The sequence below is a fragment of the Nocardia aurantia genome (assembly GCF_009604425.1).
GTDB lineage: Bacteria > Actinomycetota > Actinomycetes > Mycobacteriales > Mycobacteriaceae > Nocardia > Nocardia aurantia.
The window spans coordinates 56,359-114,029 of sequence record NZ_WEGI01000005.1; the positions used below are offsets into that span (position 1 = coordinate 56,359).

Genomic DNA, 57,671 nt, shown 5'->3' on the forward strand with positions numbered 1-57,671 from the left:
GTTTGTGTTCGGGCAGTTCGGCACAGCACCAGCCGACGATCGTGCCGAGATTGCTCTTCTCCAGCGCGCCGCCGATCCCGTACCCGTCGAATTCCGAGCCGTCGAATTCCGTTCCGCTGCCGCCACGCATCGCCGCCAGATCGCGACATGCCTTGCGGCGCAGGTCTTCGTACTGCGCGCCCTGGATCACCGCGAACAGCGCCTGGTACGGGCGGTGTTTGCGTGCGGCACTGAGTCTTTCGTGCTCGTCCAGGCAGCGCTGCGCCCACTCGTGCGTGCGCTGCAGCGACTTCTCCTGATAGCCACGGGTGTTCATCAGGGTGGTCAGTTCGTCGAAGGCGAACATCACGTCGGCACCCAGTTCGTGCTGGATGCGCATCGAAACCTCGGGTGTGAAGCGGTGTTTCGAGCCGTCCAGGTGGGAGCGGAAGGTGACGCCGTCGTCGTCGACGACGGCCAGGCGCTCCTTGCCCTTCGCGACGACGTCGTCGCGCTGCACGCCGACCGACTCCATCGCCAGCACCTTCTTGAAACCGACCCCGAGCGACATCACCTGGAAGCCACCGCTGTCGGTGAAGGTCGGGCCCGGCCAGTTCATGAACCGGCCCAGGCCCCCGGCCTCGTCCACGATGTCCGAACCCGGTTGCAGGTACAGGTGATAGGCGTTGGCCAGCAACGCCTGTGCGCCGATCTCCCGCATGGTCTCCGGCAGCACCGCCTTCACCGTCGCCTTCGTGCCGACCGGCACGAAGGCGGGGGTGGCGATGCGGCCGTGCGGCGTGGTCAGCACACCGGTCCGGCCGTGCCGTCCGTCGAGCCGGGTGCCGACCTCGAAACCGAAGTCGGTCACTGGACCTCGACCGCCTCCGCGCCGACCGCCGCGCCCGCGAACTGCGCGTTGTACAGCTCGCGGTACGGGCCGCGGGCCGCCAGCAACTGGCGGTGCGAGCCCTGTTCGACGATCCGGCCCTTGTCCATCACCACGATCAGATCCGCGTCGCGGATCGTGGAGAGCCGGTGCGCGATCACGAAACTGGTTCGATCGCGGCGCAATTCGGCCATCGCGTGCTGCACCAGCAGTTCGGTGCGGGTGTCGACGGAGCTGGTGGCCTCGTCGAGGATCAGGATCGACGGCTTGGCCAGGAAGGCGCGGGCGATCGTGATCAGCTGCTTCTCACCCGCGCTGACCCCCGAACCCTCCTCGTCCAGCACGGTGTCGTAGCCGTGCGGCAGCGCGTGCACGAACCGGTCCACGTAGGCGGCCTTGGCCGCGGCGAGGATCTCCTCCTCCGACGCGTTGGGATGGCCGTATGCGATGTTCTCCCGGATCGTGCCGCCGAACAGCCAGGTGTCCTGCAACACCATGCCGATCCGGGACCGCAGCCGGTCGCGGGTGATGTCGGTGATGTTCACGCCGTCGATGGTGATGGCGCCGGAGTCGATCTCGTAGAACCGCTCCAGCAGATTCACCAGCGTGGTCTTGCCGGCGCCGGTGTGGCCGACGATGGCGACCACGTGGCCGGGCTCGGCGACCAGCGACAGATCCTCGATGATCGGGGTGTCGGGCTCGTAGCCGAAACCGACGTGCTCGAAGGCCACCCGGCCACGCTCCAGCGGGCGCAGATCCTCCTCGGCCGGATCCGGTTGCTGCTCCTCGGCGTCCAGGATCTCGAAGATCCGCTCGGCTGAGGCCACGCCGGACTGCAACAGGTTGATCATCGCGCCGACCTGCATCAGCGGCGCGCTGAACTGCCGCGAGTACATGATGAACGCCTGCACCTCGCCCAGCGACAGGCTGCCGGTCGCCACCTTCAGGCCGCCGACCACGGCGATCAGCACGTAGTTGATGTTCCCGAGCAGGGTCATCGTCGGCATGATCAGGCCGGAGATGAACTGGGCGCGGAAACTGGACTGGTACAGCTTCTCGTTGCGCTGATCGAACTCCTGGCCGACCTCCCGGATGCGGCCGAAGGCGCTGATCACCTCGTGGCCGGTGAACGCCTCCTCGACCTGCGCGTTCACCAGACCGGTGTACTTCCACTGGTCGATGAAGTGCGGCTTGGACCGCTTGGCGATCAGGGTGGTCACCCAGATCGCGGCCGGCAGCGTCACCAGCGCGATCAGGGCCAGCGTCGGCGAGATCCAGAACATCATGGACAGCAGGCCGATGACCGAGAGCACCTGGATCACCAGCTGATTCATGGTCTGCTGCAGGCTCTGCGAGATGTTGTCGACGTCGTTGGTGACGCGGGACAGCACGTCGCCGCGCGGGGTCGAGTCGAAGTAGCTCAGCGGCAGCCGGTGGATCTTGTCCTCGATGTCGGCGCGCAGGCGCTTCACCGTCCGGTTGATCACCTCGTTGATCAGGTAGCCCTGCAACCAGGTGAACACCGACGCCACCACGTAGAGCGTCAGCACCAGCGCCAGCACCCGGCCCACCGCGCCGAAATCGATTCCGGCGCCGGGGATCACGTCCATCCCGCGGAGCATGTCGGCGAGCCGGTTCTGCCCCTGGTCGCGCAGCCCCGCGATCGCCTGATCCTTGGTGAGACCGGCCGGCAACTGCTTGCCGATCACCCCGTCGAAGATCAGGTTGGTGGCCCTGCCGAGGATCTGCGGGCCCAGCGTGTTGAGCACCACGGCCGTCGTCGCGAGGACGAAAATGATTGCGAGATAGACCTTCTCGGGCGCCAGCCGGACGGCCAGCCGCCGCAGCGACGGCCCGAACGACTTGGCCTTGGTCCCCGGCGCCCCCGGTCCCGGCATCCCGGGCCTCATCGGGCCGCCTCCGTCACACTCAGCTGGGATTCCACGATCTCTCGATATTCCTTGCACTCGCGGACCAATTGGTCGTGGGTACCGAGGCCGACGATCGCGCCGTCCTCCAGCACGACGATCTGGTCGGCGTCGCGGACCGTCGAGATCCGCTGGGCCACCGTGATGACCGCGGCGTCGGCAATCTCCGGTCGCAGCGCTTCGCGGACCCGCGCGTCGGTGGCGACGTCCAGGGCGGAGAAGCAGTCGTCGAACAGGTAGATCCGCGGCCTGCGGACCAGGGCGCGGGCGATCGCGAGCCGCTGCCGCTGACCACCGGAGACGGTCGTGCCGCCCTGTGCCACCGGGGTGTCGAGCCCCTGCGGCATGTCCCGGACGAAATCGGCCGCCTGCGCGATTTCCAGTGCGGCCCAGAGCTCTTCGTCGGTGGCCTCCGGCCGCCCGTAGCGCAGGTTGCTCGCGACAGTGCCGGAGAACAGGTACCCGCGCTGCGGTACCAGGCCGATCGAACCGCGCAGCGCTTCGAGGTCGATGTGCCGGACATCGGTGCCGCCGACGTACACCGCGCCGTCGGTGACATCGATCAGCCGGGGGATCAGGTTGATCAGCGTGGTCTTACCGGAACCGGTGGATCCGACGATCGCCGTGGTGGTGCCGGGCTCGACCCGGAACCGGATCGCCCGCAGCACCGCCTTCTCGGCGCCCGGGTACTTGAATTCCGCGAACGCGAAGTCGACCGTGCCCGCGTCCTCGGTGAGCGGCTGCGGCAACCGCGGCGGCAGCACCGACGATTCGGTGTCGAGCACCTCGGAGATCCGCTCCCCCGAGACCGCCGCACGCGGCGCCAGGATTGCGAGGAACGAGGCCATCATCACGGCCATCAGGATCTGCATGATGTAGGACAGCATCGCGGTCAGCGCGCCGACCTGCATCGACCCGGAGTCGATGCGATGCCCGCCGAACCAGATCACCGCCACCGTGGTGACGTTGCTGATCAGCATCACCGCCGGGAACATCAGCGCGGCCAGCCGGCCGACGTAGAGCGAGATATCGGTCAGCGCCGAGTTGGCCACGCCGAAGCGCCAGGTCTCCTGCCGCTCCCGGACGAAGGCCCGCACCACCCGGATGCCGGTGATCTGTTCGCGCAGAACGCGATTCACCCCGTCGATGCGTTCCTGCATGCGCCGGAACCCGGGCACCATCCGCGAGATGATCACGCTCATGGTGAGGCCCAGCACCGGCACCGCGGCCACCAGCACCCAGGACAGGCCGAGGCTCTGCCGCAGCGCCATCACGATGCCGCCGATGCACATGATCGGCGCCATCACCAGCACCGTCACGCTCATCACGATGAGCAGCTGAACCTGCTGGACGTCGTTGGTATTGCGGGTGATCAGCGACGGGGCGCCGAACAACCCGACCTCGCGGGCCGAGAACGAACCGACCCGGTGCAGCAGGGCGGCGCGGATGTCACGCCCGGCCGCCATCGCGGCCTGCGCGCCCAGATACACCGAGGCGGCCGAGGCCACGATCTGCACGCCGGACACCAGCAGCATCCACAGGCCGGTGGTCCAGATGTAACTCACATCGCCCTTGGTGACGCCGTTGTCGATGATGTCGGCGTTCAGCGACGGAAGATAGAGCATCGCTATAACGGATATCAGCTGAAGCACCACGACACCCGCCAGCTGTGCGCGGTAGGGAGCCAGGAAGGTGCGGAGCAATCGGATCAACATGATGCGTGCAGGCTACCGCCATCGCTCGACGGACGGCTCACCCTTTTCTCCTCTCAGCACCACGGATGGCGTTCCATCCGGAACCGGCCGGCGCGTCCACGCACCGGGGTCGCTCGTGAGCTCGGCCACGAAATCGGGCAGATCACCGGTCGCGAGGTCGGCGATCGAAACCTGTTCCAGCACGGCGCGGATGTTCACCCGGAGCGCGATCCACACCTGTTGCAGCGGCCGCGCCGCACCACCGTAGGCCACGTCCTCGGGTCGCTGCCCGCGCACCGAGGCCAGCGGGCCCTCGATCGCGCGGATCACGTCGGCGACGCTGATTTCGGCGGCCGGCCGGGCCAGACGATAGCCGCCGTCGGGGCCGCGGCGGCTGCGGACCAGTTCGGCCCGGCGCAGTTCGGCCAGCACCGTTTCCAGGATCTTGGCCGGGATGGCCTGCGCGGCGGCGATGCCGTCGGCCTTCGCGGCCTCCGGCTGCGCCCGCGCGATCTCCAGCAGCGCCCGGACGGCGTAGTCGACCCTAGCCGTGATGTGCACTGTCGCCCTCGGTTCCGTCCGCGCCGTCCGGGCCGACACCCAGCACACCGAGCGCTGCGTCCAGCACCACTCGCTCGATGAGCTCGGTGTCGGCCTCCGGCACCAGTTCCTGTGATCCGAGCGCCACGGTCAGCACCTGGAAGGCCGCGGCGGCGCGCAGGATGCCCTCGTCGGTGGCGCCGGGCCCGGCCAGCCAGCGGCATACGCGCATGCGCGCGTCCTGGAGTTCCTCGTCGCGGTTGGCGATGGCCCGCGCGATCGCGGTGGTGTCGCGCACGAACATCAGCACCGTGCGGCGATGCCGCAGCATCGCCCGCACCTGCCGGGTCAACACCGCGCGCTGACCGGCGGGGCCGTGCTCCACGTCGTCCAGGCCGTCGGCGACCGCGTGCAGGTCGTCGATGATCGGATCGACGATCGCCAGCAGCAGATCCTGCTTCGACGCGTAGTGGTAGTACAGCGAAGCTTTTGTGATTCCTACCGCATCGGCGACCTCGCGCAGGCTCGTCTGTTCGAATCCCTTGTCCGAAAACAGCTCGATCGCGGCCTCCCGAATCGCCTCTTTGGTACTTCTACCTGCGACAACCCCTCCGGGAGTACTGCGCACCGCCATCAGGTGATCCTCTCATCGACTTCGCACCCCCGTCGGGGCATCCCCTAATATCGAGGTTGTACCTCCGGTTAATCATAGGTAGTCTACCTACCGCACGGTAGGCAGACAGCGTTACATGGAGGCGGTTCGCGGCGCGGCGACCGCGTGAGTGCTTGCCCTACGGGCCCCCACAGACAGCTCAGCACCCGATCCGAAGCCATCACTAGGAGCACATCCCTCGTGTCCGTATATCTGTACCGGTGGGGCAAATTCGCCTTTCGCCGGAAATGGATCGTCCTGCCCGTCTGGTTACTGATCATCGTGATCCTCGGCGGTCTCGGCGTCGGCCTGAAGAAGCCCGTCAAGGACGACTTCAACATGCCGAACCTGCCCTCGGCCCGCGCCACCGAGATTCTGGACAAGCAGTTCCCCGGACTGTCCGCGCAGTTCAAGTTCGACGCGGTCACGGGTACCTACGTCGTCGGCGCGCCGGCCGGGCAGAAGCTCACCGACCCCGCGAACCACGCCGCGCTCACCGCGCTGGTGCAGAAGCTGAACAACCTCGACATCGTCGACCACGCCAAGCCGCTGGCCGATCCGATCGAGGCCAGCACCCAGATGAACTGCCTCACCGGCGATCGGACCGGTTCGGACTTCGTGTCCCGCTGCAGCGCCGCACCGCTGAACGTGCTGAGCAAGGACATCCCCGATTCGGTGGCTGTGATCCAGGTGCCGTTCGCCATCGCGAAGTTCGCCGATGTCACCGACGCCGACCGGACGCTGGCCTACGACATCGCCGGCGACGCCCGCTCGGCCGGGCTGACCGTCGAGATGAGCGGCACCATCGCGCAGAAGCAGATGCAGAGCAGCGGTAGCGCCGAGATGATCGGCTACGCCGTCGCCTTCATCGTGATGATGATCGCGTTCGGCGCGCTGATCGCCGCGTTCGTGCCGATCTTCACCGGCATCATCGGCGTGGGGTCCGCCTCGGCGCTGATCATGGCGGGCACATCGATCGCCAACATTCCGGCGTTCACGACCGTGCTGGCGTCGATGATCGGTATCGCGTTGTCGATCGACTACGCGCTGTTCATCGTCTCCCGGTACAAACACGAACTCGCGGTACAGGATTCGCCCGAGGAGGCGGCTGGCACCGCGATCGGCACCGCCGGCTCGGCGGTCGTGTTCGCGGGTATGACCGTGATCGTCGCGCTGTGCGGGCTGAGTATCGTCGGCGTCAGCTTCCTCACCTGGATGGGCCTGGGCGGCGCGCTGGCCGCGTTCTTCGCCATCATGGTGGCGCTGACCCTGCTGCCCGCGCTGATGGGCGCCTTCGGCCGGTTCCTGTTCAAGCCGAAGCTGCCGCTGGTCGCCAAGCACGATCCCGAGGACGAGAACTCGGTCACCAACGGTATGCGGATCGGCCGCCTCATCGGCCGGGCCCCGGCCGTGACGCTGGTCCTGGCCGTGGTCGTGCTCGGCCTGCTGGCGCTGCCCGCCACCAAGCTGACCCTGGGCCTGCCCGGGGAGGACGCGCAGCCGAAGACCACCACGATCCGCAAGGCGTACGACCTGCGTACCGAGGGCTTCGGTGAGGGCAGCAACGGCATCCTGACCGTGGTCGCGGATCTGACCAACGTCGATCCGAAGCAGCGTCAGGCGGCGGTCACCGAGTTGCACGACAAGCTGGCCTCGTATCCGGGCATGGACTACGTGACCTCGGCGCAGACCAACGCCGTGATCAAATCGGACCAAGGGACCGCCGGATCGGGCGGCTCCGCCACCAACGACTACGCGAACAGCACCGGCGCCCTGCTGAAGGCGGTGCCGACCTCGGGTCCGAACAACAAGGCCACCCAGGATCTGGTGAAGCACGCCCGCGACGCCGAGAGCGCGTTCAAGGCGCGCTACGGCATGGAGTACGGCATCACGGGTACCACCGCGATCTACGCCGACGTGTCGAACGCGCTGCTCGGCAAGATCGTGCCGTACATGTCGATCGTGGCGCTGGCGGCGTTCCTCCTGCTGGTCCTGGTGTTCCGATCGATCCTGGTACCGCTGACCGCCGCCCTGGGCTTCCTGTTGTCGATGGCGGCCACGTTCGGCGCCACGGTGCTGATCTTCCAGGAGGGCAAGCTGGGTCTGATCAAGGAGACCCATCCGCTGGTCAGCTTCCTGCCGATCGTGTTGATCGGCTTGGTGTTCGGCCTCGCGATGGACTACCAGGTGTTCCTGGTGACCCGGATGCGCGAGGAGTACATGCACGGCCGGACGCCGAAGGACGCCGTGGTCGTGGGTTACCACCACGGCGCCCGGGTGGTCACGTCGGCGGCGATCATCATGATCTCGGTGTTCGCGGGCTTCCTGATGGAATCCGACGTCACCGCGAAGTCGATGGGCTTCGCCCTGGCCGCGGGCGTGCTGTTCGACGCCTTCCTGGTCCGGATGGTGCTGATCCCGTCGCTGCTGGTGCTGCTGGGCAAGTGGGCCTGGTGGCTGCCGAAGTGGCTGGATCGGATCCTGCCCGATATCGACGTCGAGGGTTCCAAGCTGCGTGAGTTGCAGCGGCAGAACAAGCGGGTCGACGAGGAGCCGGTCCCGGTCGGCTGACCTCCGACACGAAAAGCTCGGCCCCGCACCCGAATTCGGGTGCGGGGCCGAGTTGTCCGCGAGGCCCGTCCGGCGACCGGGCGATGCGGCGGATCAGCCCAGCTGCGGGGCGATCTCGGCGGCGACCAGATCGAGGTGATCCAGGTCCGAGAGGTCCAGCACCTGGAGGTAGAGCCGGGTGATACCGGTGGCCTCGCGGTACCGGCCGATCCTGTCGACCACCTCGGCGGGCGAGCCGCCGAGGCCGTTGGCACGCAGTTCGTCGGGCTCGCGGCCGATGGCGGCGGCCCGGCGGGACACCTCGGCCTCGTCGCGGCCGACACACAGCACCTGCGCGACCGACCGGGTGATCTCGCCCGGATCCCGGCCGATCGCCCGCGCGGCGGCCGCGACCCGATCGAATTGGGTTGCGGCCGTGCCGAAGTCGGAGAAGGCGACGTTGAACTCCTGGGCGAAGCGGGCCGCCAGTTCCGGGGTGCGCTTCTTGCCGAAGCCGCCGATGATCACCGGCGGACCCGGCCGCTGCACCGGTTTCGGCAGTGCCGGAGCGCCTTCCAGGCGGTAGTGCTTCCCGGCGAAGTCGAAGCTGCCGCCCTCGGGGGTTCCCCACAGCCCGGTGATGATCTCCAGCTGCTCCGCGAATCGATCGAAACGATCTGCCGGACCGGGCAATTCGATGCCGTAGGCGTCGTGCTCGCCCGCGAACCATCCCGCGCCGAGCCCGAATTCGACTCGGCCGCCGGACATTCGATCCACCTGCGCCACCGAGACGGCCAGCACCGACGGATGCCGGAACGTGGCCGAGGTGACCAGGGTGCCCAGCCGGATGCGCGAGGTCTCCCGGGCCAGCGCCGCGAGGGTGAGCCAGGCGTCGGTGGGTCCGGGCAGCCCGGACACCGAGCCCATCTTCAGGAAATGGTCGGAGCGGAAGAAGGCATCGAAGCCGGCCGCCTCGGTCGCCTTCGCGACCCGCAACAAGTCGTCGTAGTCGGCCCCCTGCTGGGGCTCGGTGAAGATGCGTAGGTCCACGTCCGCCCACAGTAGTCCTCTCATCGGACGAATTTCGGCCGCGCCGCCACGCCGGAGAATGCGCGCCTGCGGGCTCGGCGCCGCGAGACGGATTCGTTATCGAATGTACGTTCGAATGAGAGTAGTCTCGGCACATGCCCCTCGACCGCCACCTCCAGTTCGCGCAGCTGTGGCTCGAACAGGTCCGCGACAACCTCGCCACGGCCGCAGCCACCGGCACCCCGGTGCCACCCGAGCAGTTGAACATCATGTCCGGCAAGATCGCCGCGGGCCTGCGCGTGTTCAGCGAGCTGGCCGAACATCGGCCGCACTGGGAACAGGCGGGATGAAAAAAAGCCCCTCACCTGCCGAAACAGGTAAGGGGCTCATGGCGGTGGCGGAGGGATTTGAACCCTCGGTGGGGGGATACCCCACACACGCTTTCGAGGCGTGCTCCTTAGGCCGCTCGGACACGCCACCGCAGGTGACTTTACCGGAACGGTCGCCGAAACCGTAAATCGCCTGGATCCCGTCACCGCGGCCGATCAGGGACGCTGGGTGCGGAAGAAGGCGTCGAGCCTTGCGGCACACTCGGATTCGAGCACGCCGCCGCGGACCTCGGGGCGGTGATTGAGACGACGGTCACGCACCACGTCCCACAGTGAGCCGACAGCCCCGGTCTTCGGTTCCCATGCCCCGAAGACCAGGCGCCGTACCCGGGCCAGCACCAGGGCGCCCGCGCACATCGTGCACGGCTCCAGCGTCACGGCGAGGGTGGCGTCGGTCAGCCGCCAGCCGTCGCCGGCCACCTGCGCGGCGCGGCGCAGCGCGAGGATCTCGGCGTGCGCGGTCGGGTCGCCGGTCGCCTCGCGCGCATTGGCGGCGCGGGCGAGTTCGCGGCCCTCGGCGTCGAAGACCACCGCGCCGACCGGCACGTCCCGTGGATCCGCGGCGTCGGCGGCGGCCAGCGCCGCGCGTACGTACGCCTCGTCGAGAGCGGGGGTGGGGTACCGAAGCGGATCCCGGGTCATTCAGTGCGGCAGTGGTCCAGCACCGCGGTGAGTTCCCCGGCGAAGCCCAGGCGCTGCGCGATCATCGTGATCTGCTCGTCCGGGTAGAGCTCGGTGTCGGCCAGGATCACGCTCAGCACCGGCTCCGGCAGGCCGAGATCGGCGAGCACGCCGAGATCGCCCTCGCCCCAGGGCTCGACGTCATCGATCTCGTCCGGGTCGATGTCGGGGATCTCGATGTTCAACTCGTCCAGCACATCGGCGGCGATGTCGTAGTCGATCGCGGCGGTGGCGTCGGACAGCAGTAGGCGGCTGCCTGCCGGACCCGGGCGCAGGACGACGAAGAACTCGTCGTCCACGTCGAGTAATCCGAACAGGGCCCCGGTGCTGCGCAGCGCTCGCAGTTCACTCTCCGCCGCCTCCAGGCTGAGCAGTGCCGCAGAGCTGAGCGGGCTGCACCGCCACTTGCTGTCCTCGCGAATCACCGCCACGGCGAACCCATCGACGTCGTCGCCTTCATCCGACGCCGCCCTGTTCGTGCTGGAGCGCTGTGCCATGGGCGCAACGGTAGTCCGCTTCGGCGGAAATGTTGAAGTCGTATGCGAATCTGATTCGATGACAGCCCTACAGAAGTCGGCGGTATGTGTGCTGGGCACCGGGTTGATCGGAGGGTCGGTGCTGCGCGCCGCCGCCACGGCGGGCTACCGGAGCTGGGGTTACAACCGTTCCGCCGCAGGTGCGGAGGCCGCGCGGGCCGACGGATTCGACGTGGGCACCGACATCCGGCCGGTCCTGCGACGGGCCGCGGACGAGGACGCCGTGGTCGTGGTGGGGGTGCCGATGCCCGCCCTGGACGCGGTCCTCTCCGATATCGGGCTGCTCGCTCCCGAATGTGTACTCACCGATGTGATCAGCGTGAAGACGCCGGTGCTGGCGACCGTGCGCAAACACGAGCTCGGCGCGCGCTTCGTCGGCGGGCATCCGATGGCCGGAACCGCCGAATCCGGTTGGGCGGCATCCGGTGCCGATCTGTTCACCGGCGCGGTCTGGGCCCTGGGCGTCGATCCCGGCACCCACGCCGAATCCTGGGAGCGGGTGGCGCGGCTGGCGCTGGACAGCGGCGCGGTGATCGCTCCGGTGATCGCCGAGGAGCACGATCGCGCGGTCGCGCGGATCTCCCACCTGCCGCACGTACTCGCCGAGGCGCTCGCGGTGGCCGGTGCCGCCGGTGGTGATCTCGCACTCGGACTCGCGGCCGGCTCCTTCCGGGACGGCACCCGGGTCGCGGGCACTGCCCCCGAACTCGTCCGCGCGATCTGCGAGCCGAACGCGACGGCACTGCTCGACGCGCTCGACGACGCCCTGCGGCTGCTCGGCGACGCGCGTGACACCCTGGCGACGGACGGCACCCTCGGCGCACTGATCGACGCCGGGTACAGCGAACGCAACCGCTACGACACGCTGGAACGCTGGGACATCACCGATATTCGGCCGGGTGACCACGACTGGCACGAACGGTTGCGGGCGGCCGGGCAACGCGGCGGGGTGATCCGGCAGCTGAACTGATCGGATCCCGCTCGACCTGGCTGCGGTCGGCTCAGATGCGCTCGGCGAGGCCCGGATAGTTCAGCAGGAAGCCGTCCGGGTCGACGGTCACGGTCGCGGTGGATACCGGTGACAGCACGTGGATGCCGTCCGCGCCGCTGGAGTAGGTCAGCTTCGACTCCTCGACCAGCAGTTCCGGCAGCCGCACGTAGACGACCGGCACCTCTACATAGTCGGAGGTGCGCGCCAGGCCGTAGCGGCGGATCGGGAGCGTGTTGAAAAACGGGCTCAGCACCACGTCGACGTCGAGGGCGTCGCCGAAGGTGGATCGCACGTGGCTGCCGCCGGCGTCGATCAGCCAGTAGTTCTCCTCGTCGCGGGCGATCGACGCATGCCGCTCGCCCGCGGCGACCGTGCTGCGCAGTGACAGCCGCTTGGTCATCCCGGCCTCGTCGGTGACCAGGTCGTAGGACGCGCTGAAGGCCGGGTGGTCGTCGCACTCACCGGCGATGATGCGGCCGGAGGCGCGGATGCGGTTACCGGTGACGGTCACCCGGACCGACTCCATCCGGGAGAAGTTGTGTGCTCGCCAGGTGAGAATCGCCGGCCAGCGCGACTCGCCCGCGACCGCGTCCCCGTTGCGGCCGCCCGCCTGTGCGGCCGTCGTTTCACCCTGGGCTGGATTCGTCACCCCTCTACGTTAGGTGACGACGGCCCGCAGGTTGTGCCCCAGCCATCGGAGTGCCGCTCCCGCGCGGTCCGAACGGAACCGCGGCTACACCAGCGACTCCCGCCAGGCGGTGTGCAGCGCGGCGAAACGTCCTGTGGCAGCGACCAATTCGTCGGGCGACCCGTCCTCGACCACCCGTCCGGCCTCCAGAACCAGCACCCGGTCCGCGATCGCGACCGTGGACAGCCGATGCGCGATGATGACGGCCGTGCGACCGTAGAGCACCGTCTCCAACGCCCGCTGCACCAGCCGCTCGCCGGGGATGTCCAGGCTCGAGGTGGCCTCGTCCAGCACGATCACCGCCGGGTCCGCCAGGAACACCCTGGCGAACGCCACCAGCTGCTTCTGTCCGGCCGACAACCGCCCGCCGCGCTTGCGCACATCGGTCTCGAAGCCTTCCGGCAGCGATTCGACGAAATCGGCCAGCCCCACCGCGCGGGCGGCTGCCCGCACCTCCTCGTCGGTGGCCTCCGGCCTGCCGAGCCGGATGTTGTCGGCCACCGACCCGGAGAACAGGTACGACTCCTGGGTCACCATGGTGATGTTGCGGCGCAGTTCGACATCGGCGATGTCTCGCAGGTCGATCCCGTCGAGCCGGACACTGCCGGCCGTCGGGTCGTAGAACCGCGCCACCAGCTTCGCCAGTGTCGATTTTCCGGCCCCGGTCGCGCCGACCAACGCCACCACCTGCCCCGCCGGAACGGTGAGCGTGAGCTCCAGCTGGGTCCGCCGACCGCCGGTCCTGGCCGGTCCCACACCCCCACGTTGTGTCACAGTCGTCCCCGACCCGGCCTGCTCCGATCCACCGACGTTCCCCGTCCCGCCCGCACCCGGCACCTGCCCGACACCGTCCGGGACCGACACCGCAGCGGCACGCTTCGTCCTGGCCGCACCGTCAACCGCCCTGACGTCCCCCGGCACCATTCCTGCTTCGTCGTGCCTCACCCCGGCGGCACCTCGCACCGACCGGACATCGTCCGGGATCGATCCTGGACCGTCGTGTCTCACCGCGGCTGTACGCGCGACCGGACCGACGTCCGCACCCGATCCCGCGGCGGTGCGTTTCGTCCTGCCGGTAGCCCCCGCCGAGTCGACCCCGTCCAGGGGCGACCCCAGCCGGCCGTGCTTCGTGTCGTCCGTGCTCGCCACCGACCCGGCCCCAGCGTCGGTGCCGCGCAACGGGTAGTCGAAGGACACCCGGTCGAAGCGCAGTTCGCCGCGGGCCCGCGCGCCCGGTTCGGCCACCGCCCTGGGTTCGAGGGGTTCCGGTACGGTCGGCCGCTCCTCCAGCACCCCGGAGATCCGTTCCAGGGCCGCGGCCGCGGACTGGTACGAGTTGAACACCTGCGCCAACTCGTCCAGCGGCCCGTAGAACTGCCGCAGGTACAGCAGGAATGCGGCCAGCACGCCGACCGCGGTATCCCCGCGGATCACCCGCCAGCCGCCGACCAGCAGGATCACCACCGTGCTTGCGCCGCTGATCGCCCGGACCACGCCGATGTAGACCGCCATACCGCGCAGCGCGCTGCTGTTGGCGGCCCGGTATTCGGTGTCCTCGACGCCCAGGATGGCCTGGTTGCGCTCCTCGCGCCGGAACGCCTGCACCGCGCGGATACCGCCCATGGTCTCCACGAAGTGCACCACCACCTTCGCGATCGCCCCGCGGGTACGCCGGTAACCGGCCCGCTGGTGCCGCTGGGCCCAGCGGGTGATGTACACGAGCGGCACGAAGCCGATCAGCATCACCAGCGCCAGCGGCACGTCTAGCCACAGCAGCACCACCGCGATCGTCGCCAGCGACAACACGGCGCTGAGCGCCTCGTTCAGCGCGCGGTCGAGCAGATCCTCCAGCGATTCCAGGTCACTGGTCAGCCGGGCGACGATCTTGCCGGAGGTGTAGGTCTCGTGGAACGCGATCGGCAATCGCTGCACATGCGTGAACACCCGCATCCGCAGATCGAACAGCACCTGCTGGCTGAGTTCCGCGGCCGTCCGCACGAACAGGAAGGTCGTCACTCCGCTCAGCAGCGCGCACCCGGCCGCACCCGCGACCGCGACGATCAGCGCCGACCAATCCCCGCGCATCGCCGCGGTCACGCCGACGTCGAGCCCGTACGCGATGAACAGCGGCGCGGCCACGATGGCGGCGTTGTCCAGCACGATGATCACCAGCGCCGCGATGACCCGCGCCCGGTACGGCCGCAACAACGACCACAGCAAGCGCCGCGACCTGACCGCCAGCGCGAGGTTCACCGCGTCGGTCGCCTCGGCCTCCTCCGCCGCCACGCCACGCCATCCGGCAACCTCGGAATCGTCACCGAGCGCCTCGGCTGCCGCGGCATCGCCTGGCATGTCGGCTGCCGCGTCATCGTCGACCGCGACACCGGCGGGCTCGCTGTCGAGTCCCGCGCGCTCGGCCACACTGCCTCCGTCCGCTGCCCCGGAGGATGCCGCGCCGTCCGGATGAACCGCATCCGGCTGGAGCACTCCGCCGGCCCGGATTTCACCGAATGAACTGCCACCGACGGCTTTTCCGCCGAGCGGCGGCTCGGATCCGGTTGCTCCGGCCGATATCGGGTGTCGCGAGGTGTCGTCGGCCTGGCCGGGCGCACCGCTGCCGAACCGCTCGTCACCGAATGCGCTGTCGCTGAACACAGTTCCATGGAGAGCGGTCCCGGATCCGACGCCTCCGGTCGATCCGGAGCGTTGCGTGGTGCCCCAGGTTGAGCGGAAATCATCGTCCGGCAACCGATCGCCCGGCACGGCCGAATCGAGGTTTTTCCGGGTGCCGGTCGATGTGGCGACCTCCGCGGCCGGCACGGCCGGACGGTCGTTCACGGCTTGATCCGTTGGCGTACAGGACGTTTTATCGGGCATGGACCCGGGCATCGACCTCGCCTCCCATCAATTCCCGGTAGCGCGAACAGGTTTCGAGCAGGTGCTCATGTGGGCCGTCGGCGATGATGCGGCCCTCGTCGAGGACGGCGACCCGGTCGGCCCAGGCCGCGGTGGACGGGCGGTGGGCGACCAGGAGGACGGTGGCGCCGGCCAGCGCCGCGCGGAGGCGCGTCTGGACCTGTTCCTCCGTGTCCACGTCCAGGGCCGACAGCGGATCGTCCAGCACCACGAGGTGACCGCCGGAGTGGCTCTGCCGGGCGAGCACCGCCCGGGCCAGGGCCAAGCGCTGGCGCTGACCGCCGGACAGGCTGAGGCCCTGTTCGCCGATGCGGGTGCGCAGCCCCCACGGGAGGGCCTCGACGAAATCGGTGGCGCGGGCGACCTCGAGTGCCGCCCGGACCTGGGCCTCGGTGGCGTCGGGGTAACCGAGCGTGACGTTCTCGTGCACGCTGGCGGAGAACAGGACCGGATCCTCGAAAGCCACCGATACGACCGATCGCAGATCCGTCAGCCGCAGCGAGCGGACGTCGACACCGTCGATGGTCACCGCACCCGATGTGCCGGTGACATCGAACAATCGGGCCACCAGGCCGAGCAGGGCGGATTTTCCGCTGCCGGTGGCGCCGACCACCGCGACCGTCTCCCCCGGTCGCACCCGCAACGAGATGTCGTGCAGCAGATCGCGTTTCGCGTCGGGGAACCGGAAGCGCACGTGATCGAAGCGCAGATCGCCGCGCAGTGGCCGCGGCAGCGGCGCCGGCCGGTCCGGGTCGGTGATCTCGACCGGGGTGTCGATGATCTCCCAGTACCGCTCGGCGGCCGTGCGGGAATGGTTGAGCTCGGCCAGCAGCATGCCGACACCGATGATCGGCCACTGTAGGAAGGTGGTCAGCGTGATGCCCGCGACCAGTGTGCCCAGCGTCAGGTCGTGGTGGACCAGCAGGTATACGCCGATCGCGAGCGCGGCCGCGATTCCGAGCGCCGACAGTGTGTTCAGGGCCGCCCACAACCGGGCGGCCAGGCGCGCTTTCGCCAGCTCCAGGGTCCGCAGCACCTGGGACTGCCGCCCGAAACGCCGCCCGAACCAGGGCCCGCGCCCGAATGCCTTCAGCACCCGGATGCCCTGCGCCGACTCCTCGACCGTGGTGGCCAGATCACCCGACTGGTCCTGGGCGCGCCGGGAGGCCGACCCGTAGTCGCGTTCGAAGCGCAGCGCGAGCACCGCGAGCGGCACCGCGATCGCCAGTTCGACCAGCCCGATCTGCCAGGCGAACACGAACAACAGCCCCAGCCCGACCGCGACCGTGGCGCTCAGGGCCACCAGCGACGGCACCACGAAGGCGAAGAACCGGCGCAGCGTGGACATGTCGGTGACCGCGCGCGAGGTCAGCTGACCCGATTCCATGGCGTCGTGCGCCCCGACCGAGAGGATCTGCAATCGACGGAACATGGTGGCGCGCAACGTGGTTTCGACCGCGGCAGCCGGCGCGGCGATGACCGCGCGCCGCGCATAGGACGAGGCGGCGTTGATCGCCCCGAGCAGCAGCATCAGCATCGCCGGCGCCCAGAGGCCGGACAGCTCGTGCCGGGCGACGGGACCGTCGATGACCCGCGCGGTGATCGCGGGCTGCACGATGTCGCAGATCATGCCCACCCCGGACAGGGTGGCGCTCAGGTACAACGCACGCCGGAAGACCCGCAGGTCCGGCCACAAGCGTCGTAACGGTCCGGAACTCGGAACCGGCACAACTCCCCCCTTCATCGTCTCGAGCAGCGCCACGCGGAGATTCGAATCCACCCACCCCGGTCGCGCGGATACCGCTCGCACTCGACCCGTTACCGAACATTCACTCGAGGGCTTCTCCAGGCTGCCAGCATTCGCCCGAAGGGCCAACCGGTTTTCGCGCCCGCACACCTTCCCGGGAAATCCGGACGGGACCGTCGGCGCAGCTCTCAGCGATTACGCACGGTGCGCACCGCGGCCTGTGAGCGTGCGATGTGACGCTCGTTGCATGACCCTCTTCGAGAACATCCTCGCCCTCGCCGCCATGCTGACCGTGCTCGTGATCATGGCCAGTTCCGGTGTCCTCGCCGCCACCGCGCCCCGGTCCCTGGTGGATGCCCGCCGGTGGCGGCGCTGAGGTCGGCGCGCCGGGCGGTCACGCCCAACTGCACCCCCAGCGCGATCAGCCACAGCGAGATCGATCCGATCTGGATGCGCTGCGCGATACCCAGGCCGTAGTTGCCCGGCAGGTTGTCGGCGATCAGCATCCACGCCGTCACCGCGGACGCGAGAACGAGTATCCACAGCCCGGAATGCCGCAGTACCGGCCAGCGCCGGTATCGGAAGGCCGCCGCGCTGAACGCGATCATCGCCACGAAGATCGACGTCACCGCCAGCGTGCTGGTCAGGGCGTGTACCTGATGCAGCTGCGGGAACAGGCCGCTGTCCTCGGGTTTGGGGCAGGGGTCGGGATGGCAGGTGTGCAGCGGTAACTGGGCGTCGGCGATCGTCGAGATGCCGAAACAGCCCAGCGCCACCCAGGCCGCGATCGACAGCTTGCCCCAGGAATATTCGAAGATCCCGCCGATCGCCGCGAACAGCGCCAGAATTCCGGTGAGCGTGTCCGCGGTGGAGAACACCCAGCCGTAGGAGCGCCCCTGCGCGTCCAGTTCGCTGAGGAACGAGTTGACCGGATCGAGCCCGATCGGCAGCACGAATTCCAGGACCCAGGACGAATAACAGACCCCGGCGAGCGCGACGGCCACGGCCACGCACCAGCGCAGCACCCGCGGGCCCCGGCGGGCCGGTGCCGTCGGCGGGTCCAGAACGGCCGTCCCCGCCCGGCGATGTTCCGTTGGCGTCATTGCCCTCGATTCGTAGGTTCGTCGGCGGCCACAAACTGGTCGGATGGTTGCCTCGGTACCCGCCTCCATCATGACCCACCCGATCGAGTTATCGATCGGCGAGGGCCGCCAGAACCCGATCGGCCGCCGTGACGGCGTCCTCGTGCTCCCAGATCCGCACGACCTGCCAGCCCGCCGCGATCAACCGGGCATCGGTGTCGCGGTCCCGGGTGACGTTGCCGGCCAGCTTCTCCGCCCACCACTGCGCGTTGTTGCGCGGCGAGGTCGCGTGCTGCGGGCAGCTGTGCCAGAAACAGCCGTCCACGTACACCGCCACCCGGCGGCGCGGGAACACCAGGTCGGCCCGCCGGCGCAGGCCGGTCAGCGGGGCCCGGTCGACGAAAAACCGGCATCCGCGGCGATGCAACTCCCGGCGCAACGCGATCTCCGGCGCCGTACCCACTCGTTTCTGCCGCGACATCCGCGCACTCGTCACGGCATCGGTCGCGGGGCGCCCGGAACTCATGCACCACCTCTTCAGCGCCCGGACCGGCGACGATGTTCCCCACCCCGGGAAGTATCCGGGAGAGACTATCAATATTTCGTGAGGCGCACGCCGGACCCTCATGCCGCTTCCCGGGGAAAGCCGCCCATGCGCAGCAGATGATTCTCCACGTCGGCGAGGAATCCAGGTGGGAAGCGCAGGGTTCCGCGCCCGGCCCGGCGCAGGAATCCGGCGGTCGCCCGGGGCGACAGCAGTCGCGCGTCGTCGAGGAACCAGCGGAGGTCCTCGTACGGCTCGTGCACCGGCCAGGTCGACACCGGGACCCGGTAGGCGCCGCCCGCGCGGCCCCAGGCGGCGGTCGGCCAGCGCGGCCCGGTCAGCGGCAACTCCTCGGGCAGGGACTGGTCCGGCAGCGATTCGGTCAGCCGGGAGCCGATCCAGGTCGCCATCCGCACGCTCACCGCGTTGCCGACCAGTTTCCACCGATGCCCGGCCCGGACCCCGGGCGCGTGCACCGCCGGCGCCGTCCAGTCCCGGGAAAAGCCCTGCAGCCGTTCGGCATCGGTGAGTCCGGGGGTGACGATCTCGCCCGAGGGCAGCCGCACCGCGGGCGGGCTCGCGATGCCCAGCCCGGAACCGCCCTTCAGCGTGGGCACCGCGTTCACCGCCCAGCCGAGCCCGCGCACCCCCTCGGTCCAGTAGAAGCCGCACGGATCGGTGTCCGGATCGCCGATCGTGCGCGGCCCGGCCTCGGCGCCGAACAGCACCGGCCGCGGATCCTCGGTGCGCGAGGCCAGCATCAGCACCCGTTGCCGGCGCTGCGGCAGCCCGAAGGCCCGCGCGTCCACGACGCGATAGGCCCAGGTGTAGCCGAGTTCCTCCAGCGCGGTGGTGATGTGCCGCATCGCCCGGCCACGATCCAGTTGCAGCATGAACGGCACGTTCTCGATGAGCAGCCAGCGCGGGCCGCGGCGGCGGCGCACCAGCCGGAACACCTCGTCCACCAGCCCGGAGCGAGATCCGGTGATTCCCGCCGTGCGACCGGCCTGCGACAGGTCCTGGCAGGGGAAACCGGCGGCGACCAGCTCGGTGCCGGCAGGCAGGGCCCGCAGCCGGGTCACGTCGGCGTGCCGCTCGACATCCGGGAAATGCGCGGCCAGCACGGCCTGCGCGCCCGGATCGATCTCACACAGTAGTTCGGTGTGCCAGCCGTGTGCGCCCAGCCCGAGCTCCAGCCCGCCGATCCCGGCGAACAGCCCGACCATCCGCGCGCCCGTCACACCCGTCCTCTCGTCACCGGCCCCGGTCACTCGCCGTCGCGACGAGTTCGTGGGTGCAGGGTACTCGAGCACCGGGGAACCCCCGGTGAACAACTCGCCCTGGAGCCCGCGCAAACGGGAGGCACATCACACACGAAAACAACTGTCCCCCACCGGAATTCCGATGGGGGACAGTTCAGCGCGCCCGAAGGGATTCGAACCCCTAACCTTCTGATCCGTAGTCAGATGCTCTATCCGTTGAGCTACGGGCGCAGGCTTGTTCGATATGTAGTTGTATCGTCCGTTGCCGGACATGGCGGAGGCGAGAGGATTTGAACCTCCGGTCCCCGTGAAGGGACAACTCATTAGCAGTGAGTCCCATTCGGCCGCTCTGGCACGCCTCCTGGAGCCTTCTCTTCGAGGGCACCGGTCCTTTCGAACCGCCGAGACGCAAGAGTACAGAGCAACCGTTCAGGACGCAAAACGGCTGGTCAGCGCAGGTGGCTGTCGAACCAGTCGAAAATACGGGTCACCGCGTCCGCCGGTTCGGCGGTATCGAAACGCGGCTGGTCAGCGCGGTGCAGTTGTCCCGCGCAGGTGACCACCAGGGTGGCGACGGCCGCGGCGGCGGCGGCATCGCGCAACTCGTCGACCAGATCCGCGGGAATCGCGGCATCGTCGGCGCCGTACAACCCCAGCCACGGCGCCTGCAGCAGTGGCGCGGCATGCACCAGCGCGGGCGCGTCCTCGGACAGCGGGGCCGCGATGCCGGGGGCGGCGACACTGATCGCGGCCCCGATCGGGCGATTGGTGGCGACCAGGAAGGCGGCGGTGCCCGCGGTGTCGAAACCCAGCACCCCGACGCAGTCCGGGAACACCCCGCGACCGGTCAGCCAATCGAAGGCGGCGTCGAAGTCGTCGAAGAGATCCTGGCCGAACACGGCGTCCGCGGAGCCGGGATCCGGCTCGCGATGGAACAGATGCGGCGCCACCACGATCCAGCCGTCACCGGCCAGCGACCCCATCAACTCCAGCAGCGGAACGGCGAATTCGCGCGATTCGTGCAACACCACGATGCCGCCGCGACCCACCCCCTCCGGTTCGACGACGGTGATGGGCACCCGTGTCTGCAATGCCGCCTGCGGCCCGCCCGCCGCCTGCGGAATTCGGTCGCGCACGAGTGCAGTGTCCCGGTAGACGCCCGACATGTCGCCATAATAGTTCGCCGATGTAGCTTCGTCAGAAATCCTTCGTAACGGGTGCGCACCCAAAAATTTTCCGGCGAGACGGACAGTGTGATTCCGCTCGTCCGGCACCCTCTACTGTGGTGATGTGAACGCTCGTATTCGCCCGGACCTCGCGTCCATCCCGGCCTATGTCGCCGGCCGTAGCCTGCCCGACGTGGTCAAGCTGGCCAGCAACGAGACCACCTTCGGCCCGCTGCCGTCGGTGTCCAAGGCCATCGCGGAGGCGGTAGAGCAGATCAACCGCTACCCGGACAACGGCGCCGGCGAATTGCGCGCGGCGCTGGCGCAGTTCCTCGGGGTCGAGGTGGCGAATGTGGCCGCCGGTTGCGGCAGCGTAGCGCTGTGCCAGGAACTCGTGCAGATCACCTGCGACGCACCCACCGACGAGGTGATCTTCGCGTGGCGATCCTTCGAGGCCTATCCGATCGTCACCCAGGTCGGCAACGCGCGGGCCGTCCCGGTACCGCTGACCTCCGAGTTCACCCACGATCTCGACGCCATGGCCGCGGCGGTCACCCCGAACACCAAGCTGATCTTCGTCTGCAACCCGAACAACCCGACCGGCACCGCCGTGGGCCGCGCCGAACTGGTCCGCTTCCTGGACAAGGTGTCCGAGCACGTCCTGATCGTGCTGGACGAGGCGTACTACGAATATCTGCGGCTGCCCGCGGACGACTTCCCGGACGGCGTCGCGATCCGCCGCGACCGGCCGAACGTGGTGGTGCTGCGCACCTTCTCGAAGGCCTACGGGCTCGCGGGCCTGCGGGTCGGTTACGCCGTCGGCGACCCCGAGGTCATCACCGCGCTGCTGAAGGTGCACATCCCGTTCAGCGTCAACCGGGTGGCCCAGGCCGCCGCCATCGCCTGCCTGCAGGCCCGGCACGAACTGCTGGACCGCACCGACCGCGTGGTCGCCGAGCGCGAGCGCATGCGCGCCGCCCTGCGGGCCGTCGGCTATAACGTCCCGCCGAGCGAGTCCAACTTCTTCTGGCTGCCGCTGGGCGACCGCTCGGCCGCGTACGGACAGGCCAGCGAGGAGGCGGGCGTGGTGGTCCGCCCCTACGGCGCCGACGGCGTGCGGGTCACCGCCGGCGACCCGCACGAGAACGACCTGTTCCTGACCTACGCCACCGACGCGGCCACCGTCACCCGCTACCTCGGCTGATCCCTACCGCCCTCCAACGCCTGCGCGAGGGTCGGCCACGCGCGAGCCAGATCGTCGGCCCAGTACGGCCACGAGTGGGTACCACTCGGCCGCATATCGACCGTCGCCGGAATCTGCATGCGCGACAACCGATCCGCGAGCACCATCGTGCACAGGTTGGCCCCGGCCTCGAGCGGCCCGCCGAACACGACGGCGTTGAGCGCGTCCACCGTGGCCCCGCTGTCGAACACACCGGGCAGCCCGCTACCCGCGGACAGATAGATCGCCTTGCCGCGCAACGCTTCCGCGTTCATCAGCACATCGTGCGCCGCCCAGTCCGGATCGTCCTGGTCGCCGAACATGTTGTCCGGGTTGCCACCGTAGGTCTGCACCACCGCCCGGGCCTGTGCCTGCCCGAACTCCGACCCCATCGCATAACACCCGCTGTGCGCGGCGACCGCCTGGTACAGCCCCGGATTACGCATCACCAGCATCGTGGCGGCCTCGGCCCCCATCGACACACCCTCGATCGCGTTGTGCCCGTTGCCCCCGAACTCGGCATCGATCAGCGGCGGCAACTCCTTGGTGAGAAAGGTTTCCCACTTGTTGTTGCCCAGCACCGGATCCGGATGCTGCCAGTCGGTGTAGTACCCCGCCGGCCCACCGACGGTCGCCACCACGTTCACATCCTTGTCGGCGAAGAATTCCGCCGCATTCCCTTGATTGAGCCAACTGTTCCCGTCGGCGCTGGCCGCCCGCCCGTCGAGCAGATAGACGGTAGGTCGCGGCATGCCCCGATCCTCCGGCAACAGCACCTGAACCTGCACGGTCCGCGCCATCGCCGGGGAATTCACGAATACTCGCAGCCACCGATCGGAGATCTCCTCGATGTGATCGATCGAGACCTCCTCCGGAGCCACCGGTCGCACCACCCAGGGCGCTCCCCAATCCGCCGACCCGGTCGAGGGAAGATTGGGTTCCGCCTGGGCGGGCGACGACACAGCAAGTGCTGCGTGCGATACGAACGCAGCACTGACGAAGACGCCGGAAAGCCGACGCCACGTGCGGCGACCACCCATGCCGCCCACTCTGACAGCGGCAATAGCAATCCAGCAGCAAATAAACCCGTGTCCATCGAATTGTGACCCACGACACATCTCAGCGGCCCGCCGATTGTGTATCCCCCGCCACCCGCCAGTAGTCTGAAACCGCTCCGGGGAGCCCGGGGCTAGGTGGGTTGCCCGAGCGGCCTAAGGGAACGGTCTTGAAAACCGTCGTGGTTCACGCCACCGTGGGTTCAAATCCCACACCCACCGCCACGTTACGTATCGGCGCGATGCCAGGATCAGTCACTGCTCCGTTGCCGGAAATCGAGTACGGCTCCGAGGAGACCGCTCGACGCGTAGGCCGCGGCCCATATCGAAATCACAATGAGGACGACGAACATCGGTAGCCAGCTGCTTCTTTCGTGATCGACGCTCCACCAGACGCCGGTGAACAGGATCGCGCTGATGAGCAGCAGGATGTCGCGCAAGCCGCCGCGATACGACGCGCCCGCTCGGCGCAATGGCCGGTGCCGGTGGACGGTTGCGACCAGGTCGTCGACGCGGGTGTTGATGCTTCGTTGGAGTTCGGCCCGGCGCTCGACGTCCTCCGGAGGCAGGTTGTCCAGCAGATCCATGTCCTGTCTGATCCCTTTACGGACGTCGGGGCCCTTCAGATAGCCTGCCGCCGCGCCGAGTATCAGTCCACCGGCGATGGGCGCCAAGCCCAGGGCGAGGTCGGCCACAGCGGGCATTGTCGAACTCCTCTCGGCCTCATAATTGCGGGCTGGCCCAGCTGTTCGAACGTTGTTCATTGCACATCCGGGCGGAAAGCGCACCCGGCCACGCCCGTTCGGTTTTGACCACCCGGCGATCTACGGGCGCCGGCCGAGACGGTTCGGCGGTCGGTCGCGGCATCGGTTACGGGTGAGCATAGACGGCGTGGTCGGTGGCGCCCCTCTATGAGGACAGGGCGGTGGTGCAGGAGCGATGAGGTGTGCGGGCACAGGGGCGACGACGGTGTTCACCGATTTTTCAAGAATTCCTCGATATGGGATGTGAGTACAGACCATTCCGAGATGCGCTGCCCGTCCTCGTCGGCGGTGCTGTGCGGTTCTATGAAGTTCCAAGGTTTCGTGGGATCGAATTCTCGGTCGAGTTCATTCAGGAACAGCAGTTGGTTCTGAACATGTACCATCCGGTCCTCGCGATACAGCGGCCAGATCTCCAGGAAGTGGGCTTTTCGGGGGTCGCGCATCGCAGTCACCAGACACGAGATCGTGGCGCCGTGCACGAGACGATTTAGCGCCAGGGACCAGGATGTCTCGTAATCCGTTGCGGTCCAGTGGCCGATCGGCGTCCGGAAGTTCTCGGTGTGATGTCCGAGGGTGAGGGCCCCGATGGCCAGCGTCGGGTCATCTGCCGCGGTTTCGCCGGTCAGGGTGATTGCGAAGGGCACGATGTCAGTCTCTCGTCTGGGCGCTCGGATCTGGGTCGTTCACCCGGATTCGGCGGCCGCACGGTCGAACATTTTCTTGCCGTCGTGACATTGTGCCCGGCGTTGTCCGCGGTGCGACTCACCCGGCGCACCGGACACGCGGGGAAGACGGGGGGAGAGGGCGGGGGTGGGGTGGGACGCGGGACAATCGTGGGCGTGTATGCGATCACATTGGATGGTTTCGGTGGGCCCGAGGTGATGCGGTGGGCTTCGGTGGCGGATCTGCCTGCGCCCGGGCCCGGGGAAGTGCTCATCGAGGTGGCCGCGGCGGGGGTGAATCGGGCCGATTTGATGCAGCGGCAGGGGTTCTATCCGCCGCCGCCGGGGGCCAGTGAGGTGCTGGGGCTGGAGTGTTCGGGGGTTGTCTCTCGGGTGGGGGCGGGGGTTCGGGACTTCGAGGTTGGGCAGAGTGTTTGTGCGCTGCTCAGTGGTGGGGGGTATGCGGAGCAGGTGCTGGTGCCGGAGACTCAGGTGTTGCCGGTGCCGGACGGGTTGGATGTTGTTGCGGCTGCGGGGTTGCCGGAGGTGGCGGCGACCGTGTGGTCGAATCTGGTGATGCGGGCGGGGTTGCATGCGGGGCAGTTGTTGCTGGTTCATGGGGGTGGGAGTGGGATCGGGACGCATGCGATTCAGGTGGCGGTGAGTTTGGGGGCTCGGGTTGCTGTTACGGCTGGGTCGGGGGCGAAATTGGCTCGGTGCAAGGAACTCGGGGCGAGCACGCTGATCAATTATCGGGAGGCGGATTTCGTTGCGGTGCTGGGGGATATGGGTGGGGCCGATGTGATTCTGGACAATATGGGGGCCGCCTATCTCGGGCGGAATGTGGCGGCTCTGGCGCCCGATGGGCAGTTGTGTGTCATCGGGATGCAGGGGGGCGCGCGGGGGGAGCTGAATCTCGGTGCGCTGCTGGGAAAGCGGGGGACGATTCACGCCACGGGGTTGCGGGGGCGGCCGGCTACCGGACGGGCGGGGAAGGCGGAGATCATCGCGGAGGTGCGGCGGCAGTTGTGGCCGTTGGTGGCCGAGGGGGTGGTGGCGCCGGTCGTTCATGCCGAACTGCCGGTGACCGAGGCCGCCGAGGGGCATCGACTGCTCGACTCGGCGGAGACCGTGGGGAAAGTGATTCTGCGGGTTCGGGACTGACGACGGGTCAGCGTTCGAGGGCGGTGAGGGCGCGGCCGAGCTGGTCGATCTCGAATCTTGTCGTGTAGGGGGCCAGGCCCACCGTGACCGCGCCGCCCTCGTCGTTGACGCCGAGGGCGTCGAGGAGGCGGCTGCCGCCGTGGATGCCGCTGAGCGTCCCTATGCGGTGGTCGGCGAGTTTGGCGGAGATCTTTTCCGCTTGCATGCCGGCGATGGTGAAGCTGACCGTCGGGATGCGGGTGGAGGCGCGGCCGATGATCGTGAGGTCGGGGATGCGATCCAGGACGGTCATCAGGTGTTCGAACAGATGGTCCTGATAGTCCTGTAACGAGCTGATCGAGATTTCCAGGCGTTCCCGGCGGGTGCCGCCCGCTTGTTCGTCGAGGCCGGCCAGGTAGTCGATCGAGGTGGTGAGGCCCGCGAGCAACGCGTATTGGTGGCCGCCGACCTCCAGGCGTTCGGCGCCTTTGGCATACGGGTTCAGCGACATCGCGGGGATGCGGTCCAGGAAGGCGGGGTCGCGGAAGACCAGGGCGCCGATCTGGGGGCCGCCCCAGGCGGGGGCGGAGAGGGCTATGACGTCGGCGTTCAGTTCGGTGATGTCGATCAGGGCGTAGGGGGCCGCGCCTACGCAGTCGGCGACCAGTAGACCGCCCACCTCGTGGACTCGGTCGGCGGCCACCCGGACGGCGGGGGCGGAACCGACGATCGGGGATGCCGCGGTGAGGGCCACCAGGCGGGCGGTGGGGCCGATCAGTTCCTCGAACTGCCAGGCCGGCATCTCGCAGGTCTCGATCTCGACCTCGGCCCAGCGCACGTGGGCGCCGTAGCGGTTGGCGATACGCAGCCAGGGGGCCACGTTCGCCTCGTCGTCCAGGCGCGACAGCACGATCCCGGTACCGAGTCCGAGCCGGGAACTCAGGGATTCGGCCAGCCAGGCCAACAGGACCGCGCGGTCGGGGCCGAGTACGACGCCCGCCGGGTCGCCGCCGACCAGGTCCGCGACCGCCTCGCGGGCACCGTCCAGGATCGAGGCGCTGCGCTTGGCGGCGGTGTGCCGGTTGGTGTGACTGAACGCCGAGGTGCGGAAGCCCGTCGACACCGCTCTGGAGACCGAATCCGGAACCAGCATGCCCGCCTGCGGGTCGAGATGGATCCAGCCGTCGCCCAGGGACGGTATGAGGCCCCGAACCCTCGCGACGTCGTAAGTCATGCGAGCCACTCTAAGGGCACCCGGCGAGACGGCGTAACCGTGTTCCCGCATTTAGCGCGCCGCGCCGATACGCGACATGATGGGAACATGACGCACCCGGACGGAGCACCTGATTCCATCGTGGTGATCGGACCCGAGGGCCGACCGCTGGTCGTACCCGCCGGTCAGATCGTCGGCGGACAGGTGGTCGGCGACAGCGGCGACCACGCGGGCGACGCCGACACCGACAGCAAGGACGAATCGCTGGCCGACATGGTCGAACAGCCTGCGAAGGTCATGCGCATCGGCACCATGATCAAACAGTTGCTCGAGGAGGTCCGCGCCGCGCCGCTGGACGACGCCAGCCGCAGCCGCCTCAAGGAGATCCACACGACCTCGATCCACGAACTGGAGCAGGGGCTGGCCCCGGAACTGCGCGAGGAGCTGGAGCGGCTGGCGCTGCCGTTCAGCGACGACGGCATTCCGTCGGACGCCGAACTGCGGATCGCCCAGGCGCAGCTGGTCGGCTGGCTGGAGGGGCTGTTCCACGGCATCCAGACGGCGCTGTTCGCGCAGCAGATGGCGGCGCGGCAACAGCTCGAGCAGATGCGGCACGCGCTGCCGCCGGGCATCCACGCCCCACAGGACGGGCGGCAGGGTACTTCCGGCGGAGGACAGTACCTCTGAGCGCAGCGAGCGGATCACCTCTGAGCGCAGCGAGCGGACCACCTCTGAGCGCAGCGAGCGGATCATCGCTGAGCGCAGCGAGCGGACGACCTCTGCGGGAGCGGCGGATCGGGGTCCTCGTAATTCACCCCGATCGGCTGGTCACTCTCCTGCCGGGGAGCAGACACCGCTACAGTCGAGCACTGTGCCTGCAGCTGCCCCCGCTGAATCGGTGACCGCGGACGAGACTCCGGCCGACGCCCCGGCGTTGCCGGCGTCGGACTCGCAATCGTTCCGACGCGCTTTCAAGGATCTGCGCGACGGGTTCGCCCAGCGTGAGCTCTGGCTGCAGCTGGGCTGGCAGGACATCAAGCAGCGGTACCGGCGTTCGGTGCTGGGCCCGTTCTGGATCACGATCGCGACCGGCGTGCAGGCGGCGGCGATGGGCGTGCTCTATTCGGCGCTGCTGCATCAGCCGATGCGGTACTACCTGCCGTACGTGACCATCGGCCTGATCGTCTGGAACGCGATTCAGAACTCCATCCTGGAGGGGTCGGAGGTCTTCATCGCCAACGAGGGCCTGATCAAACAGTTGCCCTCGGCGCTGAGCGTGCACGTGTACCGGCTGGTGTGGCGGCAGTTCCTGTTCTTCGCGCACAACGCGGCGATCTATCTGGTCATGGTGGTGGCCTTCGGGCTCTGGCGGAATCTGAGCTGGACCTGTCTGCTGGCGATTCCGGGCATCCTGCTGGTCTTCGCGAATTCCATGTGGGTGTCGCTGGTGTTCGGCATCCTCGCCACCCGATATCGCGATATCGCGCCGATCCTGTCCAGCACCACCCTGATGCTGTTCGTGCTGACCCCGGTGATGTGGAGCACGAAGGCGCTGGAGGACCGCGGCGGCTCGGTGAGCGAGCGCGCCCGGCTGGTCCAGATCGTGCCGACCTACCACTATCTGGAGATCGTGCGCGCTCCCCTGCTGGGTGAGCACATCGTGCTGCACAGCTGGCTGCTGGTCCTGACGATCACGGTGGTCGGCTGGATCGCGGCGATCCTGGCCATGAAGCAATTCCGTTCCCGCGTCCCGTACTGGGTGTAGAGGGTGATATGACGAGCCGAGTCAGCATCGACACCCACGACGCGTGGGTGGAGTTCCCGATCTTCGACGCCAAGTCCCGCTCGCTGAAGAAGGCGTTCCTGGGCAAGGCCGGTGGCGCGATCGGACGCAACAGCTCCGACGTGGTGGTGGTCGAGGCGCTGCGCGAGATCACGATGTCGCTGCGCGACGGCGACCGGGTCGGCCTGGTCGGGCACAACGGCGCCGGCAAGTCCACGCTGCTGCGGCTGCTGGCGGGCATCTACGAGCCGACCCGCGGGACCGCGCGGATCCAGGGGCGGGTCGCGCCGGTGTTCGACCTCGGCGTCGGCATGGATCCGGAGATCTCCGGATACGAGAACATCATCATCCGCGGGCTGTTCCTGGGGCAGACCCGGAAACAGATGTTGTCGAAGATCGATGAGATCGCCGACTTCACCGAACTCGGCGATTATCTGGCAATGCCGCTGCGCACCTATTCGACCGGTATGCGGGTGCGCCTGGCGATGGGCGTGGTCACCTCGATCGATCCCGAAATCCTGCTGCTCGACGAGGGTATCGGCGCCGTCGACGCGGAGTTCATGAAGAAGGCCCGGGTGCGATTGCAGCGCTTGGTGGCCCGATCGGGCATTCTGGTGTTCGCCAGTCACTCCAACGAGTTCCTCGCGCAATTGTGCGATCGCGCACTGTGGATCGATCACGGACACGTCAGAATGTCCGGAGGGATCGAGGACGTGGTGCGGGCCTACGAGGGCCCGGAGGCGGGTGACCACGTCGCACACGTGTTGCGCGAACTGGAACAGGAACGGGAACTTTCTGCATGAACGGTCAGGGCATGAATCCGCCGATATCGGGTGCGACGACATGGAGTCCGTCCGCGCGGATCGTGGCCGTGGTCGTCACCCACAAGCGGCGGGAGCTGCTCGCCGAATCGCTGAAGGTGCTGTGCGCGCAGACCCGGCCGATCGATCACCTGATCGTGGTCGACAACGCCAATGAGGCCGACGTCGGTGAACTGGTGCGGGAGCAGGACATCGAGTCCACGTATCTCGGATCCGAGCACAACCTCGGCGGCGCGGGCGGTTTCGCGCTCGGCATCCTGCACGCGCTGACCCAGGGCGCGGACTGGATCTGGCTGGCCGACGACGACGGCCGGCCCGAGGGGCCGGACGTGCTCGAGAAGTTGATGGACTGCGCCCGGCGGCACCGGCTCGCCGAGGTGTCGCCGGTGGTGTGCGATATCGACGAACCGGACCGGCTGGCGTTTCCGCTGCGCCGAGGGCTGGTGTGGCGCCGGCACCGGTCGGAGCTCGGCGACGACGACTTCCTGCCCGGTATCGCCTCGCTGTTCAACGGCGCCCTGCTGTCGGCGGAGGCGATCGACCGGATCGGCGTGCCGGATCTGCGCCTGTTCGTGCGCGGTGACGAGGTGGAGATCCACCGCCGGCTGGTGCGGTCGGGGATCCCGTTCGGCACCTGCCTGCAGACCGCCTATCTGCATCCGAACGGGTCGGCGGAGTTCAAGCCGATCCTGGGCGGCCGCATGCACACCCAGTATCCGGACGATCCGGTCAAGCGCTACTTCACCTATCGCAACCGCGGCTATCTGATGTCGCAGCCGGGGATGCGAAAACTGTTGCCGCAGGAGTGGGCCCGATTCTCCTGGTTCTTCCTGGTGCAGCAGAAGGATCCGGCCGGACTGGCCGAATGGCTGCGGCTGCGGCGGCTGGGGCGCCGCGAGCAGTTCGACAAGCCCTGAGCCACAACACTTCTCCCGTCCGCGCGAGTCCGGTCGTCGGAAATTCGTTTGCGGCCGGTGCCGTCGGCCTGCCATCGTGAAAGTCGTTCCCGCGCAGCAGCGGCGGGCGAGGCCGACAAGCCGCAGAGGGGGTGGATACGTGATCGCGAATTCGACGGCGGTACAGGTCTTTTCGCGTCCGGGCGACGAATGTCGTACCGGCGGAGGACTATCCACCGTCCGGCTCGGGTACTGACCCGCAGCCGTCTCGTTGCCGCCGCACCGCCGTACGGTACCGGCTGGGTCCCGGCCCCGCGTTCTCGCCATCCTCTTCATTCCCGGCATGCCGCCGCCGAATCCACCTCGGCGGCGGTGGTCCGGGCGCGGGCGGATACCAACGCCGACGCCGGTGTGGCACGGCACGATACCGATTCCACCTCCCGGCGTGGCGCCGCCCGGCCGCACCCGCGATCATCGTTGCAGGGATTGCCGCACGACGAGGAGCTGCCAATGACGGAAGCAAGCAAGCCGCTGGCCGGACGGACCATGATCATGTCCGGCGGGAGCCGGGGTATCGGGCTGGAGATCGCCAAGCGGGCGGCGGCCGACGGTGCGAACATCACGCTGATCGCGAAGACCGACACGCCGCATCCGAAACTGCCGGGCACCATCCACACCGCCGGCGCGGAACTGGAGGAGGCCGGTGGCCAGGTCCTGAAATACGTCGGCGATGTGCGGGACGACGCCGCCGTCGCGGACGCGGTCGAGCAGACCGTGCAGCGGTTCGGGGGTATCGACATCGTCGTCAACAACGCCTCGGCGATCGACCTGTCGCCGACCGAGACGCTGCCGATGAAGAAGTACGACCTGATGCAGGACATCAACTGCCGAGGCAGTTTCCTGCTGTCGAAATCGGCCATTCCGGCCCTGCGGAAGTCCGCCGAGGCCGGGCGCAACCCGCACATCCTGACCCTGTCGCCGCCGCTGAACCTGGACCCGAAATGGGCCGGGGCGTCGCTGGGCTACACGATCGCCAAGTACGGCATGTCGCTGACCACCCTCGGCCTGGCCGAGGAACTGCGCAAATACGGGATCGGCGTCAACTCGCTGTGGCCGCGGACCACGATCGCGACGGCGGCGGTGCAGAATCTGCTGGGCGGCGACGAGACGATCGCCTCCTCGCGCACGCCGGACATCTACGCCGACGCCGCCTATCTGGTGCTGACCTCGCCCGCGAAGGACACCACCGGCAATTTCTTCCTCGACGACGAGGTGCTGGCCGCGCACGGCATCACCGATCTGGACAAGTATCGGATGGTTCCGGGCGACGGGCCGCTGAGCCTCGACCTGTTCCTGTGAACTCGTGAACTCGGGCTGCCCGGCGGAGCCCGCCGGGCAGCGGACGATCACATAGCTGTCTCGGTTCGCCGTCGCGTCCGGCCGATGCGCGAGTACCGTCCTACGATCCGGGTGAAACGGGCATCGTCGCCGGTCGCGCCGTCCTCGTCACGAAGGCGGCCGGCCGTCGCGATGCGATACCCGCACTGGATCGCTCGGTCACCGAGAAGGAGGCTCGCGTGCAGGTCGGTGCGTATCTGATGAACTGCCATCCGCCCGAGCGGCGCAATGCCGACAGACACCGGGTCGACCTGGAACAGATCCAGCTGCTCGAGCGCGCCGGACTCGGCGAGGTGTGGCTGGCCGAACAGCGCACCACCGGCTGGGGGCGCGGTCCGGCGCCGGATCTGCTTATCGCACAAGCCTTCTCGCGCACCTCGACGATTCGGCTCGGGCCGCTGGCGCACCTGCCGTTCCAGCATCCGGTCGACACGGCGCATCGGGCCGCCTACCTGGACCGGCTCAGCGGCGGACGCTATCAGTTCGGCGTGGCGAGTGGGTCGCTGCCCAGCGATCGGCCGCTGTCCGGGATCGACCGGATGCCGGGACTGCACCGTGCGATGACCTTCGACGCGCTCGACATGATCGTCCGGCTGTGGACGGGCGGGCCAGAGCGGCATCGGGGGCGGTTCCGGTTCGTCGATGTGCCGGACGAGCCGGAAACGGTACTCGGCCACTGTCCCGCTCCGTGCCCGCATCCGCCGATCGCGCTCGCGGCGATCCGAGCCGATTCGGCGCATCACCGATTGGCCGGTGCTCGGGGATATCTGCCGATCAGTCCGGCAGTCGCCCCCGATAATCGTTATCTGGCAAGACATTTCGCGAACGTGGCAGGTGGCGCCGCGGAGGCGGGCCGGTTCGCCGACCGCGCCGACTGGCGGATCGTCCGTGACGTCTATGTCGCCGATACCGACGCCGAGGCCCGCCGCCGCGCCCGCACCGGCGCGATGGGCCGCTATTGGGAACAGATCCTGTTGCCGCTGTACCTGCGCCTCGGCCTGGCGCCACTGCTGGGCCGGCTGCCGAACGGCCGGACCGTCGACCCAGAGCACATCGACCTGGATTTCGTCGCCGACCGGCTGTGGCTGACCGGGTCGCCGGACACGGTGACCGAGCACCTCGCCGACCTGTCCCGGGAGACCGGCGGTTTCGGCACGCTGCTGCTGAACGTGCACGACTTCGGCGACGAACTGCCGGCATGGCGGCGTTCGATCGAGCTACTCACGACCGAGGTGCTGCCGCGGGTGCGGGCACGTGACGCGGTCGGGGTTCGATCGCGCTCCCGGACCGGTGAGGCGGTCCGAGGCTCGATCACACACTTCCCGACCCGCACGGCCGAAATCTGACCGTACGCCTCCGGGCCGGGCACCCGACCGGGAGCCGAGCCCGCCGGACCGGCCACGGGGTCCGGATCGATCCCGCGGCTCCGCGATCGGATCCGATGATCGCATTCGGTTCGTGCCCGGACCAGCGCTGGGCAGCGCCGGCCCGGGTGGGTCGCCTCGATCCCGGCGCCTGCGAACAGGCGCCGGCGATGTCTGCCCGGAGCCGGTCAGCCCCAGACCAGGTAGTGGTATTTGACCACCGCGGCGATCAGGCCCACCAGCGTCGCCGCCACGATCAGGATCGCGGCGCCGCGGGTCGGCGTCCGGCCGCGGGAGTCGGTGAGCCGCACCGGGATCCAGCGCAGCAGCACGGTGAGGCCGACGATCGCCAGTGGCACGAAGTAGCGGCCCTGCACGCCGTCGATCAGGTAGTAGTCGACGGGGGTGAAGGACATGTACAGCGTCACGTAGATCATCGCGACGCTGGCCAGGATGGTCAGGCCGACGATCGCCGTACGCCGGTGGCCGGTCGTGAACCGCTCGGCGATGCCGACACTCACCGCGAAGGCGAGCAGGCAGGCCAGGATGGTCAGGGCGGGGACGTCCACATAGGCGAAACCGAGTTCGCCGAAGAACTGGGTGAACCAGCGCTGATCGCGCAACCAGGTGCTGTCCGCGAAGACCGTCGCGAAATGCACCGGGTGGCCGATGATTCCGTGCAGCTGATCACCGGGGCGCACCGAATGCCATTGGCGCTCCGGCCGCATCAGGCCCATACCGTCGCCGGTCGGGGCGGCGATCTTCATCCAGGCGGCGAATCCGATCGCGCCCACGGCCGCGACGCACCACGGAATCCACTTGCGCCACTGGCTGAATCCGAATTCGCGGGCCGGGATGAGCACCACCAGCATGGCCAGCAGGACGTAGGTCGGCTTGCTCAGCGGCAGCAGCAGCGTGGTGGCCAGCGCGATCACCCGCTCGGTGGCCGTCAGCGGGGTACCGAGGAACAGGCCCTTCACCAGCAGGCAGGACACCAGAATCGCGAGGGCGTTGGTCGCCGTGTCGGCGGTCACCGTGCCGGCCTGGAACAGGGCGATCGGCAGCACCGACACCGTGAACGCCAGCCATTGCACGCGATGGCGGCGTAGCGCGCGCAGCGCGAATCCGACGATCACCAGATAGGCCAGCAACCCGCACAATCGGGTCAGCTCGACCGTCGCCGAGACGTTCAGACCGGTCGCCTCCGCGATCCGAATGCCCACGGCCGCGGGCACATACGCGACCGGTGAGTACGCGGCGGTGTTGGTGAACCAGATCTGCTTGGTGGCGGAGGTGATCGGCGCGGCGCCGATCTGCCGATAGGCGCCGGGGTCGGCCATCAGCGGATCCGGCTCTTCGCCGTTGCGGTTGTAGTCCTCGAAGGCGTACGACATCAATCCGTCGATGCTCAACGGGATCTGGCCGCCGTAGGCGACGCCGCGGGCGTCCTCGATGCGCTGCGGGGTGAAACCACCATGCGCGACCTGATAGGCCCGGCCGAACTGGGTAATCTCGTCGTGGCCCCAGAACGCCGGGGTGAGGACCGAGAAGATCACGCCGAACAGGGCCGCGACCACCACGAATACCGTTGCGGCGGAACCGATGTTGCGATCCGTCCAGCTCGCGGCCCGGCGCAGCGCGCTCGTGTCCGGCCGCCGCGGCGATACCTGCTCGGTATCGGCCGAGGCGCCTGCCTCGTCGCTGATCGGAGCGGTATGGCCCACACCGGGCACAGCGGTGTCAGCTACTGCGGTAACGCCGGTGTGGGCCACAGCACCTGCATCGGTGTCGACGGCAGCGCCCACGCCGGTGTCCATGGCAGCGCCCACGCCCGTGCCGATGGCAGCGCCCGCGCCGGTGCCGTCGGCGTCGCTCGTGGCGCTGTCAGCCGCTGCCCGCGATTCGGTGCCGGGCACAGCGTGTTCACTGTCGACGGCAGCCTTCGCTTCGCTACCGGCCGGGGTCGGCGCTGCGTTGCCGGCCGCCCGCTCCGCCTCGACGGTCATCAGTACACCTGCCGGACCCGCTCGGGCGAGTCCACGCCGACGGCCGAGTACCGCAGGTACATCAGGCGCGCGGCCTCGTGGCGGGAGCGGCGGATGCCGTCGAGGATCAGGCCGGCGGTCCAGGCGAGGCTGCCCAGCAACAACAGAGTCAAGCCGAGGAACAGCGTCGGGAAGCGCGGCACCTGATGAATCTCGTAGAACTCCACCACGATCGGTGTGATCAGAATCACCGATATGAGCCAGCTGATCGTGCCGAACAGACCGTAGAAGGCGACCGGCCGTTCGTGCCGGGCCAGGCCGAAGATCAGGGCCAGGATCTTGAAACCGTCGTGGTAGGTACGCAGTTTGCTCTCGCTGCCGGCCGGGCGATCCCGGAAACCGACCTGCACCGCGGTCCGCGGCACCCGCAGGTGCAGGGAATGCACGGTGAGTTCGGTCTCGATCTCGAATTCCCGCGATACGGCCGGGAAACTCTTCACGAAGCGCCGGGAGAAGACCCGGTAGCCGGAGAGCATGTCCTCGACGTTCTCGCCGAAGACCTTGCCCACCACGCCGTTCAGCACCCGGTTACCGGTCTCGTGGCCGGGCCGGTAGGCCGACTCGTCGGTGGGCGCCTGCTTGCGGACGCCGAGCACGTGGTCGTACGGACCCGCGAGCAGCGTCTGGATCATGATCGGCGCGGCGGACGCGTCGTAGGTGTCGTCACCGTCGATCATGACGTAGACGTCGGCCTCGATGTCGGCGAAGGCGCGCCGCACGACATTGCCCTTGCCCTTGGTGGTTTCGGTGCGCACGATCGCGCCGGCCTCGCGGGCCCGCTCGGCGGTGGCGTCGGTGCTGCGGTTGTCGTAGACGTAGACGACGATGCCGGGTACAGCGGCGAGCAGATCGGTGACGACCTTGCCGACCGCGGCCTCCTCGTTGTGGCACGGCACCACTGCGGCGATGCGAAGCTCGGTGGGGTCCACCCCGTCAATCCCTCATCTGAATCGAAAGCGTGCAGAGCGCGGCCCGGGTTAAGGGAACCGGTTGGGGACTGTAGCAGGGCGGCTGACCATATGCTGTGAATCGCCTTCGGCTGCGGTACCGTACGCCGGGTGTCCAGCAGCGAGACGGTGACCGGATCCACGGCGCCGGTCGAGGGCGGTTCGCCGCCCGCTACCGAGCCCGCAGACGGTGGGCTATCGGCCACGCTGAAGCGCAGTGCGGCGTTTCTCGTGGTCGGGGCGATCGGTTTCGTGGTCGACGCCGGGACCTACAACCTGCTGGTCTTCGCCGGTGGCAAGGGTGTGCTGTATCACGCACCGCTGCCGGCCAAGATCATCGCCATCGTGACCGCGACGGTCGTCACATATTTCGGCAACAAGTGGTGGACCTACGGCCAGCGCGGTCGCGGTTCGGCACGGCAATACGTGCTGTACGCGCTGTTCAACGTGATCGCGATCGGCTTGCAGCTGGGCTGCCTGGGCTTCTCCCGCTATGTGCTGGACCTGTCCAGTCCCCTGTCGGACAACATCTCCGGGACATTGATCGGGCAGATCATCGCGGTGATGTTCCGGTTCTGGGCGTACGGGACGTTCGTGTTCGCCGGTGCCGACCAGGGTCGCCGGGCAACCCGCGACAACCCGGAATCCGACGCGGCCGCACCGGCAGGACCAGCGGCGAATCATTGATGTAGACATAATGGTGGCCGCTCGATGCCGAGCCGGGGGCACCATCGCCAGACAGCACAGAGGGAATTACATGGACCAGGGCCAGGCCGTGACCGCACCCGAGACCGGGCGGGTGACCGACCGACACGCTCCCGACCGGCTGGTACTGCAGCGGGGCGTGTTCACCGGGCCGTCCGCGCGGGTCAGCGACGATCTCTACGCCGATATCAAGGGCAAGGTGGAGCGCCAGCGGCTGGCGTTGCGCCTGGAGAAGGGCGCGCGGGTCAACACCAACACCTACTTCGGCCGGTTCGCCGCGAGCTACTGGCAGCGGTGGACCACGGTGACCGAGATCGAGGCCGCGATGACGCTCGAGGTGTCCGGCCGGGTGCGGATCCGGCTGGCGGCCTCCGACATCGCCGGGCATCGCCGGGTCGTCGATTTCGCCGATGTCGCCACCGACGGCCGTGTGGTGCTGCGCGCGCCGCTGAACCAGTACATCGACGGCGGCGCGCTGTGGCTCGAGTTCGAGGCGATCGGCGGCGACGTCACCATCAGCGAACTGGCCTGGAGCGCAGCGGCTCCGGAGCGGGTACGCCCGGTGGCCGTCGCGATCTGCACCTTCAACCGCGCCGACGACTGCGCCGCGACGGTCGCCGCACTGGCCTCGGATCCGGCCGTGCTGGACCTGGTGGACTCGGTGTACGTGGTCGATCAGGGCACCGACACGGTGGAGAGCCGGGCGCTGTTCCAGGAGACCGCGCCGCGGCTCGGCGACAAACTGCACTACCTGCGGCAGCCGAATCTCGGTGGGGCGGGCGGGTTCACCCGCGGCCTGTACGAGGTGTCGGCCCGCGAGGGCGAGCCGGTCGACATCCTGCTGATGGACGACGACATCCTCTGCGAGCCGGAAACGGTGTTGCGGCTCAACGCATTCGCCAATCTGACCACCGAGCCGACGCTGGTCGGCGCGCAGATGTTGTTCCTGCTCAACCCCGATTACCTCAACGTCGGCGCCGAGGAGGTGCACCTGAACGAGCTACGGCACGGGCAGAAGGTGCCGAAGGCGTTGCGCAACACCAGCATGCTGAAGCACCACCAGGAGCGCCGGGTCGACGCCGGCTACAACGCCTGGTGGACCTGCCTCATCCCGGCCGAGGCGGTCGCCGAGATCGGGCTGCCGCTGCCGATCTTCTTCCAGTGGGACGACGTGGAATACGGCCTGCGCGCGCGCAAGGCCGGCTTCGTCACCGTGACCCTGCCGAACGCGGCGGTGTGGCACGCGGACTTCTACTGGAAGGACTACGACGACTGGGCGCGCTACTTCAGCATGCGCAACTCCCTGATCGTCGGCTCGCTGCACACCGATCTGGATTCGAAGGCGGTGTCGCGCAGGCTGTTCCGCGAACTGTCCGAACATCTGGTGGCGATGCAGTACGGCCTGGCGCACACCACATTGCAGGGCATCGAGGACTTCCTGCAGGGTCCGTCGGTGCTGCGCGACGGCGGCCGGGCGGCGCTGGCCGCCGCCCGTTCCGGCCGTGGCGAGTATCCGGAGACGGTCCAGCATCCGATGCCCAGCGCGCCGGTGCGTTCCTCGGACATCGGCCTGCGCCGGGCCACCGGCGAGCCGAGCCGCCCGCTGCTCGTGCTGATCAAGCGCGCGATCCTGCAGTGGACCGGCCGCACCCAGCACGGGATCGTCGGCATCACCCGCGAGGACGCCTACTGGTGGCACGTCTCGCTGTTCGATCACGTGGTGGTGACCGATGCCTCGCAGGCCGGGGTGCGGATCCGCCGCCGGGACAAGGCGAAGGCGATCCGGCTGCTGCTGCGCACGATCCGGGTGCTGCGCCGGCTGCAACGCGAATTGCCCGGCCTCTCGGCGCAGTACCGCGCGGCGGTGCCGGAACTGATCAGCCGGGAGAACTGGGAACGGCTGTACCGCAGCTGATCCCGGTTACAGCACCCGCTCCCCCGCAGCGGCGTAGGCGCGTTCGGTGGCGGCCTTCTGCGGCCGCCACCAGTCCTCGTGCTCGCGATACCAGGCGACGGTGGCGGCCAGTCCGGCCTTGAAGTCGGAATACTTCGGCGCCCAGCCCAATTCGGTGCGCAGCAGCGTGGCGTCGATGGCGTAGCGCTGATCGTGACCGGGACGGTCGGTGACGTGGTCGAAATCGTCCGCGGCCCGGCCGAATTCGGCCAGCAGCAGCTGCACCACGGTCTTGTTGTCCGATTCGTTGTTCGCGCCGATCAGATAGGTCTGCCCGATCCGGCCGTGCTCCAGGATCTCCCACACCGCGCGGTTGTGGTCGTCGACGTGGATCCAGTCCCGGATCTGGTGCCCGGCGCCGTACAGCCGCGGCCGCACCCCGTCGATCAGGTTGGTGATCTGCCGCGGGATGAACTTCTCCACATGCTGGTACGGGCCGTAGTTGTTGCTGCAGTTGGAGATCGTGGCCCGCACCCCGAACGATCGCACCCAGGACCGGACCAGCAGATCGCTGGCGGCCTTGCTGGCGGAGTAGGGACTGGACGGGTTGTACGGGGTGCTCTCGTCGAAGGCCGGCTCGTCCGCCGACAGATCGCCGTACACCTCGTCGGTCGAGATGTGGTGGTAGCGGACCTCGTGCCGGCGCACCGCCTGCAGCAGCGCGTAGGTGCCGACGATATTCGTCTGCACGAACGGCCACGGCTGCGACAGGGAATTGTCGTTGTGGGATTCGGCGGCGAAGTGCACCACCGCGTCCACGCCGCCGACGAGCCGATCGACCAGTTCCTGATCGGCGATATCGCCCTGCACGAATTCGACGCGGTCGGCGATCGGCGCCAGCGAGGCCCGATTGCCGGCGTAGGTAAGCGCGTCGAGCACCACGACATGGACGTCGGGCCGGTCCGCGACGGTCTGGTGGACGAAGTTCGCGCCGATGAACCCGGCGCCCCCGGTTACGAGCACTCGCACGACCGCCACCCTAACGGCTCGAGGAGCCCGCTCGGTCGCAGCGTCCCATCGCGAACAACCGTGTCCCGGGACGGTCCGGGCATACCGGACGGCCACACCCCCGCCCGGTGGATCCGGACGGGGGTGCGTATCGGGCGGGTCATGGCGGGTCCGAGGTGCGGCGACGTCCGGGGATGCCGGCCCGGTCGTCGTTCGAACAGCCTCGGTCAGGCGGTGCGGGCGGACGGATGCTCGTCCTCGGTGCGGGCGCGGACGAAGCGGGCGACCCGGCCCAGCGCGGCCCGGCTCTCCGGCATGCCGGGCAGGATGCTGGTGAAGGCGTGCACCTGGCCGCGCCACAACTCCAGCGTGTTGGGCACGCCGGCCGCGGTCAGCCGGCGGGCCATCAACTCACAGTCGTAGCGCAGCAGTTCGTCCTCGCCGACGATCAGCAGCACCGGCGGCAGGCCCGCCAGCGGCCCGTTGACCGGGGACAGCGCCGGATCGAGCAGCCCGTCGAGTTCGGCGCCGTAGTGGACGATCCGCTGCAGGCCCGGCAGCGGGATGTAGGCGTCGCGGGCGACGTTCACGTAGCCCTGCTTGGCGACGTGGTCGAGATCCAGCAGCGGAGACAGGCCGACCAGACCGGCCGGGGCCGGCAGCCCGGCGGCGACGGCCCGCAGCGCGGTGGCGAAGCTCAGGAATCCGCCCGCCGAATCGCCCGCGATCACGATGCGCTTCGGGCTCGCGCCGTGCGACAGCAGCCAGCGGTACGCGGTCAGGCAGTCCTCGACCGAATCCTGGATGCGCGCGTCCGGCAGTTGCCGGTAGTCGACGCTGACGACGGGCAGACCGGTGCGGCGGGCCAACGCGGCCACGACCGGCCGGTGGGTTTCCAGGCCGCAGATCACGAAGCCACCGCCGTGCAGGTAGAGCACCGCGCCGTGGCGCAGCGACCGGCGGGCGCCGGCGGGCCGCACGATCTCCATCCGGAAATCGGGCAGCTGGACCTGCTCCCGTTCGACCCCGGCAGGCTCCGGCCGCAACCGGGCGAGGGTGTCGATGGCGGCGCGGGCCACCGGCATGGTCACCGGGGTGATCGGCGTGTAGCGCAGCAGCGGGCCGATCATGGCCCGGCAGGCCAGCGACAGCGCCTGCGCGGAAAGACTGCGACCGCCGGGGTTCATCACCGTGCCGATGTCCGCGGAATCGACGGTCGCGGCCTGGGTGAGCGCCGAATCCGCCAGGGCGAGCGGGTCCGGTCGGGTGGGCTCGTCCGTGGCCGGAAGATCGATGTGTACCGCGGCCGAGAAAGCCTGCGAGGGCACGCCCGGGACGGCCTGCGAGGGCGCAGCCGAGGCCGCTGGGGATTGTGTCGCCGACGCGGTCCGGGATGCCGAACCGCAGGATCGCCGGCCGAACGGCTTCGGCGCCGGGGCGAGCAGAGCGCTCGTGCCGGGCAGGACGTGGCCGAGAAATTCACCGAACCGAATCGCCACCATCGCGCACCTACCTCTGTATGGCGCGCCGACACGGAGCCGGTGAACGAAGGGCGAGGTGTCGGCGCTGACATCTCTCTATAGAGAAGTGTCCTCCGGAATCGCCGCATAAACCACCGTGATCGTTTCGGAACCTCGTCGCGCCCGGTCGGGGCACGGCTGGCAGACTGCTGTGACATGCGAGGAATCATCCTGGCCGGCGGCACCGGGTCGCGGCTGCACCCGATCACGCGCGGGGTGAGCAAGCAGCTGGTCCCCGTCTACGACAAGCCGATGGTGTACTACCCGCTGTCGACGCTGATGCTGGCCGGAATCCGGGACATCCTGGTGATCACCACCCCCGAGGACGCCGACGCGTTCCGGCGGCTGCTGGGCGACGGCTCCCAGTTCGGACTGTCGCTGGACTACGTGGTGCAGCCGGAGCCGGACGGGCTGGCCCGGGCGTTCGTGCTCGGCGCGCGCCACATCGGCGTCGAGAACGTGGCACTCGTGCTGGGCGACAACATCTTCCACGGTCCCGGCCTGGGCACCCGGCTGTCCCGGTTCGAGGCGGTCGACGGCGGCGCGGTGTTCGCGTATCGGGTGTCGGATCCCAGCGCCTACGGGGTGATCGAATTCGCCGAGGGCAAGGCGATCTCGATCGAGGAGAAGCCGAAGTTGCCGCGCTCCAACTACGCCATTCCGGGTCTGTACTTCTACGACAACGACGTGGTCGAGATCGCGCACGGGCTGCGGCCGTCGGCGCGCGGCGAGTACGAGATCACCGATATCAACCGGACCTACCTGGAGCAGGGCCGGTTGCAGGTGGAAGTGCTGGCCCGGGGCACCGCGTGGCTGGACACCGGGACGTTCGACTCGCTGCTGGACGCGTCCAACTACGTGCGCACCATCGAGGAGCGGCAGGGCCTGAAGATCGGCGTGCCGGAGGAGGTGGCCTGGCGGATGGGCTTCATCGACGACGAGCAACTCGGCCGGCTGGCGCAGCCGCTGGTGCGTTCCGGCTACGGGACCTACCTATTGGGTCTGCTCGCGCACGGGCAGGAGTGAGCCATGCGGATACGTGAGCTGGCCGTGCCGGGCGCCTGGGAGTTCACACCCCGGCTGCACGGTGACGAGCGCGGGGTGTTCACCGAATCGTTCAAGGCCTCCGAATTCGAGAAGGCGGTCGGCCGGCCGTTCGAGTTGTTGCAGGTCAACATGTCCACCTCGGCGGCCGGGGTGCTGCGCGGCATCCACTACACCGAGGATCCGCCGGGCCAGGCCAAGTACGTGACCTGTGTGCGGGGGGCGTTCCTGGACGTGGTGGTGGATCTGCGGCGTGACTCGCCGACCTTCGGCGCCTGGGACAGCGTGCTGCTCGACGACGTGGACCGGCGGTCGGTGTTCCTGGCCGAGGGGCTCGGGCACGCATTGCTCTCGCTGGCGGACGAGTCGACCGTCACGTATCTCTGTTCGCTGGAATACACCCCGGAATTCGACCGGGATCTGGACGCCTTCGATCCGGAACTGGGCATCGACTGGCCGGCGGTGGGCCGGGACGGGCAGCCGCTGACCTTTGTGCGATCCGCCAAGGACATCGCCGCGCCGGGGCTGCGCACCCTGCTCCGGCCCTGAGCCGAGAAATCCGGGCTGCCGCGGACCGGATCCGCCGAGCACTCCGGCTCGCTGTCGTGCGCGGCGGATCCGGTCCGCGGACGCGACGGGACGCCGCGATGGCGTGCATCGCGGCGTCCCGTCGTACCGAGACTCAGACGGCGAGTTCCAGCTCGTCGACCGGGGTGACCTCCTCGTCCGCCGGTTCCTCCGGCCGGCGGCGGCTAGGCAGGAAGTGCGACAGCGCGACCACCGCACCGGCCCCCGCGACCACGACGGCGAGGATCAGACCGGGCCGGAAGCTGTGCAGCATCGCCGCCGGGGAGCCGTCGCCGGTGCTGCCGGAGATCAGCGCGGTGTTCAGCGCGAGCACGATCGCCGCGCCGACCTGCATGAAGGTCTGCAGGACGCCGGCGGCCAGGCCCTGTTCGTCGTCGGAGACGCCGTTGGTGGCCTGGATGTTGATGGCCGGGAAGCCGATCCAGCCGATACCGATCAGCAGCACCGCCGGCAGGATCATCGTGAGATACGACGGATGGGTGTCCACCCGCAGGAACAGCGCGTAGCCGATCGTCATCACGACCATCGTGACGGCGATGATCGGTCCCGTGCCGAAGCGGTCGACCAGCCGGTCGGAGAACACCGACGACAGCGCCACCAGCAGACCCACCGGCAGCAGGCCCAGGGCCAGTTTCAGCGGCGACCAGCCGAGGGTGCCCTGCAGGTACAACGTCGCGATGAACTGGAAGCTGAAGTACGACCCGGCCACGGCCACGATGGCCAGGCACGCCCGCACCAGCGTCGCCCGGCGCAGGATGCCGAGCCGGACCAGCGGATACCGCACCCGCTTCTCCACGCCCAGGAACGCGGTGAACAGGGCCACGACGGCGGCGAACGAGGCCACCGTGCGGGCCGAACCCCAGCCCGCGTGCGGCGCCGACACCACGGTGTAGACCAGCAGCAACATGGCGGAGGTGGCGAACAGCGCGCCGAGCAGGTCGTGGCCGCCCTCCTCGGCCGGGCCGTCCTTGCGGACCAGAATCGCGGCCGCGACCAGCGCGATCAGGGCGACCGGGACGGGCAGCAGGAAGGTCCAGCGCCAGCCGACGCCGGTCATCAGGCCGCCGAACACCAGGCCCATCGAGTAGCCGCCGGCGCCGAACACGGTGTAGATCGACAGTGCCTTGTTGCGGGCCGGGCCCTCGGCGAATGTCGTGGTGATGATCGACAGGCCGGTCGGCGCGGTGAAGGCGGCGGCCAGGCCCTTGACGAAGCGAGTCAGGATCAGCAGCGGTCCGCTGCTGACCAGGCCGCCGGCCAGGGAGGCGACGGCGAACACCGCGAGTGCGATCAGGAAGACCTTGCGGCGGCCGACCAGGTCCGCGGTGCGCCCGCCGAGCAGCAGCAGGCCGCCGTAGCCGAGCACATATCCGCTGACCAGCCACTGCAGGGTGGAGGTGGACAGATCCAGTTCCTTGCCGATGGAGGGCAGGGCGACGCCGATCATCGACACATCCAACCCGTCCAGGAACAGGACGATGCACAGGGTGATCAGCAGGCCCCACAGCCGGGCCGACCACCGTGTGCCGGCCGCGTCGGCGGCCGGAAGCGTTGCGGGGGAAGTCATGGCACGGAACATTACATGCGCACGCATATGATGTCTACGCATTAAATGCGGTTGCATGGTTGTGCTCCACCGACTAGGATGACGCCATGTCCAAGCAGTCGACAGCGTCGTCGGCGCTCGCGACGGGACCGGAAACCGCCGCATGCGTCACGGAAAATCGCCTCGGCCCGAAGTCCGGGCACGCCCGCGCCGAAATCGACGGGCGCGCCCGCGCCGAGGCCGACCTGGTGGGCCACTGGCGAGATCTGCTGGCCCAGCACGCCGCGGCTTCCTGCGCCCTGGAGAAGGAACTGCAGGGCCGGCACAACATCGGGCTCAGCGAATTCGAATGTCTGGACCGGCTGGTCGACGCCGATTGCGAGAGCTATCGGATGAGCGATCTGGCCGCGGACATCTACCTGTCCCAGAGCGCGCTGAGCCGGGCCGTCGCCCGCCTGGAGCGCGACGGCCTGGTCAGCCGGGGCATGTGCAGCGACGACCGCCGGGCCATCTTCGTCTGCGTCACCGACCGGGGCCGGCTGCTGCACGCGGCGGCCGCGCCCACGCATCGCGCGGTGCTCGCGGACACGCTGCACTGAACGACGACCGCAGGCCGGCTGTCGTCCGGCCCGCGGTAACGATCACCTTTCGCTACGCCGCGGCTACAGCGCGGCGCGGGCCTCATCGATGGCCGTACGGGCGTCCATCGCCACGGCCTTGATGTCGGTGAATGCCGACCGATAGCGGTCGATCTCCGGTTCCTTGTCGTAATAGACAGAGCCGGTGAAGGTTTCGACGTAGACCACAGGCGGCTCCGGGACATCGCCCGCGCTGTCCGGGAATTCCAGCAGCACGAACCGGCCGGAATCCATGCCGTCGTGATAGCCGGTGTCGGTGGGCACCACGCGGACCTCGACGTTCGGCAGATCGCACATCCGGCGCAGATGCTCGAGCTGCGCGACGGCCACCTCCGGCCCGCCGACGCGATGCCACAGCAACGTCTCGGTGATCACGGCCTCCAGCCGGATCGGGGAATGGTCGCGGGTGATCGCGGCCTGCCGCGCCGCGCGCACCGCGATCCGGCGCTCCAAGTCCGCGGCCGACATGTCGGGCCGGGAGCCGACCAGCACCGCGCGGGTGTACTCCTCGCTCTGCAGCAGGCCCGGGACCAGGTCGGTCTCGTAGGTGAACAGCCGGGCGGCGGCCTCCTCGAGCCCGATGTAGACCTCGAATCCCTCGGCGATCACGTCGCTGAACTCGGTCCACCATCCGCGCGCCTTGGTCTCCCGCGCGAGCGCGGCCAGCGGCTCGACGAGCTCGGCCGGCGCGCCGTACACCTTGCACATCGCCTCGACATCCAGGCTGCGCAAGGAGGTCTGCCCGGTCTCGATTCGCCAGATCTTCGCCTCGGACCACTCCAGCCGCTGGGCGGCGACCCGGGTGGTCATGCGGGCGCGGTTGCGCAGATCGCGCAACTGCCGTCCCAATTGCCGGCGAGGCATGGTGGATCCGGTGATCGTGGATCCGGTTATTCCGTGCGGTGGTAAAGCCATGCTTCCCCCTCGTTCGTAGGCCGAACATCGAAACCGCCCTCACGGCCCACCGAACGGCAAAACTCAACGCCAGGACCCGGATTCCTCCTACCGGGTGTGCGATCGGATTCTTGCACAGCGGAAGATCTCAGGGATACCGGTCGTGTCACATTTACGTCACCGTCGAGTGTGGGCCAAAGAGGATTAGTTTCCGGCACACCGTTTTCGGTAGATTTCGGCCGACGAACCGTCACGGCGAGCTCTCGAGTGGCTCCCATACTGCGCGCATTGGGCTCGAAGGAACGGAGACCACAGTGGGTTGTGGTCGGCTCACCCCAGCGAGTCGCCAGACCATAGCCGAAGAGCATGAATTCGCTGATCTTGTGACGAATACGGTGCCGCCCGAAAAAGTTTCGCGGACGTGTAACACGTGCGAGGGCCCGCTCCGATACGCCCCATGAACAACGAAGCTCGACTTGGATCCACCCCGGGGAATGGAGAAGACAGTGCGTACGACGTTTCCGACTTCCGTCTCGGCCGCCGAACTGGCCGCCTCTGCGCAGGACTACATCCAGCGCGGCTGGACGGTCGCCGAAACGGCCAACGGCATCTGCCTGATCACCGATGAGGACATCGCGGCGATCGAGGTCACCGGCGAACTCGCCGCCACCGTCCGCCGCTACCTCCGCGCCAACAACCTCACCGGTCCGATCATCGAGCTGCCGGGCATCGAGCGTCGCGAGATCCACATCGTCGCCGGTGTTCGCAAGGCCGCCATGGCGATCGAGGCACTGCGCGAGGCCGGTGTGGTCGTCCACACCGACGGCGCCGGTGTGCCGCTGCCGCCGAGCCGCGTGTCGGCCGGCACCGCCGCTTGGTCCGTCGCGCCGCACGAGGCGCGCTGGACGCCGCCGCTGGTCGCGGTGGCCGCCGCCATCCGCGCGGCCCGCTCCGGCCGCAAGCCGCAGGTCGCCCGCATCGCGAGCTGAACCGGCCGGACCGGATCACCCGGTCCGTCCGGTTTCCACCGTTTCTGTCGGACCGAAGGGTCATGATGGACGGTATGACCACCCGGAATCTGCTCCGCACCTGCCCGCTGTGCGAGGCCGTGTGCGGGCTCGAAGTCACCCTCGACACCGAGGATCATGTCGTCGGCGTCCGCGGCGATCGGCAGGACCCCTTCAGCCGGGGTTTCCTCTGTCCCAAGGGCGCGAGCCTCGGACATCTCGACGAGGATCCCGACCGGCTCACCGAGCCGATGATCCGCGACCGCGCCACCGATACCTGGCGTACCGCCTCCTGGACGGAGGCCTTCGATCTCATCGCCGCCCGCGGGCCGGCGCTGACCGCCGCGCACGGCAGCCAGTCCGCCGCGTTGTACTTCGGTAATCCGAACGCGCACACCGTGGCCGGCGCTCTCTATCTCCCGGCACTGCTCCGGGCGCTGGGCACCCGTCATCTCTTCTCGGCCAGTACCGCCGACCAGATGCCCAAGCAGGTCGCCAGCGGTCTCATGTTCGGCGATCCGCTCAGCGTGCCGGTCCCCGATCTGGACCGCACCGACTACCTGCTGATGCTCGGGGCCAATCCGCTGGAATCGAACGGATCGCTGTGCACGGCACCGGATTATCCGGGCCGGATCAAGGCGCTGCGGCAGCGCGGCGGGCGGTTCGTGGTGGTCGATCCGCGCCGCACCCGCACGGCCAAGCAGGCCGACGAGCACGTCTTCGTGCGGCCGGGCAGCGATGCCTATCTGTTGTTCGGGATCGTGCACACCCTGTTCGCCGAGGAGCTCACCGCGGTCCGGGTCGAGGTCAGCGGCCTGGACGAGATCCGTGCCGCCGCAGCGCCGTTCACGCCCGAGGTGGTGTCCGGGCGCACCGGCGTCCCGGCCGCGACCGTGGTCCGGCTGGCCCGGGAGCTGGCGGCCGCGCCCACGGCGGCCGTCTACGCGCGCATCGGCACCTGCACCGCCGAATTCGGCACCATCACGCAGTGGCTGGTGGATGTCGTCAACGTGCTGACCGGCAATCTCGACTCCCCCGGCGGCGCGATGTGGGCCACACCGGCCACGCTCGGCATCGTGCGCAGCCGGCCGTTCCGGCTCGGCCGCTGGACCAGCCGGGTCCGGGAACTGCCCGAGGCCATGGGCGAATTCCCGGTCGCGACCCTGGCCGACGAGATCGAGACCTCCGGCGAGGGGCAGATCCGGATGCTGGTCACGGTCGCCGGAAACCCGGTGCTGTCCGCGCCCAACGGCGCCCGGCTCGACCGCGTGCTGCCCGGCCTCGACTTCATGGTGAGCGTCGACCGCTACCTCAACGAGACCACCCGGCACGCCGATGTCATCCTGCCGCCGCCGCGCACCCTGCAATCGCCGCACTACGACTTCGCGCTGCTGGCGTTCGCGGTGCACAACTATGCCCGGTACTCGCGACCGCTGGTCCCGCTGGACGACCGGCCCTCGGAGTCGGAGGTGCTGGCCCGGCTGGCGCTGGCATTGGCCGGGCAGCAGCCGGAGCCCGGCCGCAGCGCAATGGACTCGGTCGACGAACTGGTCATCGCGGGCATGCTGCACAAGGCCGGGATGCCGGAGCGGCGCGGTGATCTGCTCGGCGAGAACACCATCGAACAGCGGCTGGATCTGATGCTGCGCCTCGGGGCATACGGCGAATGGAATTCGGCCGCACTGCCCACACCGTACGGCCCGCTGAATCTGCAAGTGCTGCTGGACAATCCACACGGGATCGACCTGGGCCCGCTACGGCCGCGGCTGCCCGAGGTGCTACGGACCGCCTCCCGCACGGTCGATCTGGCCCCCGAGCCGCTGCTCGCCGATGTGGCCCGGCTCACGGGCCGGCTCAGCGACGCCGCACCCGATGTCGTGCTGATCGGCCGCCGTCAGTTGCGGTCCAACAACAGCTGGATGCACAACGTACCGACCCTGGTCGGCGGGTCGAACCGGTGCACCCTGCACGTCCATCCGGACGATATGAGCCGGCTCGGGCTGAGCGAGCGCGCGGTGGTGAAATCCGCGGCCGGTGCCCTCACGGTGGCGGTCGAGCCGAACGGCGACATCATGCCCGGGGTGGTCAGCCTGCCGCACGGCTGGGGCCACGCGGATACCGCGAGCCAGTCGGTGGCGAGCGCGCACGCGGGGGTGAACGCCAACGTGCTGACCGACGACTCCGTGATCGATGTACCGTCCGGGAACGCCGTGTTCAACGGGGTTCCCGTCACCCTGACCCCGGCCTGAGCCGACCGCGGTGGTCTCAGCCCGGTCCGTCCCGGCCGGGCCGGTTCGGTCGGGTTCGCACCCGGCCGGGTTCAGCGCAGTTTGAAGATCACCGCGCGCTGCACCACGAAGTTGATCACGGTGGCGGTGCCCTGCGCGATCACGAATGCCAGCGGCTTCCGCCACCAGTGGTCGTCCAGCGTGACGTACAGGATCTGGTTGATCCCCACCTGCACGGCGAAGGTCACCGCATAGAGCGCGACGACCGCCAAGAATCGCTTGCGGCTGGGCTCGGCCTGGAATGTCCAGCGCCGATTGATCAGATACGCCGTTGTCGTGCCGGCGACGAAGCTGATCGACTTGGCCACCGCCACCGGCAGCCCGGCGATCCCCAGCAGGATGTACAGGCCGAAGTCGATGATCGCGGAGAATCCGCCGGACAGGACGAACCGCACGATCTGGGTCTTCAGATCGACGGCGGCCTGCTGCTCGGCGACCACGGGCAGGTCGACCGGAAGAGGGACATGGGGCTCCGCGCTCACCTGGATGAGGGTAGCGGGACCGGCCGATCGCCACGAACCGTGTCCGGAACGAGGGGTGCGGTGGCGCCGCCCTACTGTCCGTAACGATCTCGGGCCGGCCCGCCGATCGCATCATCGGATCGGCCGCCGCGGAGGTGGCGCGGGGACCGGTTGACGGCCCTGAACTGTGACGTCGGTCCCGAACCGGGGTGACGTAGACGACACCCGGCCCTTTGTCGGGTCATGCCTGTAGCCTCTATCCCGATGTCCACGAATGCTCAGACCTCCACGGCGGTGGCCTCGGCCGAGACCACGACGGGTACCGACGCGTACTCGCTGCCGACGCGTACGCGGCGGCTCACGGGATGGGGTCGTACCGCGCCGACCTCCGCCGAAGTGCTCTCCACCAGCGATCCGGAGCTGATCGCGAAGGCCGTTGCCCTCGTCGCGGAGGAGAACGAGTCGAAGCCGGCCCATCTGCGCCGCGGTGTCATCGCGCGCGGCCTGGCCCGCTCCTACGGAGACAACGCTCAGAACGCCGGCGGCCTCGTCGTCGACATGACCGCGATGAGCCGCATCCACCGCATCGACCGCGATACCCACCTGGTCGACGTGGACGCGGGCGTCAACCTCGACCAGCTCATGCGGGCCGCGCTGCCGTTCGGCCTGTGGGTTCCGGTGCTGCCGGGCACCCGGCAGGTCACCGTCGGCGGCGCCATCGGCTCCGACATCCACGGCAAGAACCACCACAGCGCCGGCAGTTTCGGCAACCATGTGCGCTCCATGGATCTGCTGACCGCCGATGGGCAGATCCAGCACATCTCCCCCAAGCGCAACGCGAAGCTGTTCTGGGCGACCATCGGCGGCTGCGGCCTGACCGGCATCATCCTGCGGGCGACGATCGAGATGACGCCGACAGAGTCCGCGTACTTCATCGCCGACGGCGACGTCACCGCCGATCTGGACGAGACGGTCGCCTTCCACAGCGACGGCTCCGAGGATCGCTACGCGTACAGCTCGGCCTGGTTCGACGCCATCAGCCCCGAGCCGAAACTGGGCCGGGCCGCGATCTCCCGGGGCAACCTGGCCACACTGGACCAGCTGCCGCCGAAGCTGCGCAAGGATCCGCTGCGCTTCAACGGCAAGACCTTCTTCACGGTGCCGGACATCTTCCCGAACGGGCTGGCCAACAAGTACACGTTCACGCCGATCGGTGAACTCTGGTACCGCAAGTCGGGCACCTATCGGGGCAAGGTGCAGAGCCTGACGCAGTTCTATCACCCGCTCGACATGATGGGTGAGTGGAACCGCGCCTACGGCTCGCACGGCTTCCTGCAGTACCAGTTCGTGGTGCCGCCCGAGGCGGTCGAGGAGTTCAAGAACATCATCCGCGACATCCAGCGGTCCGGGTTCTACTCGTTTCTCAACGTGTTCAAGCTGTTCGGGCCGGGCAACCAGGCCCCGCTGAGCTTCCCCATGCCGGGCTGGAACGTGTGCGTCGATTTCCCGATCACGGCCGGGCTCAACGACTTCGTGACCGAACTCGACCGCCGGGTCCTGGAATTCGGCGGCCGGCTCTACACGGCGAAGGATTCCCGCACCTCCGCGGAGACCTTCCATCAGATGTATCCCCGGATCGACGAGTGGATCAAGGTCCGCCGCAGCGTCGATCCGCACGGTGTGTTCATGTCCGATATGGCGAGAAGGCTGGAGCTGCAGTGAGCGGTGAGATCAGCAAATGATCAACGCAGTGGGTAATCCGCAGGCGATTCTGTTGCTGGGCGGTACCTCGGAGATCGGTCTGGCGATCGTCGGCGAGTACCTGAAGAAGGGTCCGGCTCGCGTGATCCTCGCCGCCCTGCCGAACGATCCGCTGCGCGCGGACGCGGTGGCGCAGGTCGAGGCCGCGGGCGCCGCGTCGGTCGAACTCGTCGACTTCGACGCGCTGGACACCGGCAGCCATCCCAAGGTGATCGAGGCCGCGTGGGCCGAGAGCGATGTCGACGTGGCGATCGTCGCGTTCGGTATCGACGGCGACGGCGAGGTCTTCTGGCAGGACCAGCGCAAGGCCGTCATGATGGCCGAGATCAACTACACCGCCGCGGTGTCGGTCGGCGTGCTGCTCGCCGAGAAGATGAAGGCGCAGGGCTACGGCCGCATCCTGGCGATGTCCTCGGTCGCCGGCGAGCGGGTGCGCCGCTTCAACTTCGTGTACGGCTCGACGAAGGCCGGCCTCGACGGCTTCTACCTCGGCCTCGGCGAGGCGCTGCGGTCCTTCGGCCCCCGGGTGCTGGTCATCCGTCCCGGCCAGGTACGCACCAAGCTGTCGGCGCACGTCAAGGAGAACGCGCTGACGGTCGACAAGCACGAGGTGGCGGCCGAGGCCGTCGCCGCTGCCGAGAAGGGCCGCGAGGTCATCTGGGTGCCCGGCACCTTCCGCTACGTGATGATGATCCTCCGCCACATCCCGCGGCCGATCTTCCGCAAGCTGCCGATCTGACGCGATCCCGGCGACGGCGGCCGTCAGCCGCCGTACGGCCGGCACGGCGTCCCCCCGTCGACCGGGCGGCAGGGATGCCCATCTGATTCGGTCGCGGGCCGACTCTGCGTCACCGGCTCGCGGGCCTTCCGGCGTCGCCGGAGGTGGCCCATCCGACGTCGCGGGTGGTGCCCCTTCCGACGTCGGAGGCGGTGCCCTTCCGGCGTATTCGCGTGGCGTCGCAGGCTGTCCGCAGTTCTGATACGCCCGGCAGCGACGGGTGCCTCCGAAGTCGGGTTGCCTGTGTCGGGCGCTCGCGCCAGGGCCTGGTCCGGTACATCGCGGAGAAGTCCGCACCGGATCCGCCGTGGTCCGGACACGGAACGGGTCCGGTTGTCCACAGGCGGCCGGTTGTCCACAGCCGGGTTCCGCGGCCGCGGTGACCGGCGTGCACGGACCGTGCGGGATTCGCGGCTACTTGTAGGCTGACGCACGGCCCGGGTCCACAGGCTATGGAGAGGTGCGGAGGCGGCGTGCGAGAACTAGTCCGGCAGGTCGGCGCGGGACTCGGTGAGGCGGTGCTCGCGATCGTGGTCGCGGCGGTCGTCGCGGCCGTCGGGCTCGAGGCGTTCTCGATCGTGCACTGGCCGGCGTTCAACTCCTCCAACGTGACCCGGTCGATCACCACGGTCGGTCAGGTCGTGACGATCGCGCTGCTGGTCGTGGCCGTCACGCTGATCCGGTTGCGCCGGGCCCGGCGATTCGCCGAAGTGCTGACCTGGGTGGGCATTTCGGGCTTCGTCACGGTCACGCTGGGAATGCCGCTGGCGGCCACCAAGCTGTATCTGCTGGGTATCTCGGTGGATCAGGAGTTCCGGACCGAATACCTGACCCGGCTCACGGATACCGCGGCGCTGCACGACATGACCTACACCGGACTGCCCCCGTTCTATCCGGCGGGCTGGTTCTGGGTCGGCGGCCGGGTGGCGAACCTGCTGGGTGTCGCGGGCTGGGAAGCGTTCAAGCCCTGGGCGATCATGTCGCTGGCGATCGCCTCGGTACTCGCATATGTGCTGTGGTCCAAGCTGATTCGGGCCGATTGGGCGGTCGCCGTCGCGGCGGTGACCACGGTCGTCATGGTCGCGTACGCGTCGCCGGAGGCGTACAGCGCCGTCCTGGTGATCCTGTTCGCACCCGCCATGGTGCTGGCCTGGGGAGCGCTGTACCGCCCCGAACTCGTGCGCGACGCTTCGTCGGCGACGGTCGGACGGAGTCCCGCTGTCCCCGAAACCGGCTCTGGCTCCGCCGAAGTCGACGCTGCCGATCGCGAGCAGGCCATCGATCCCCGGCGGTCCGGCATCACGACACGGGAAGCCGGTGCGGCTGATCGGCACACCGATACCCTGCGTGATCAGCAAACCGGCGGCTCCTCCGCGGACAACCTGGCGGCAGAGCGCGACGACATCCGGCCGCCGGCCCGTGGCGGCTCGGCAGGTGATCCGGCCGCCACGGCCGGGGGCTGGGGGGCAGTGCTGGGAACCGGCCTGTTCCTGGGTGTTTCGGCGATGTCCTACAGCCTGTTCTTCGTGGTGGCGGTATTCGCCGTTGTGCTGATGGCGCTCCTGGCCTGGCTGTCGCTGTGGTGGCAGCGGCGGACGAGTCCGTGGCGGCTGTTGTGGCCCATCCTGATTCGGCTGATCGGTATGGGCGTGCTCGCCGGGGTGCTGGCGCTCTTGGTCTGGGCGCCTTACCTGGGCAAGGCGCTGACCGGCGGCCGGGCGTTGTCGAATACCGCGTTCCACTATCTGCCGGAATCGGGGTCGCGGCTGCCGCTGCCGATGTTCGAGTTCTCGCTGCTGGGCGCGCTGTGCCTGGTCGGCACGATCTGGCTGGTACTGCGGTCGGGCGGGTCGCGGCGGGCGCAGGCGCTGGGGATCGCGGTGGTCGCGATCTATCTGTGGTCACTGCTGTCGATGGCCGTCACCGTAGGCGGCACCACGCTGCTGTCGTTCCGGCTGGAGCCGATCCTGCAGGTGCTGCTCGCGGCGGCGGGGGTGTTCGGACTCGTGGAGGGGGGCCGGGCTGTCTACCAGGCGCTGAACGAGCCGCAGCGGTTCCGGGCGGTGGCCGTGGTGGTGTCCGTGCTGGCGGCGCTGGCCTTCGCCCAGCACATCCCGGACATCCTGAGCAACGAGATCACCACCGCTTACACCGATACCGACGGCAACGGCGAACGGGCCGACAAGCGCAGCCCCTCCGCGGTGTCGTGGTACCGGGAGGTCGACAAGACCCTGCTCGCCGATACCGGCCGGCCGCGGAACCAGACCGTGGTGCTCACGGCCGACACCAGTTTCCTGGCCTACTATCCGTACTTCGGTTTCCAGGCGCTCACCTCGCACTACGCCAATCCGCTGGCCGATTTCTCCGGTCGTGCGAAGGAGATCGGGCGCTGGAGTTCGCTGAAGACGCCCGCGGAACTGCTCGACGCACTCGCCGTCAGCCCCTGGCGAGCGCCGGACGCGTTCGTCTTCCGTACCAGCGGGGACAACTACACCCTGCGACTGTCCGAGGACGTCTACCCGAACGATCCCAACGTGCGGCGCTATACGGTCACCTTCCCGAAGACCCTGTTCGACGACCCGCGTTTCCACAGCACGGCCGTCGGCCCGTTCACCGTGATCACCGTCCGGCACTGAATCCGCATCGGTGCCGTTCCGGCCCGAGTCGATCCGCGGGGCGACATTGTCCCGGTGGCACCACTGCCGCGATCAGGCCGGTGTGATGCTCAGCGCGATCCACAGTGACCGGGACAACAGTTGTCCATGGACGGGCCCTGACTGTGCACAAGTCTGTGGACTACCGCACATTCCTGTGGATAAGTCGCGTTTCTGTGGATAACTCGCGCCTGCGCTGCCACTCGCGGCGGCTGGGCGACCTGTTCATTCGATTGCGTGCCCGGTCTCCCGGCTCGGATGGTGGATGCCGGCAGATTCCGCGATCGCTTATGGCTAGCATCGTGCTTCGTGCGCGCAGACTCCCCGGCGTTGTCCCGGATCCGGCTGATCGCTTTGCTGTCAGGTCTGTTCGGTGTGCTGCTGGCAGTGGCGGTGCCGCTGTTGCCGGTACGCCAGGACCGAGCCACTCTGGATTGGCCACAGCCTCAGTCACTCGAGGTCCAGGCTCCGCTGGTGGCGTATGTGCCGCTGGGCGTGGATATTTCGGTGCCCTGCACGGCGATCCGCGATCTGCCCGCCGGAACCGTGATCGCGACCGTACCCGCTCAGGCCGATCAAGCCGCCGCAAAGGGGCTGGTTGCCAAGGTGATCGGTACGAACTCCGCAACCGGCGGCGAAACCGGAAGCGCCCCGGGCGAATCCAACGGATCGGGGGGCACGGCCAACAGATCCGGAACCGCCGGCAACGGACCCGGCACTGCGACCAATTCGGGCAACGGCAATGGGCCCGGCACTGTGAGCGGACCGAATTCCGCGAACGAAGCAGGGACGACGGGTGATTCGAGTGCGGCGGGCGGGCCGACGCTGTCGGTGATCGTGCGCGATATCCCACTGTTCCGGGTGCCGGTGGCCGAGATCGCCGAATGCACCGCGCTCACCGTGCATTCCACCGCTACCGGCACCACCGCCGAACTCGTCGGCGCGCGGCATCGGGACGGCACGCCGTACCGCACCACCGTCACCAGCGATGCCCGGCCGCAGATCGTCGGTGTCTTCACCGATCTGGACCGGGCGCGGCTGGGCAGTGCGCATCTGCACGCCGATATCGATAGCCGGTTCTCCTCCTCGCCCAGCGCGATCAAGCTCGTCGCCATCGTGGGCGCCGTACTGCTCACCCTGATCGCGCTGATCGCCCTGCACCTGCTGGACACCACCGACGGGCGCCGGGATCGGCGGGTATTGCCGTCGCGTTGGTGGCGGTTGACCTGGGCCGACGGGGTCGCGCTCGGCACCCTCGTGCTCTGGTATGTGATCGGCGCCAACACCTCCGACGACGGATACATCCTGACCATGGCCCGGGTGTCGCGGCACGCGGGCTACATGGCGAACTACTACCGCTGGTTCGGCGTGGCCGAGGCTCCGTTCGGCTGGCCGTACGAGGTATTGGCGTGGATGGCCCGGCTCACCGACGCGGGTCCGTGGATGCGGCTGCCGGCCCTGCTCGCCGGGGTGTTGTGCTGGCTGGTGATCAGCCGGGAGGTGTTGCCGCGGCTGGGCTGCCGGGTGCGGCGGATCCGCGACGCCCACGACGCTCGGCAGGAGCAGATCCTCGGTCCCGGGCAGCGACAGCCGGGTCATCCGGACGCGCTGCGGATCAGCGGGGTGGCGCGCTGGACCGCGGCGCTGGTCTTCCTCGCCGCATGGTTGCCCTACGACAACGGCCTGCGCCCGGAGCCGCTGATCGCCCTCGGCGCGCTGCTCACCTGGTGTTCCGTCGAGCGGGCCATCGCCACCCGGCGGCTGCTGCCCGCAGCGCTCGCGGTGTTGATCGCGGCGTTCTCGCTGGCCGCCGGGCCTACCGGGCTGATCTGTCTCGCGGCGCTGATCGCCGGATCGCGGCCGGTGTTGCAGGTGCTCATCGCGCGGGCCCTCGGCGCCACCGGACCGGGTGGCGGCGCGGCACGCGATACCGAAACGGGTGTCGTGTCGCGCACGGCGACATCCGGAGTGGCGGGGTCGGTCTGGCTGCGGTTCGCGGCGCTGCTGGCGCCGGGACTGGCGGCCGGGACGCTGGTGCTGGTGGTCGTTTTCGCCGATCAGACGCTGGCCTCGGTGCTGGAGGCGACGCGGGTGCGGAAGCTGGTGGGGCCGGATGTGGCCTGGTTCGACGAGCGCACCCGCTGGGATTCGCTGCTGATGTTGTCGCCGGACGGCGGGCTGGCCCGCCGGTTCGGAATTCTCGGGATGTTGTTGTGCCTGGGCGTCTGTGTGCTGGTGATGCTGCGGAAGAACGGGCGCATTCCGGGTACCTCGCGCGGGCCGTCGGCGCGGGTGCTGGGGATCGTGTT

General features: G+C 68.7%; 48 protein-coding genes and 4 tRNA genes (2 of these 52 only partly in view). 23 read left to right on the top strand and 29 right to left on the bottom strand.

Translation table 11 applies throughout. The features are described from left to right. The 5 genes in view from tgt to NRB56_RS12100 are tightly spaced (at most 12 nt apart) and all read right to left on the bottom strand, a layout consistent with a single transcriptional unit that may run on beyond the window. Positions 1 to 850, bottom strand: the 5' portion of a protein-coding gene (tgt, locus tag NRB56_RS12080) for a tRNA guanosine(34) transglycosylase Tgt (RefSeq protein ID WP_319942881.1). 401 nt of this gene lie to the left of the window's left edge; the window shows 850 of its 1,251 coding nt (coding positions 1-850); the start codon lies at positions 848 to 850; the stop codon falls past the left edge of the window. Continuing rightward, positions 847 to 2,766 carry an ABC transporter ATP-binding protein gene (locus NRB56_RS12085; RefSeq protein WP_153341524.1) on the bottom strand — a complete coding sequence of 640 codons (1,920 nt, stop codon included), beginning with the start codon at positions 2,764 to 2,766 and terminating at the stop codon, positions 847 to 849. Before NRB56_RS12085 ends, tgt begins: the two co-directional genes overlap by 4 nt. An 8-nt stretch (positions 2,767 to 2,774) precedes the next feature. Further along, positions 2,775 to 4,511 (bottom strand): ABC transporter ATP-binding protein, encoded by a 1,737-nt coding sequence (locus NRB56_RS12090; RefSeq protein ID WP_153341526.1) that lies wholly within the window; start codon positions 4,509 to 4,511, stop codon positions 2,775 to 2,777. 12 nt (positions 4,512 to 4,523) lie between these two features. Beyond that, positions 4,524 to 5,051 (bottom strand): RrF2 family transcriptional regulator, encoded by a 528-nt coding sequence (locus tag NRB56_RS12095; RefSeq protein WP_319942882.1) that lies wholly within the window; start codon positions 5,049 to 5,051, stop codon positions 4,524 to 4,526. Beyond that, positions 5,035 to 5,664 (bottom strand): TetR/AcrR family transcriptional regulator, encoded by a 630-nt coding sequence (locus NRB56_RS12100; protein ID WP_153341528.1) that lies wholly within the window; start codon positions 5,662 to 5,664, stop codon positions 5,035 to 5,037. Before NRB56_RS12100 ends, NRB56_RS12095 begins: the two co-directional genes overlap by 17 nt. A 219-nt stretch (positions 5,665 to 5,883) precedes the next feature. Here NRB56_RS12100 and NRB56_RS12105 point away from each other — a divergent pair, with 219 nt between their 5' ends. Beyond that, on the top strand, positions 5,884 to 8,253 hold the full coding sequence (locus NRB56_RS12105) for an MMPL family transporter (protein WP_319942883.1): 2,370 nt from the start codon (positions 5,884 to 5,886) through the stop codon (positions 8,251 to 8,253). A 93-nt stretch (positions 8,254 to 8,346) separates the two neighbouring features. On the opposite strand, the gene NRB56_RS12110 is transcribed toward NRB56_RS12105, so the two are convergent. Continuing rightward, entirely contained in the window at positions 8,347 to 9,282 is a 936-nt protein-coding gene (locus tag NRB56_RS12110) for an LLM class F420-dependent oxidoreductase (RefSeq protein WP_319942979.1), read from the bottom strand. A 134-nt stretch (positions 9,283 to 9,416) separates the two neighbouring features. Between NRB56_RS12110 and NRB56_RS12115 the strand changes: the two genes are divergently transcribed. Beyond that, positions 9,417 to 9,611 (top strand): DUF6374 family protein, encoded by a 195-nt coding sequence (locus NRB56_RS12115; protein WP_153341532.1) that lies wholly within the window; start codon positions 9,417 to 9,419, stop codon positions 9,609 to 9,611. A 39-nt stretch (positions 9,612 to 9,650) separates the two neighbouring features. On the opposite strand, the gene NRB56_RS12120 is transcribed toward NRB56_RS12115, so the two are convergent. The 3 genes from NRB56_RS12120 to NRB56_RS12130 form a co-directional block, all read right to left on the bottom strand. Next, positions 9,651 to 9,741, bottom strand: a tRNA-Ser gene (locus tag NRB56_RS12120). A gap of 65 nt (positions 9,742 to 9,806) precedes the next feature. Further along, the gene (gene tadA, locus NRB56_RS12125) at positions 9,807 to 10,292 is read right to left on the bottom strand and encodes a tRNA adenosine(34) deaminase TadA (RefSeq protein WP_153341534.1); all 486 of its coding nucleotides are present in this window, start codon (positions 10,290 to 10,292) and stop codon (positions 9,807 to 9,809) included. Continuing rightward, positions 10,289 to 10,828 (bottom strand): tRNA adenosine deaminase-associated protein, encoded by a 540-nt coding sequence (locus tag NRB56_RS12130; RefSeq protein ID WP_153341535.1) that lies wholly within the window; start codon positions 10,826 to 10,828, stop codon positions 10,289 to 10,291. Before NRB56_RS12130 ends, tadA begins: the two co-directional genes overlap by 4 nt. A gap of 58 nt (positions 10,829 to 10,886) precedes the next feature. On the opposite strand from NRB56_RS12130, the gene NRB56_RS12135 reads away from it, so the two are divergent. Next, positions 10,887 to 11,837 carry a prephenate dehydrogenase gene (locus NRB56_RS12135; RefSeq protein ID WP_153341537.1) on the top strand — a complete coding sequence of 317 codons (951 nt, stop codon included), beginning with the start codon at positions 10,887 to 10,889 and terminating at the stop codon, positions 11,835 to 11,837. A gap of 31 nt (positions 11,838 to 11,868) precedes the next feature. Here the strand turns inward: NRB56_RS12135 and NRB56_RS12140 are convergent, their stop codons facing one another. The 9 genes from NRB56_RS12140 to NRB56_RS12185 all read right to left on the bottom strand — a co-directional run bounded on the left by NRB56_RS12140 (position 11,869) and on the right by NRB56_RS12185 (position 21,263). Further along, entirely contained in the window at positions 11,869 to 12,417 is a 549-nt protein-coding gene (locus NRB56_RS12140) for a putative glycolipid-binding domain-containing protein (RefSeq protein ID WP_319942980.1), read from the bottom strand. A gap of 174 nt (positions 12,418 to 12,591) precedes the next feature. Next, positions 12,592 to 14,898, bottom strand: a complete 2,307-nt coding sequence (locus NRB56_RS38880; protein WP_227837651.1) for an ABC transporter ATP-binding protein — start codon at positions 14,896 to 14,898, stop codon at positions 12,592 to 12,594. Positions 14,899 to 15,412: 514 nt separating this feature from the next. Continuing rightward, the gene (locus NRB56_RS12155; protein WP_319942884.1) at positions 15,413 to 17,224 is read right to left on the bottom strand and encodes an ABC transporter ATP-binding protein; all 1,812 of its coding nucleotides are present in this window, start codon (positions 17,222 to 17,224) and stop codon (positions 15,413 to 15,415) included. Positions 17,225 to 17,511: 287 nt separating this feature from the next. Next, positions 17,512 to 18,312 carry a DUF998 domain-containing protein gene (locus tag NRB56_RS12160; RefSeq protein WP_153341539.1) on the bottom strand — a complete coding sequence of 267 codons (801 nt, stop codon included), beginning with the start codon at positions 18,310 to 18,312 and terminating at the stop codon, positions 17,512 to 17,514. 88 nt (positions 18,313 to 18,400) lie between these two features. After that, positions 18,401 to 18,817, bottom strand: coding sequence for a very short patch repair endonuclease (locus NRB56_RS12165; RefSeq protein WP_153341541.1), 417 nt, complete (start codon positions 18,815 to 18,817; stop codon positions 18,401 to 18,403). A 98-nt stretch (positions 18,818 to 18,915) separates the two neighbouring features. Then, positions 18,916 to 20,061: a DNA cytosine methyltransferase gene (locus tag NRB56_RS12170; RefSeq protein ID WP_153342074.1), complete on the bottom strand. Its 1,146-nt coding sequence runs from the start codon at positions 20,059 to 20,061 to the stop codon at positions 18,916 to 18,918. A 194-nt stretch (positions 20,062 to 20,255) separates the two neighbouring features. Beyond that, positions 20,256 to 20,328 (bottom strand) — tRNA-Arg (locus NRB56_RS12175). A 41-nt stretch (positions 20,329 to 20,369) separates the two neighbouring features. Further along, positions 20,370 to 20,459: transfer RNA gene (locus NRB56_RS12180), tRNA-Ser, on the bottom strand. Between the two features lie 87 nt (positions 20,460 to 20,546). Then, the gene (locus NRB56_RS12185) at positions 20,547 to 21,263 is read right to left on the bottom strand and encodes a dienelactone hydrolase family protein (RefSeq protein ID WP_153341542.1); all 717 of its coding nucleotides are present in this window, start codon (positions 21,261 to 21,263) and stop codon (positions 20,547 to 20,549) included. Positions 21,264 to 21,387: 124 nt separating this feature from the next. Here NRB56_RS12185 and hisC point away from each other — a divergent pair, with 124 nt between their 5' ends. Continuing rightward, positions 21,388 to 22,467: a histidinol-phosphate transaminase gene (gene hisC / locus NRB56_RS12190; protein WP_319942885.1), complete on the top strand. Its 1,080-nt coding sequence runs from the start codon at positions 21,388 to 21,390 to the stop codon at positions 22,465 to 22,467. Here hisC and NRB56_RS12195 read toward each other — a convergent pair. Then, positions 22,455 to 23,378: an alpha/beta hydrolase gene (locus tag NRB56_RS12195; protein WP_319942886.1), complete on the bottom strand. Its 924-nt coding sequence runs from the start codon at positions 23,376 to 23,378 to the stop codon at positions 22,455 to 22,457. The genes hisC and NRB56_RS12195 overlap by 13 nt on opposite strands. Positions 23,379 to 23,677: 299 nt before the next feature. On the opposite strand from NRB56_RS12195, the gene NRB56_RS12200 reads away from it, so the two are divergent. Further along, positions 23,678 to 23,765 (top strand) — tRNA-Ser (locus tag NRB56_RS12200). 26 nt (positions 23,766 to 23,791) lie between these two features. Here NRB56_RS12200 and NRB56_RS12205 read toward each other — a convergent pair. After that, entirely contained in the window at positions 23,792 to 24,244 is a 453-nt protein-coding gene (locus NRB56_RS12205; RefSeq protein ID WP_153341545.1) for a hypothetical protein, read from the bottom strand. 269 nt (positions 24,245 to 24,513) lie between these two features. Further along, on the bottom strand, positions 24,514 to 24,948 hold the full coding sequence (locus tag NRB56_RS12210) for a hypothetical protein (protein ID WP_153341547.1): 435 nt from the start codon (positions 24,946 to 24,948) through the stop codon (positions 24,514 to 24,516). Between the two features lie 195 nt (positions 24,949 to 25,143). Here NRB56_RS12210 and NRB56_RS12215 point away from each other — a divergent pair, with 195 nt between their 5' ends. Then, positions 25,144 to 26,130 (top strand): NAD(P)H-quinone oxidoreductase, encoded by a 987-nt coding sequence (locus tag NRB56_RS12215; protein ID WP_319942887.1) that lies wholly within the window; start codon positions 25,144 to 25,146, stop codon positions 26,128 to 26,130. A 7-nt stretch (positions 26,131 to 26,137) separates the two neighbouring features. On the opposite strand, the gene NRB56_RS12220 is transcribed toward NRB56_RS12215, so the two are convergent. Then, entirely contained in the window at positions 26,138 to 27,343 is a 1,206-nt protein-coding gene (locus NRB56_RS12220; protein ID WP_153341548.1) for a cysteine desulfurase-like protein, read from the bottom strand. Positions 27,344 to 27,430: 87 nt separating this feature from the next. Between NRB56_RS12220 and NRB56_RS12225 the strand changes: the two genes are divergently transcribed. The 6 genes from NRB56_RS12225 to NRB56_RS12250 all read left to right on the top strand — a co-directional run bounded on the left by NRB56_RS12225 (position 27,431) and on the right by NRB56_RS12250 (position 33,566). Then, positions 27,431 to 28,009: a bacterial proteasome activator family protein gene (locus tag NRB56_RS12225; protein WP_153341550.1), complete on the top strand. Its 579-nt coding sequence runs from the start codon at positions 27,431 to 27,433 to the stop codon at positions 28,007 to 28,009. A 211-nt stretch (positions 28,010 to 28,220) separates the two neighbouring features. After that, the gene (gene wzm, locus NRB56_RS12230) at positions 28,221 to 29,087 is read left to right on the top strand and encodes a galactan export ABC transporter permease subunit Wzm/RfbD (protein WP_319942981.1); all 867 of its coding nucleotides are present in this window, start codon (positions 28,221 to 28,223) and stop codon (positions 29,085 to 29,087) included. A gap of 8 nt (positions 29,088 to 29,095) precedes the next feature. Further along, positions 29,096 to 29,908: a galactan export ABC transporter ATP-binding subunit Wzt/RfbE gene (gene wzt / locus NRB56_RS12235; protein WP_153341552.1), complete on the top strand. Its 813-nt coding sequence runs from the start codon at positions 29,096 to 29,098 to the stop codon at positions 29,906 to 29,908. Positions 29,909 to 29,919: 11 nt separating this feature from the next. After that, on the top strand, positions 29,920 to 30,843 hold the full coding sequence (gene glfT1, locus NRB56_RS12240) for a galactofuranosyltransferase GlfT1 (RefSeq protein ID WP_153341554.1): 924 nt from the start codon (positions 29,920 to 29,922) through the stop codon (positions 30,841 to 30,843). A 489-nt stretch (positions 30,844 to 31,332) separates the two neighbouring features. Continuing rightward, positions 31,333 to 32,181, top strand: coding sequence for an SDR family oxidoreductase (locus NRB56_RS12245; RefSeq protein ID WP_153341556.1), 849 nt, complete (start codon positions 31,333 to 31,335; stop codon positions 32,179 to 32,181). A gap of 218 nt (positions 32,182 to 32,399) precedes the next feature. Next, positions 32,400 to 33,566, top strand: coding sequence for an LLM class flavin-dependent oxidoreductase (locus tag NRB56_RS12250; protein ID WP_153341558.1), 1,167 nt, complete (start codon positions 32,400 to 32,402; stop codon positions 33,564 to 33,566). A gap of 206 nt (positions 33,567 to 33,772) precedes the next feature. Here NRB56_RS12250 and NRB56_RS12255 read toward each other — a convergent pair whose 3' ends face one another. Together NRB56_RS12255 and NRB56_RS12260 are read right to left on the bottom strand one after the other, a co-directional pair. Beyond that, on the bottom strand, positions 33,773 to 35,590 hold the full coding sequence (locus NRB56_RS12255; protein ID WP_227837596.1) for a DUF2142 domain-containing protein: 1,818 nt from the start codon (positions 35,588 to 35,590) through the stop codon (positions 33,773 to 33,775). Then, entirely contained in the window at positions 35,590 to 36,558 is a 969-nt protein-coding gene (locus tag NRB56_RS12260; protein WP_319942888.1) for a glycosyltransferase, read from the bottom strand. The genes NRB56_RS12255 and NRB56_RS12260 overlap by 1 nt, the downstream gene beginning before the upstream one ends. Before the next feature lie 129 nt (positions 36,559 to 36,687). Between NRB56_RS12260 and NRB56_RS12265 the strand changes: the two genes are divergently transcribed. Together NRB56_RS12265 and NRB56_RS12270 are read left to right on the top strand one after the other, a co-directional pair. Beyond that, a complete protein-coding gene (locus NRB56_RS12265) occupies positions 36,688 to 37,263 on the top strand; it encodes a GtrA family protein (RefSeq protein WP_319942889.1) in 576 nt (191 codons plus the stop codon). Positions 37,264 to 37,333: 70 nt separating this feature from the next. After that, the gene (locus NRB56_RS12270) at positions 37,334 to 39,196 is read left to right on the top strand and encodes a glycosyltransferase (protein WP_153341560.1); all 1,863 of its coding nucleotides are present in this window, start codon (positions 37,334 to 37,336) and stop codon (positions 39,194 to 39,196) included. A 6-nt stretch (positions 39,197 to 39,202) separates the two neighbouring features. Here the strand turns inward: NRB56_RS12270 and rfbB are convergent, their stop codons facing one another. Continuing rightward, on the bottom strand, positions 39,203 to 40,204 hold the full coding sequence (rfbB, locus tag NRB56_RS12275; protein WP_319942890.1) for a dTDP-glucose 4,6-dehydratase: 1,002 nt from the start codon (positions 40,202 to 40,204) through the stop codon (positions 39,203 to 39,205). A gap of 206 nt (positions 40,205 to 40,410) precedes the next feature. Next, complete coding sequence (locus NRB56_RS12280) at positions 40,411 to 41,685, bottom strand: alpha/beta hydrolase (protein WP_153341562.1); 1,275 nt, start codon at positions 41,683 to 41,685, stop codon at positions 40,411 to 40,413. A gap of 174 nt (positions 41,686 to 41,859) precedes the next feature. On the opposite strand from NRB56_RS12280, the gene rfbA reads away from it, so the two are divergent. Further along, positions 41,860 to 42,729 (top strand): glucose-1-phosphate thymidylyltransferase RfbA, encoded by an 870-nt coding sequence (gene rfbA, locus NRB56_RS12285; RefSeq protein ID WP_153341564.1) that lies wholly within the window; start codon positions 41,860 to 41,862, stop codon positions 42,727 to 42,729. A 3-nt stretch (positions 42,730 to 42,732) separates the two neighbouring features. Next, positions 42,733 to 43,296, top strand: a complete 564-nt coding sequence (locus NRB56_RS12290) for a dTDP-4-dehydrorhamnose 3,5-epimerase family protein (protein ID WP_153341566.1) — start codon at positions 42,733 to 42,735, stop codon at positions 43,294 to 43,296. Between the two features lie 133 nt (positions 43,297 to 43,429). On the opposite strand, the gene NRB56_RS12295 is transcribed toward NRB56_RS12290, so the two are convergent. Then, positions 43,430 to 44,902: an MFS transporter gene (locus NRB56_RS12295; protein ID WP_153341568.1), complete on the bottom strand. Its 1,473-nt coding sequence runs from the start codon at positions 44,900 to 44,902 to the stop codon at positions 43,430 to 43,432. An 86-nt stretch (positions 44,903 to 44,988) separates the two neighbouring features. Between NRB56_RS12295 and NRB56_RS12300 the strand changes: the two genes are divergently transcribed. Then, on the top strand, positions 44,989 to 45,480 hold the full coding sequence (locus tag NRB56_RS12300; RefSeq protein WP_319942891.1) for a MarR family winged helix-turn-helix transcriptional regulator: 492 nt from the start codon (positions 44,989 to 44,991) through the stop codon (positions 45,478 to 45,480). A 63-nt stretch (positions 45,481 to 45,543) separates the two neighbouring features. On the opposite strand, the gene NRB56_RS12305 is transcribed toward NRB56_RS12300, so the two are convergent. Then, positions 45,544 to 46,434, bottom strand: coding sequence for a helix-turn-helix domain-containing protein (locus NRB56_RS12305; protein WP_153341570.1), 891 nt, complete (start codon positions 46,432 to 46,434; stop codon positions 45,544 to 45,546). A 473-nt stretch (positions 46,435 to 46,907) separates the two neighbouring features. On the opposite strand from NRB56_RS12305, the gene NRB56_RS12310 reads away from it, so the two are divergent. Further along, entirely contained in the window at positions 46,908 to 47,402 is a 495-nt protein-coding gene (locus NRB56_RS12310; protein WP_153341571.1) for a hypothetical protein, read from the top strand. Between the two features lie 74 nt (positions 47,403 to 47,476). Further along, a complete protein-coding gene (locus NRB56_RS12315) occupies positions 47,477 to 49,669 on the top strand; it encodes a molybdopterin-dependent oxidoreductase (protein WP_194290830.1) in 2,193 nt (730 codons plus the stop codon). A 71-nt stretch (positions 49,670 to 49,740) separates the two neighbouring features. Here the strand turns inward: NRB56_RS12315 and NRB56_RS12320 are convergent, their stop codons facing one another. Next, positions 49,741 to 50,196 carry a GtrA family protein gene (locus NRB56_RS12320; protein ID WP_319942982.1) on the bottom strand — a complete coding sequence of 152 codons (456 nt, stop codon included), beginning with the start codon at positions 50,194 to 50,196 and terminating at the stop codon, positions 49,741 to 49,743. A 237-nt stretch (positions 50,197 to 50,433) separates the two neighbouring features. On the opposite strand from NRB56_RS12320, the gene NRB56_RS12325 reads away from it, so the two are divergent. The 4 genes from NRB56_RS12325 to NRB56_RS12340 form a co-directional block, all read left to right on the top strand. Next, entirely contained in the window at positions 50,434 to 51,891 is a 1,458-nt protein-coding gene (locus NRB56_RS12325) for an FAD-binding oxidoreductase (protein ID WP_227837598.1), read from the top strand. A gap of 16 nt (positions 51,892 to 51,907) precedes the next feature. Further along, positions 51,908 to 52,669, top strand: a complete 762-nt coding sequence (locus NRB56_RS12330) for a decaprenylphospho-beta-D-erythro-pentofuranosid-2-ulose 2-reductase (RefSeq protein WP_153341575.1) — start codon at positions 51,908 to 51,910, stop codon at positions 52,667 to 52,669. A 491-nt stretch (positions 52,670 to 53,160) separates the two neighbouring features. Continuing rightward, a complete protein-coding gene (locus tag NRB56_RS12335; protein ID WP_153341577.1) occupies positions 53,161 to 55,344 on the top strand; it encodes a galactan 5-O-arabinofuranosyltransferase in 2,184 nt (727 codons plus the stop codon). A gap of 327 nt (positions 55,345 to 55,671) precedes the next feature. Next, on the top strand, positions 55,672 to 57,671 hold the 5' portion of the coding sequence (locus NRB56_RS12340) for an arabinosyltransferase domain-containing protein (protein ID WP_319942893.1). Its footprint extends 1,603 nt past the window's final position; the window shows 2,000 of its 3,603 coding nt (coding positions 1-2,000); the start codon lies at positions 55,672 to 55,674; its stop codon lies beyond the right edge, outside the window.

Excerpts from the sequence above, each read along its gene's own strand:
- NRB56_RS12205 (WP_153341545.1), bottom strand. The coding sequence starts at position 24,244 with ATGCCCGCTGTGGCCGACCTCGCCCTGGGCTTGGCGCCCATCGCCGGT.
- NRB56_RS12280 (WP_153341562.1), bottom strand. The coding sequence starts at position 41,685 with ATGGTGGCGATTCGGTTCGGTGAATTTCTCGGCCACGTCCTGCCCGGC.
- wzt (WP_153341552.1), top strand. The coding sequence starts at position 29,096 with ATGACGAGCCGAGTCAGCATCGACACCCACGACGCGTGGGTGGAGTTC.
- NRB56_RS12245 (WP_153341556.1), top strand. The coding sequence starts at position 31,333 with ATGACGGAAGCAAGCAAGCCGCTGGCCGGACGGACCATGATCATGTCC.
- NRB56_RS12185 (WP_153341542.1), bottom strand. The coding sequence starts at position 21,263 with ATGTCGGGCGTCTACCGGGACACTGCACTCGTGCGCGACCGAATTCCG.
- tadA (WP_153341534.1), bottom strand. The coding sequence starts at position 10,292 with ATGACCCGGGATCCGCTTCGGTACCCCACCCCCGCTCTCGACGAGGCG.
- NRB56_RS12295 (WP_153341568.1), bottom strand. The coding sequence starts at position 44,902 with ATGACTTCCCCCGCAACGCTTCCGGCCGCCGACGCGGCCGGCACACGG.
- NRB56_RS12310 (WP_153341571.1), top strand. The coding sequence starts at position 46,908 with ATGGAGAAGACAGTGCGTACGACGTTTCCGACTTCCGTCTCGGCCGCC.
- NRB56_RS12100 (WP_153341528.1), bottom strand. The coding sequence starts at position 5,664 with ATGGCGGTGCGCAGTACTCCCGGAGGGGTTGTCGCAGGTAGAAGTACC.
- NRB56_RS12130 (WP_153341535.1), bottom strand. The coding sequence starts at position 10,828 with ATGGCACAGCGCTCCAGCACGAACAGGGCGGCGTCGGATGAAGGCGAC.
- NRB56_RS38880 (WP_227837651.1), bottom strand. The coding sequence starts at position 14,898 with ATGCCAGGCGATGCCGCGGCAGCCGAGGCGCTCGGTGACGATTCCGAG.
- NRB56_RS12160 (WP_153341539.1), bottom strand. The coding sequence starts at position 18,312 with ATGACGCCAACGGAACATCGCCGGGCGGGGACGGCCGTTCTGGACCCG.
- NRB56_RS12085 (WP_153341524.1), bottom strand. The coding sequence starts at position 2,766 with ATGCCGGGACCGGGGGCGCCGGGGACCAAGGCCAAGTCGTTCGGGCCG.
- NRB56_RS12255 (WP_227837596.1), bottom strand. The coding sequence starts at position 35,590 with ATGACCGTCGAGGCGGAGCGGGCGGCCGGCAACGCAGCGCCGACCCCG.
- glfT1 (WP_153341554.1), top strand. The coding sequence starts at position 29,920 with ATGAATCCGCCGATATCGGGTGCGACGACATGGAGTCCGTCCGCGCGG.
- NRB56_RS12290 (WP_153341566.1), top strand. The coding sequence starts at position 42,733 with ATGCGGATACGTGAGCTGGCCGTGCCGGGCGCCTGGGAGTTCACACCC.
- NRB56_RS12335 (WP_153341577.1), top strand. The coding sequence starts at position 53,161 with ATGGAGAGGTGCGGAGGCGGCGTGCGAGAACTAGTCCGGCAGGTCGGC.
- rfbA (WP_153341564.1), top strand. The coding sequence starts at position 41,860 with ATGCGAGGAATCATCCTGGCCGGCGGCACCGGGTCGCGGCTGCACCCG.
- NRB56_RS12170 (WP_153342074.1), bottom strand. The coding sequence starts at position 20,061 with ATGGTCGGGCTGTTCGCCGGGATCGGCGGGCTGGAGCTCGGGCTGGGC.
- NRB56_RS12135 (WP_153341537.1), top strand. The coding sequence starts at position 10,887 with ATGACAGCCCTACAGAAGTCGGCGGTATGTGTGCTGGGCACCGGGTTG.
- NRB56_RS12090 (WP_153341526.1), bottom strand. The coding sequence starts at position 4,511 with ATGTTGATCCGATTGCTCCGCACCTTCCTGGCTCCCTACCGCGCACAG.
- NRB56_RS12330 (WP_153341575.1), top strand. The coding sequence starts at position 51,908 with ATGATCAACGCAGTGGGTAATCCGCAGGCGATTCTGTTGCTGGGCGGT.
- NRB56_RS12325 (WP_227837598.1), top strand. The coding sequence starts at position 50,434 with ATGTCCACGAATGCTCAGACCTCCACGGCGGTGGCCTCGGCCGAGACC.
- NRB56_RS12270 (WP_153341560.1), top strand. The coding sequence starts at position 37,334 with ATGGACCAGGGCCAGGCCGTGACCGCACCCGAGACCGGGCGGGTGACC.
- NRB56_RS12165 (WP_153341541.1), bottom strand. The coding sequence starts at position 18,817 with ATGAGTTCCGGGCGCCCCGCGACCGATGCCGTGACGAGTGCGCGGATG.
- NRB56_RS12315 (WP_194290830.1), top strand. The coding sequence starts at position 47,477 with ATGACCACCCGGAATCTGCTCCGCACCTGCCCGCTGTGCGAGGCCGTG.
- NRB56_RS12300 (WP_319942891.1), top strand. The coding sequence starts at position 44,989 with ATGTCCAAGCAGTCGACAGCGTCGTCGGCGCTCGCGACGGGACCGGAA.
- NRB56_RS12305 (WP_153341570.1), bottom strand. The coding sequence starts at position 46,434 with ATGGCTTTACCACCGCACGGAATAACCGGATCCACGATCACCGGATCC.
- NRB56_RS12225 (WP_153341550.1), top strand. The coding sequence starts at position 27,431 with ATGACGCACCCGGACGGAGCACCTGATTCCATCGTGGTGATCGGACCC.
- NRB56_RS12115 (WP_153341532.1), top strand. The coding sequence starts at position 9,417 with ATGCCCCTCGACCGCCACCTCCAGTTCGCGCAGCTGTGGCTCGAACAG.
- NRB56_RS12220 (WP_153341548.1), bottom strand. The coding sequence starts at position 27,343 with ATGACTTACGACGTCGCGAGGGTTCGGGGCCTCATACCGTCCCTGGGC.